A 55668-nucleotide genomic window follows, 5' to 3' on the forward strand; every position below is an offset into this window, starting at 1 on the left:
CGTCGTACCGGCCGATGATCGCCTTCAGCTCGTCGGGCGCCAGGCCCGGCTTGAAGTCGACCTCGATGCCGCGGCCGCGGAAGATCTCGACCGCCTGCTCGCTCAGCTTGTCGGAAATCAGGACTTTGACCATGTCGCATTCGCGCGCCGGCTCCGCTGGTCGCCGGTATGCGGGGGCCGAACGGAGGGCGCGCGCCTTTCGCTGTTGCATTGAAGCTTCGGTGTATCTCGCGGCGGCGGGTGGGTTCCGGAGCCGGGCGCTCGCGCGCCCCCTCCGGAATGACGAGGGGAGAAGCCGCAGCACCGGCGCTCCCCTCCTCTGTCGTCATCCCGGAGAGTCACGGACGCAGTCCGGGACGGCTCCGGGACCCACGGGACAGCCGCTTACGCGGCGGCCGCGAGCTCCGTCTTCACCTGCTCCCAGGCCCAGTCGAGCCAGGGCAGCAGGGCCTCGATGTCGGCGGTCTCGACCGTGGCGCCGCCCCAGATCCGCAGGCCCGGCGGGGCGTCGCGATAGCCGGCGATGTCGTAGCCGGCGCCCTCGGCCTCGACCAGCGACGCCAGCTTCTTGGCGGCCGCGGCCTGGTCGGCCTCGGACAGCGCCTTGAACGCCGGGTCGACGATCGAGAGACAGATCGAGGTCGGCGAGCGGATCGCCTTGTCATCGGCCAGGAAACCGGCCCAGGACGACTTCGCCACCCACGCCTCGATGGCCGCGAGATTGGCCTCGCTGCGGGCGATCAGGCCGTTCAGCCCGCCGATGGACTCGGCCCAGCCGAGCGCGTCCAGGATGTCCTCGACGCACAGCATGGACGGCGTGTTGATGGTCTCGCCCTTGAAGATGCCTTCGTTCAGCTTGCCCTTGGAGGTCATGCGGAACAGCTTGGGCAGCGGCCAGGCCGGGGTGTAGCTCTCCAGCCGCTCGACCGCGCGCGGGCTGAGCGCCAGCATGCCGTGGGCCGCCTCGCCGCCCAGCACCTTCTGCCAGGACCAGGTCACCACGTCGAGCTTGTCCCAGGGCAGCTCCATGGCGAACGCCGCCGAGGTGGCGTCGCAGATCGTCAGGCCCTCGCGGTCGGCCGGGATCCAGTCGCCGTTCGGCACCCGCACCCCGGAGGTCGTGCCGTTCCAGGTGAACACCACGTCGCGGCTGAAATCGACCGAGGCGAGATCGACGATCTGGCCGTAGTCGGCCTCGATCACCCGCACATCCTGCAGCTTGAGCTGTTTGGTCACGTCGGTCACCCAGCCGGCGCCGAAGCTCTCCCAGGCCAGCATGTCGACGCCGCGCGCGCCGAGCAGCGACCACAGCGCCATCTCGACGGCGCCGGTGTCGGAGGCCGGGACGATGCCCAGGCGATAGCCCTCGGGCATGCCCAGGATCGCGCGCGACCGGTCGATCACCTCGGCCAGCCTGGCTTTTCCGGTTTTGGAACGGTGAGACCGTCCGAGGACGGCGTCGGCGAGTTCAGCGGGGCCCCATCCGGGTCGCTTCGCACACGGTCCGGACGAGAACAGCGGAACCCGCGGCTTCAGCTGCGGCTTCATGTCTGCATCCTTCAATGTAACCGCTCGTTGGGGAGCGGCGGCCCGCGGCGGAGACTACGGGGCGCCGGGGCGTTGTCAACGGGGATGAGGGCGGGTGCGCCCGGACGCCGCAGCGTTGGGTGGGTTCCGGCTCCGTCCCGCCTTCGGCGACCCGGTCCGGAATGACGACCAAGGGGGAAGGCGCTCGTGATGCTCTTCCTCCACTGTCGTCATTCCGGACGAACGCGCCGCCCTCGGCGTGGTCGAGCCGGAACCCACCCCGCGACGGGCGCCGTCGGATCATTCTTCCATCCCGGTGCATGCCGCCCCCGCCGCCTCCAGCAGCCAGTCGATGAAGGCCGCCACGTGGCCGCGCTCGCGGCGCTCGGGCGGGCAGACGATGTGGTAGCCGTAGGCGGTCGGCAGCTCGAGCTCGAACGGCTTCACCAGGTAGCCGGCCGCCAGCAGGTCCATCGCCAGCACGGTGGTGCCGAGCGCGACGCCCTGGCCGGCGACGGCCGCCTGATAGGCGAACATGCTCATGGTGTAGTGGGTACCGGAATCCGGATCGACCCGCTCCAGCACCCCGGCGGCGTCAAGCCAGTCGCGCCAGACCGGCCAGCCGACCCGCGGCCGCACCGCGTCGTGCAGCAGGGTGTGGCGCGCCAGGTCGGCCGGCTCGGCCAGCGGCTCCGGGCCGTCCAGCAGGCGCGGCGCGCAGACCGGGAAGTAGCGCTCGCTGAACAGCCGGCACTCGAACAGGCCGGGATAGCCGCCGAGTCCATAGCGCACCGCCAGGTCGACGCCCTCCCGGGCGAAGTCGGTCAACTGCGGGTTGGTGTCGACCTGCACCGTCACCTCGGGGTGCCTGGCGTGGAACGCGTCGAGCCGCGGGATCAGCCAGGCCGAGATGAACGACGGCACCGCCGAGACCCGCAGCACCGGCGCCCGCGCCGGCGAGCGCAGGCTGCGGTTGGCGTCGGCCAGCGCGTCGAATGCCCGGCGCAGGTGGCCGAGCGCGCCGTTGGCCGCCTCGGTCGGGACCAGGGCGTTGCCGCTGCGCCGCAGCAGGGTTCGGCCGAGGTCCTCCTCGAGCGCCCGGATCTGGTGGCGCACCGCGCTCGGCGTGACGTGCAGCTCGGCGGCGGCCCGGGTCAGGCTGCCCAGCCGGGCGACCGCCTCGAAGGCCCTGAGCGCGTTCAGCGACGGCAGTCGCATGGCCCGTCTCCCTGCGAAGAAAACCTCAACTCCGGGCGCAAGAGAACTCGATGGCGCCGCCCTCCCAATAGCACGAGATAAGAGGCCGAAACGGTGATCGAAGGCCGCGCACCGCGGCAATTCCCTCACCCCATGTTTGAGATTTTCTCAAGGGAGAGCGCCATGCTGGCCGATACCTTCCCAATCCGCCTCGCCTTCTGGCTCGGCCGCCCGCCCCGGCTCGATGCGATCCCGGCGATGCCGGAGCCGGAGCCGACGCGCGAGGACGCGCTCAGCGACCGCCCGCCGCGGCGCCCGGCGGTCGACGTCGAGACCCGGCTGCTGCTGCGCGACCGGGGCTGGTGGCCGTGAGGGCGATGCGCCTCCACCTCGCTTACGGCGTCAGAACGACCTTGCCGCCGCGGGCCTCGCGCTTGGCGTGGGCGAGCGCCGCCTGGATCTCGGTCAGCGGATAGGTCGCCTCGACCGGGATGTCGATGACCCCGTCGATCACGTAGCCGGCGAGTTCCCGGTACATCGCGGCGATCCGCTCGTAGCCGAGCGCCGGCATGATCTTGGCGAGCCAGAACCCGACCAGCCGGACGTCCTTGAACACCACCTGGTCGGCCCGGAGCTGGCACGGCTTGCCCGACAGCAGGCCGTAGTTGACGATCGTGCCGCCGTCGGCCAGCGCGTCGCCGAGGGACTCGACGATCGGCCCGGCGACCGCGTCGATGGCGAGCTTGATCTCGGCGCCGCCGGTCGCCGCGCGGATCCGCGCCGGCAGGTCCGGCCCGTCGACCAGCACGACGTCGCCGCCGGCCGCCTTCACGACCTCGACCGCACTGTCCCGGCGCACCACGTTGACGGTCTTCAGCCCGCGCGCCCGGGCGATCGACGCCAGGTTGAGCCCGACCGCCGAGTTGGCGGCGTCCTGCAGCACCCAGTCGCCCGGCTGCAGGGTCACGTACTCGGTCAGCATCAGCAGGGCCGAGGCCGGGTTGGCCTTCAGCATGCCGGCCTGCAGCGGGTCGATCCCGGCCGGCAGCTTGACGACCTCCTGCGGCTTCAGCAGCTGCTCGGTGCACCAGTTGTTGCGGGCCAGCGACAGCACCCGGTCGCCCGGGCTCAGCCCTTCCACGCCGGCGCCGACCGCCTTGACCGTCCCGGCGCCCTCGATGCCGAGCCGGCACGGAGTCTGCGGCACCACCGCGTAGTTGCCCTCGATCATCAGGATGTCGGCGGGGTTGATCCCCGCGGCCTCGATCCGCACGACGATCTCGCCGGGGCCGGGCGGCGGCAGCGCCGGTCCCTCGACGCAGCGCACGACGGTCTCCGCCGGTCCGATCGCGGTCAGCTCGGCATGGGTCATCGGGTATCCTCCCCTGGATTGGCCGCGGACTTTGGTGCCCGACCGGCAACGGTCATTCCCGGCGCCTCACATTGCCGGAGCGTTCGCCCGAATGCTACGAGTCCGCCGGTCTTCTCAGCCGGACGAGGCATTCATGGCGATCACCTTCTACGACCTCTGCGGCCGCGACGCGAAGCGCTTCAGCCCGTACGGCTGGCGCACCCGCATGGCGCTGGCGCACAAGGGGCTCGACTACGACCTCGAGCTGGTGAAGTTCACCGAGAAGGACAAGCTGGCGTTCTCCGGCCAGAAACTGGTGCCGGTGATCGTGGACGGCGACCGCACCGTCAACGACAGCTGGGCGATCGCCGAGTACCTCGAGGACAGCTACCCCGACCGGCCGTCGCTGTTCGGCAGCCCCGAGGGCCGCGGCATGGCCAAGGCGATCAACGGCTTCGTCAACACCACGATCCAGCCGCTGCTGGCACCGCTGATCATCGCCGACATCCTGGAGCACGTCGATCCGGCCGACCTCGGCTACTTCGACGAGTCGCGCCGGCAGCGCTTCGGCCGGCCGCTGGCCGAGGTACAGGCCGACCGCGACGCCAAGGTCGACGGGTTCCGCAAGTCGCTCGAGCCCTATCGCATCGTGGTCAAGGACCGGGCGTTCGTCGGCGGCGACGGCCCGACCTACGCCGACTACGTGCTGTTCGGCACCCTGCAATGGGCGCGCTGCACCAGCGCCTACGGGCTGGTGACCGCCGACGATCCGATCCATTCTTGGTTCGAGCGCCTGCTCGACCTGCACGACGGTCTCGGCCGCAGCGAGCCGGCCGCCTGACCAGCCACCACGGGAGCCTCCACGATGTCCGTAACGTTGCCGCCGCCGCGGCTGCCCGCCCCTGACCCGGCCAAGCTGACGCCCGAGCAGAAGGCGGTCTACGACGCTATCGCCAGCGGCCCGCGCGGCAAGGTGCAGGGCCCGCTGGCGATCTGGCTCAACAGCCCCGGCCTGGCCGACAAGGCGCAGAGCCTGGGGGCGTTCTGCCGCTACGGCACCAGCCTGGAGCCGCGGCTGTCCGAGCTGGCGATCATGGTGACGGGGCGGGCCTGGAGTGCCCAGTTCGAATGGGCGGTGCACAAGCCGATCGCCCTGAAGGCCGGCCTGTCGGAGGCGGTGGTCGAGGCGATCCGCACCCGCCGGACCCCGCCGTTCGACAAGGACGACGAGCGGGTGGTGCACGACTTCGCCAAGGCCCTGCACCTCGACCGCAAGGTGCCGCAGGAGCTGTACGACGAGGCGGTCGCGACCCTCGGCGTCACCGCCGTGGTCGAGCTGGTGGGGATCCTCGGCTACTACACGCTGATCTCGATGACCCTCAACGTGTTCAACGTGCCGCTGGAAGAGGGGCAGACGGCGGAGCTCGAGTGAGGGGGCACGCCGTCACAGAACTGTCACGCGGATGTAATCGTGGCGTCGCATGCTTCGACGAAGATCGAACCATGGACTCCCTCGATGCCGTCGCCGCCTTCGCGGCCCTGTCGCAACCGACCCGACTCGAGGTCTTCCGCCTGCTGGTGCAGGCGGGGGCCGAGGGACTGGCCGCCGGAGTCATCGCCGAGCGGCTCGGCGTGGTCTCGTCGACCCTGTCGCACCATCTCGGCCTGCTGGAGCGGGCCGGGCTGGTCCTCACCCGGCGGGACGGCCGCTTCGTCTACTACTCCGCCAACCCCGGCAACGCCGGCAGGTTGATGGAGTTCGTGGCCGGGTTGTGCAGCCCCGCGACGGAATGCAGCGCGCCGCCGGCCGCCTGCGTGGTCCGGCTGCGCTGACCCGTCCCCGATCCGGCGGCGACGAATTTCGCCGAGCCGTTAACTTTGCCTTCAGGCCTGCCGCGCTATATTTCTGACTCATGACGAAAGTCGTTGTGACCGAGACCCCTGCTCGCCCCGCGCGCCGCCTCTGTGGGCCGGCCCGCGGGGCACTTCTCGTGCTCGGCTTCGTCTGCACCGGCCTCGGCATCGCCGGCATCGTCCTGCCCGGCCTGCCCGGCACCGTGTTCCTGCTGGTCGCGGTCTGGGCGTTCTCGCGGTCGTCGGAGCGGTTCCATCTCTGGCTCTACGAGCACCCTCGGTTCGGCCGTACCGTGCGGGACTGGCACGCGCACCGGGTGATTCCGGTGCGCGCCAAGATCGCCGCGGTCCTCGCGATGAGTGCGACGGTCGCCGCCCTGGTGCTGGTCCACGGCAACGACTGGCGGTGGCCGGCGGTCACCGCCGGGCTGCTGGCGGTGGTCGCGGCCTGGATCGTCACCCGCCCGAGCCGGGCCGCCGATCTCGCCTCCCCCGGCGCCTGAGCTTCCCTCGTCGAGTCGCGTGCGTCCCACTGGCGAGCGCCGGCCGCATCGGCTAGGGTCCGCCGGCTTTTCCGGAGGTGCCGATGTTCGCGAAAACCGCCGCGTTCCCGCTGTTCGCCACACCCGTCTGGGGCTTCGACCTGCCGGAGGACCAGGCCGGACCGATCAACGCGCGCCTGCTCGACCTGCTGGAGCGCTGGTTCACGCCGCGGCCGGCCCTGAAGCCCGGCGAGACCTGGCAGACCACGCACGACCTGCACGAGCGCGAGGAATTCGCGCCGCTGCTGCCGTTCGTGCAGGCCGCCGTCGATTCCGTGCTGGAGGCGCTGGCGGTGCGCGACCGGGCCTGGCTGATCACCGGCTGCTGGGCGAACATCAACCCGGCCGGCGGCTTCCATCCGCCGCACATCCACCCGAACAACCTGATCTCGGCCGCCTACTACCTGCGGATCCCGCGCGAAGCCGACGCCATCGTGTTCCACGACCCGCGGCCGCAGGCCCAGCTGCTCAGGCCGGTCTCGACCCGGGTGGTGCCGGAGACCCAGGCCGAGATCCAGATCGAGGCGAAGCCCGGCCGGATGGTGCTGTTCCCGTCCTGGCTGCGGCACAGCGTGCGGCCGAACTACGGCAACGAGGAGCGGGTCAGCATCAGCTTCAACGTGATGCTGGACGACTACGCCGCCACCAACTCGGCGCCGATGTGGCGCGGCTTCCGCGAGGACGGGAGCCGGGCATGAGCGGCGGAGACCACTGATGGCCCGCCCACACCGGCGGCGCCGGTCCGGCGCCCCGACGCCGATGCGCAAGGGCCACGTCCCGGCCAACGCCGATCCGATCGAACTGACCGTCGACCTGGTCGGCGGCCGCGGCGACGGGGTCGGCCGGGCCGAGGTCAAGCTCGGCTGGGAAACCAAGCAGCGGTCCGTCTTCGTGCCGTTCACCCTGCCGGGCGAGCGGGTCCTCGCCCGCCCCCAGGCCGATCGCGGCGAGGGCGTGTTCGCCAGCCCGATCGAGCTGCTCGAGACGTCGCCCGACCGGGTCGAACCGCCCTGCCCGCACTTCATGACCTGCGGCGGCTGCGCCCTGCAGCACTGGGCCGAGCCCCCCTATGCGGCCTGGAAAGCCGACCAGGTCCGCGGCCACCTGCGACGGGTCGGGCTCGACGGGGTCGAGGTCGCCGACACGGTGCCGGCGCGGCCCGGCACCCGGCGCCGCGCCGATCTCGCCGCACGCCGCCTGAAGGGCGGCACCGTCCTCGGCTTCCACGAGCGCCAGGGCAACCGGATCGTCGACATCACCGAGTGCCCGGTCCTGGAACCGACCCTGCAGGCCGTCCTCCCGGCGTTCCGGGCGACCCTGGACGGGCGCCTGGGCGAGGGCGAGAGCGCCGATCTGGTGCTGACGCTGCTCGACACCGGCGTCGACGCCCTGCTGGTGCTGCCGGACACGCCGGACCTGGCGGCGCGCGAGGCCTGGGCGGCCCTGGCCGACGAACTCGACCTGTGCCGGCTGTCGGTGCGCCGGGCCGGCGAGGGACACGACCGGACCGAGCCGCTGGCGGCACGCCGACCGGCGACGATCCGCTTCGGCGAGGTCGACGTCAGCCCGCCGCCCGGCGGCTTCCTGCAGGCCACCCGGTCCGGCGAGGCGGCGATCCGGGACGCCGTTCTCGCGGCCGCCGCCGGCAGCACGCGCCGCCTCGACCTGTTCGCGGGATCGGGCACGCTGTCCCTGCCGCTAGCCGCCGGCGGCACGGTGACCGCCGTGGACGGCGATCCGCGGGCGATCGCCGCCCTGCGGGCCGCCGCCGACCGGGCCGGGCTCGGCGACCGGCTGGCGACCGAGGTCCGGGACCTGTTCACGCGCCCGTTCGAGGGCGGCGAGCTCGACCGTTTCGACCTCGTGGCGATCGACCCGCCGCGGACCGGCGCCAGGGCGCAGGCCGAAGCGCTCGCCGGGTCGCGGGTTCCGACGATCGCCGCGGTGTCGTGCAATCCCGCCACCTTCGCGCGAGATGCCCGCACACTGATAGACGGCGGCTATCGCCTGGATCGGGTCACGCCGATTGACCAATTCCTGTGGTCGCCCCACATCGAACTGGTAGCCGTGTTCCGGCGCTAACACCCGACAGCCAGGAGACCGCGATGGCCGCGACCCGCACCGAGACCGACACCCTCGGGGCAGTCGAGGTTCCGGCGGACCGCTATTGGGGTGCCCAGACCCAGCGCTCGCTCGCGAACTTCCCGATCGGCGGCGAGCGCATGCCGCGCGCCCTCATCCACGCCTTTGCGTTGCAGAAGCAGGCCGCGGCCCGTGCCAACCGCCGGCTCGGCGCGCTGGAACCGGCGATCGCCGAAGCCATCGACGGCGCCGCCGCCGAGATCGCCGCCGGCCGGCTGGACGACGAGTTCCCGCTGGTGGTCTGGCAGACCGGCTCCGGCACCCAGACCAACATGAACCTGAACGAGGTGATCGCCAACCGGGCCAACGAGGCGCTGGGCGGCGAGCGCGGGGCGAAGTCGCCGGTCCACCCGAACGACCACGTGAACCGCAGCCAGTCGTCGAACGACAGCTTTCCGACCGCCATGCACGTGGCGGCGGTGCGCGAGATCCACGCCCGCCTGCTGCCCGGGCTGACCCGGCTGCACGGGGCCCTCGCCGTCAAGGCCGAAGCCTTCGCCGGGATCGTCAAGATCGGCCGGACCCATCTGCAGGACGCCACGCCGCTGACGCTCGGCGACGCCGTCGGGGCCTGGGCGCACCAGGCGAAGACCGGCATCGAGCGGATCGAGACCTGCCTGCCGCGGCTGTACCAGGTGGCGCAGGGCGGCACCGCCGTCGGCACCGGCGTGAACGCCCCGGCCGGGTTCGCCGAGGCGTTCGCCGAGGAACTGGCCGCCCTGACCGGCCTGCCGTTCGTCAGCGCCCCCGACAAGTTCGAGGCCCTGGCCGCGCACGATGCGGTGGTCGAGGCGTCCGGCGCGCTGAACACCGTCGCCGTCTCGCTGACGAAGATCGCCAACGACGTCCGGCTGCTCGGCTCGGGCCCGCGCTGCGGCATCGGCGAGCTGGTGCTGCCGGCCAACGAGCCGGGCTCGTCGATCATGCCCGGCAAGGTCAACCCGACCCAGGCCGAGGCCGTGACCCAGGTGTGCGCGCGGGTGTTCGGCAACCACACCACGATCACGGTGGCCGGCGCCAGCGGGCACATGGAGCTCAACGTCTTCAAGCCGGTGATGATCGACGCCCTGCTGCAGTCGATCCGCCTGCTCGGAGACGCCGCGGCCAGCTTCGCCGAACGCTGCGTCGACGGCCTGGAGGCCGACCGGGACCGCATCGCCGAGTTGCTCGGCCGCAGCCTGATGCTGGTGACCGCGCTGGCCCCCCACATCGGCTACGACGCCGCCGCGAAGATCGCCAAGACCGCCCACGCCGACGGTTCGACCCTGCGCGAGACCGCCCTGCGGCTCGGTCTGGTCAGTGCCGAGGATTTCGACCGCTGGGTCCGTCCGGAGGCGATGCTGGGGGCCGGCCGATGAGCGACCCGGCAGCCCCCCGCAAGCGGTCGGTGACGCTCTCCGGCCACGCCACCAGCATCTCGATGGAGGACGCGTTCTGGCAGCGGCTCAGCCTGTTCGCAGGCGAGCGCGGCCAGTCGGTGAACTCGCTGGTAGCCGAGATCGACCGCACCCGCACCACCAACCTGTCGAGCGCGGTCCGGGTCTGGGTGCTCGAGGAATGCGCCCGACGGGCGAAACTCGACCCGGTCAGTTCTTGAGCAGCCCCTTCAGCAGGTCCTTCACAGCGTCCTCCGGCTTGACCGGAGCAGGGGCCGGAGCGGGCGCGGGGGCCGGGGCGGCGCCCTGGTCCGGCGTCGGCGACGCGGGAGCCGCCGCCGGCGCCTGGCCGCCGCCCTGTATCCCGTTCAGCAGGTTCTGGACCTTGCCGTCCTTGTCGAAATTGCGCAGGACACCGCGCTCGACCATCCGCTGCAGGATGTAGGCCTGCATCTCCTCGATCTGGAAGATCCGGCGCGGGTTGTCCAGCGGACCGACCAGCCGCACGCCGACCGGCGGCGAGTTCGGATGCTCCGACAGCCGGAACATCGTCCTCACGTCCATCTGCTGCGGCGGCAGGTCGACCACCGCCGTGGCGGTCCCCGCGGCGGCGTCGGCCTGGAGCTTGATGTCGTTGGAGCGCAGCACGCCCTTCGAGACGGTGTAGGTGCCGGTCAGCGACGTGAACCTGGTCTCGCCGCCCGACAGCGACTTCTGCGCCAGCTGCACGAAGTCCGGGGCCCGGTCGAGGGCCTTGAGCTGGTCCGAGAAGGCCTTCAGGTCAAACCCCTTCACGACGCCGTCCCGGACGCTGAACGAGCCGTTGCCGGAAAGTGCCGACACCAGCTCGAACTCCGACCCGCCCTGGGTCTTCAGGTCGGTGTCGTAGGTCAGGATGCCGCTCACCATGTCGGTGTTCGCCGCCGACTCCGCCGCCTTGCGGACGTCGGCGTCGCGCACCTTGACCACCAGCGCCGCCGTCGGCGTGGGCCGGTCGGCGAGCTGGCCGGTCATGTCGAAGGTGCCGCCGAACATCCCGCCCGCGAGCCTGGAGAGATCGAGCACCCCGTCCTTGACCGTCGCCGCGAGCTGCGCGTTGTCGACCACGTAGGAGCCGTAGACGATCGACTCGATCGAGGCCTTGAGGTCGGCATCGAAGGCCGACAGGGCGGACACGTCGATCCGCTCGCGCGACCACTCGCGGGCCGGGGCCGCCTGACCGGCCGGGACCGGGGCGGCGGGGACCGCGCCGGCCGGCTTCGGCGCCGACGGCGGCAGCCACGGGTCGAGCGCCACCGTGTTGGCCGCGAGGTCCAGCGTCACCTTGGGCTTGGCGCCTCGGGAGTCGATCGACCCGCCACCGGTCGCCTTGATCCCGCCGAGACCGAGCTCGGTGTCGAACAGCTGCATCTCGTCGACCGGCCCCTTGAACCGGGTCCGCAGCTTCATGCCCCCGAGGTTCCTGCCGGCCGGCCGGTAGTCCGGCGCGAAGGTCCGGATCAGCTTGACCGCGTCGGCATGCGCCACCTCGATCGCCATGTCGACGTCGGGCCGCTCGGCGAACGGTGCGGCATTGCCGACCAGGGCGATGGCGCCGCCGGCGATGCTGATGTTGAAGCTGTTGGCGTAGCGTCCGTCGTCGCGGGTGCGGACCGTGCCCTTGCCGTCGAGCGGACCGAGCGGACCGACGCCGTCCAGCGAGCCGGGCGCCAGCACCGCCGCCAGCTTGTTGGCGTCCGGATGCGATACCGCCAGGGCGAGATCCAGGCCCGGCGGCGAGGCGAGCGGCTTGGCCGTCCCCTTGACCCCGAAACTGCCGCCGGCCGCGGCCAGCTTCACGTCGACGTTCACGTCCTGCATGTCGCCGGCGGCCGTGCCCTTGAGCGACACCTGGCCGAGCTGCTTGGCCGGGATCGGCGACTCGGTCGACAGCAGCTTGGCGAAGCGATCGACGTTCACCACCGTGACGTCGAACTTCATGTCGACCGACGGCTTGCCGGCGGCATCGCGCAGCACCCCGGACACGGAGGCCTTGGCGCCGCCCAGGTCGGCCACCCCGACGTCGCGCAGGGTCAGGGTCCCGTTCTGCAGCAGCGCGTCGATCCGGGCATCGCGGACCGGCACGCCGAGCGCGGTCGCCTCGCCGACCTTGATGTTGACGTTGGCGTCGACCGCGTTGAGCACCGACAGCGGGTTGCCGGCGGCCGGCGCAGTACCCTGCGCGGGCCGGGCCGTTCCGCCGCCGCCGGCCGGCTGCGCCGCCGCGCCGGCGGGCAGATAGGCGTCGACGTTGATCCGGTCGACCTCCAGGCTCAGCCCGAAGGCCGGCCGGTCCCGCAGGACCAGGGTCAGGCCGCCCTTCGCCTTGGTGGCGTCGAGCTCCATGGTCCAGTCGGTGACCTCGACCTTGCGCGGTGTCGCGTCGACCGCCGCCCGGATCGAGGCCTTGCGCAGCCGGTCGGCCTCGACCCCGGCGGTGTCGATCCCGGCCCAGTCCAGGGTGGCCCGCAGGTTGTCCGACACCGCCTCGACCCGGCCGACGAACTGCGGTTCGTTGCCGTCCGACAGTGCGGTCCCGGTCACCGTCACCTCGGTACCGCCCGGCAGCTGCGCGGTCGCCAGCCGCAGGTTCGCCGCGCCGTCGACCAGATCGCCGGCCAGCCGGACCCGGCGGATGGTGGCACCCTTGTACTGCACGGCGTCGACCGCGACGTCGACCGATCCGCCGATCCCCTTCGGGATCGCGACGGCGACGGTCTCCGACTTGCCCGGGGCCGCTCCACCAGCGGCCGGTGCGGCGGGGGCCGGCGCGGCCGTCTTCGGCAGCAGGGCGTCGAGGTCCAGGCGGTTCCCGGTCAGCTTGGCGTCGATGGTCGGCACGTCCGAAAGCGCCACCGAGACCTCGCCCTGCAGGCGCGACTCGCCCAGGTCCACCGCCAGCTCCGACAGCTCGACTCCGGTCGGCGATCCCTTGACCGCGGCGGCCAGCGCGAACTTCTGGCCGGCACCGGCGACCCCGTCCGGAGCGCCGCCGAACGCACTGCCCAGCCGCTCCACAGCCTTGCCGAGATCCGGCGCCTCGATCCGGGCATCCCCGCTGAACGCCGGCCCTGCGGTATCCACCGACCCGCTGACGGTCGCCGTCAGCGCCTTCTCGGCTGCCGACACCACCAGCTTGACCGCGCTCGGGCGCGATCCGCCGAGCTGGCCGACCGAGGCCTGCAGCGCCAGCGGCAGCCCGTGGTAGGAGAGCGAGCCGTCGACCTCGAACGGGCCCTGCAACCCGCTCGCCGAGACCGTTGCGTTGAGCGCCTCGATACGCTGCTCGGCGCCGCCGGCCGCGTCGCGATAGACCAGCGTCCCGTCCTGGATGATCGCGGAGTCGAGGGCCACCGCCGGCGCGCCGCCGCCGGCATCGCCACCACCGCTGCCGCCGGCTCCGGAAGCACCCTGCCCGACCCCTGCCAGCTCCCAGTTCGCGCGGCCGTCGGCCAGTCGCTCGAGGACGATGGTCGGCTTGACCAGCGTCACCGAGGTCACGTGCACCTTGCCGGTCAGCAACGGCACCAGCGCCACATGGACCCGCAGCGCCTGCAGCGTCACCATGTCGGCCGCCGATCCGCCGTCGATGTTCGCGAAGGCGACGTTCTCGACCGAAAGCGACGGCGACGGCAGCACGCTGAGGCCGATGTCGCCGTCCAGCCTGAGTTCGCGCCCGGTGGCCTCCCGCGCGGCCGCCTGGATCTCGGGCTTGTAGCCGTTCCAGTCGACGAAGCCGGGCACCACGAGCACGGCCGCAACCAGCACGACAACCAGAACGGCAAGACCGATCAGCAGCTTACGCAAGGCGAACCTCCGACAAACGGACCCGGGGAACAGACATCGGGACCAGCCATACGATTTCGGCCGTTATACGGCGAACCGGTGCGGCCGGCATGCAATTCGAACAATCCGGCGGTCGTTCCGCCGGGCCCCCGCGGCAGGCGGGCCGAGCGCCCTCGCTCGCCCGGGTCGGACCGGACTCTACCGGAACCTCGGAGGATCGGGCAGGCCACAACGCGCGCCGGCCGCGGCAGGCGCCGGGAGATCGGGGCCGGCTCGCCATGCCGGGCATGCACGGGAGGCCCGTCCTGGTCGGCGGGCCGGCGCGGAACTCGGCGTCGCTCATGATCGGTCTCGTCCCTGTCGGGCCCGGTGTCCCGGTTGTGATCCAGCGAACAAGTATGCTTCATGATCACAGCTAGCGCTCGCCGAGAGGGAGACCACCGATGTCGCGACTGCCCGCCCTGGCCCTGACCGCCGCGCTCGTCGCGGGCGGCGCGCAGGCCGCCGAGCCCGAGCGCGAGAAGCAGCTGCTGGAGATCGCGGCGTCCTGTGCGGCCTTCTATCAGGCGGGCTTCGACCGCCTGGACCTGGCGGTCGAGCCCAACGAGGCCCGGCGCCAGGCCTTCATCCGGGTGGTGGACGCGCTGAGCGCGAAGCGGATGCCGCCGGGCGACCGGGAGCCGTGGTTCATCGAATACGTGGTCGGTCGCACCGGCATCGTCGTCAACCTCATCGACCTGAAGCCCGACGAGGTCATTCCGAAGGTGCGGTCCAACCTGACGGCCTGCGACAAGCTGCTTCCCGAAATGAACGCCGCCGCCGGCCTGGAGTGAGGCGGCCTTGGAAGCGCTGCTGGTCGCCGCCCTGCCGGCGGGCCTGGACCCCTGGGCCGCCCTCGGCCTGATGGCCGTCAGCTTCCTGGCCTCGCTGCTGACCGCGGCGATGGGCCTCGGCGGCGGTCTGCTGATGGTGGCGGCGATGGCCGGGGTCCTGCCGCCGGCCGCCCTGATCCCGGTGCACGGGGTCGTCCAGCTCGGCTCGAACCTCGGGCGCGCCGTGCTGTTCCGGCACCATGCCCGGCGCGGCATCTTCGTCTGGTTCGCTCTCGGCGCGGTGATCGGCATCAGCATCGGCGCGGCGGTCGCCGTCAACATGCCGCGCTCGACACTGCTGACCATCGTGGCTGTCTTCGTCCTGGTGACCACCTGGGCGCCGCAGCTCGGCAGCCGGCCGGTCCCGGAAAAAGGCTTCGTGGCGGTCGGGGCGGTGACGGCGTTCGTGACCATGTTCGTCGGCGCCACCGGGCCGTTCCTGGCGCCGTTCCTGGCACCGGAGCGGCTCGGCGACCGGCGGGCCACGATCGGCACCCTGGCCGGCTGCATGAGTCTCAAGCACGGCCTCAAGATCGCCGCCTTCACGGTCGCCGGCTTCGCCTACCTGCCCTGGCTGCCGTTCGCCGCGGCGATGATCGTCACCGGATTCCTCGGTACCCTGGCCGGGCGGGCGGTCGTCGTGCGCCTGCCGGAGCGCGGCTTCCGGATCGGCTTCCGGCTGCTGCTGACCGCCCTCGCCCTGCGGATCCTGTGGCAGGCGCTCGCCCAGCCCTGAGCTTGCCGGCCCGCATCAGCCGGGCGACCATGGCGCCCCCTGTCTCGCAGTCGAGGATTCCCGCATGAGCGTCAACACCGCCTTCCGGATCGCGGTCTTCCCGGGCGACGGCATCGGCCGGGAAGTCATGACCCCGACGATCGAGATCCTGCGGCTGCTGCAACAGCGGATCGGCGGGTTCGAGCTGCGGTTCCAGGAAGAACAGGCGGGGGCGGCCCACTACGTGCGGACCGGCACCGCGCTGCCCGACGAGGCGATGGCCCGCGCCGGCCAGGCCGACGCCATCCTGCTCGGCGCCATGGGCATGCCGGACATCCGCTACCCCGACGGCCGCGAGATCGCCCCGCAGCTCGACATGCGCGAGCAGTTCGAGCTGTTCGCCGGGGTCCGCCCGGTGAGGACCCAGCCGGGTGCGCCCAACCCGCTGGCCGACCCGCGTGCCCAGGCGCTCGACTTCGTGCTGATCCGCGAGAGTACCGAGGGCCTGTTCGCCGGCCGAGGCCATACCCGCTACGACGGTCCCGCCGACCGGCCGACCGCCGCCCACGACACCATGACCATGACCCGCAAGGGATCGGAACGGCTGTTCGAGTTCGCGTTCCGGCTGGCGGCGCGGCGCCGGGAACGCGGTCACCCCGGCGAGGTCACCTGCGTCGACAAGGCCAACGTGATCGGCGGCTTCTACTTCTTCCGGCAAGTGTTCGACGAGGTCGCGGCGCGGCACCCGGGGCTCGGGGCCGGCCACATGTACGTCGACGCCTGCGCGCTCAACATGGTCCGCCGGCCCTGGGAATTCGACGTGCTGGTGACCGAAAACATGTTCGGCGACATCCTGTCCGACCTGGGTGCCGGCCTGATGGGCGGCATGGGCATGGCGCCGTCGGCCGACATCGGCGAGCGCCATGCGGTGTTCCAGCCCTGCCACGGCAGCGCGCCGGACATCGTCGGCCGCGGCCTCGCAAACCCGACGGCCACCTTCCTGTCGGCCGCGATGATGCTGGACTGGCTGGGCGACCAGCACGGCGTCCCCGACTGCGGTCGAGCCGGCCTCGTGCTCGACCGGGCCGTCGCCTGCGCCTATGCCGACGGCAGCCTCAAGCCGGCCGAGCTCGGCGGAACGGCCGGCACGGCGGAGGTCACCAAGGCCGTCATGGACGCCATTTCCTCGGGCCGCGCCGAGGTCGCGGCATAGCTGGTATTGTCCGCACCCACGAAAGTCCGGGAATCGGATATACTCGGTTGAGTCGGCCGAACAGCCGACCCGCGTAACCCCTACGGTCGACCACACGCATCGATGGCCTTGGCGTATCAGGCAGACTCACCGACCGATCACGTTGCACCGCCGGCCCCGCTCGCGGACGGTGGCCGTGAGAGGCGCGTCCATCATCGTCGCGAGGCCGTGAAGGTCTGGGCGCAGGTCGATGGCGGCTGGTACAAGGTGCACGACCTGTCGCTCGGCGGCCTCAGGCTCGATCGCCCGGTCGACAGCCCGGGCGAAGGCGGGGTCATCGAGGGCGACATCCACAGCCGCGCCGGCAACCGGGCCCGGCAGGCGGGCTTCAGCGCGACAGTGGTGCGCGTCGAGGATGACGGCCAGCGGATCGGCGTCGCCTTCGCCCCGATGGCGGACGAACAGATCGACGGCCTGCTGGCGATCCTCTCGGCGGTGGAGCGCGAGTTCGTCTCGGCCCGCGAGGCCGAGCTGCGGCGGGAGGAATTGCGGCGCGCCTTGCGACGGCTCGGCGTCGGCTCCCTGATCGCGGCCGGCGTCGTGACGGCCGGATTCGCGGCGTGGTTCATGAGGTAGGCGATGCTTCCCGCCGTCCAGAGCTTCCTCGCGGGGTTCCCGAACCTGGTGCTGCACCTCGCCGTCACCCTCGGTCTGCTCGGCGGCGCGGCGGCGCTGTACACGCGCATCACCCCGCACGACGAGATCAAGCTGATCCGGCACGGCAACGTGGCGGCGGCGATCTCGTTCTCCGGCGCCGTGCTCGGCCTGGCCATTCCGCTCGCCTTCTGCCTGGCCGCCAGCGTCGGCGTCTGGGACATCCTGATCTGGGGCGTCGTGACCCTGGTCCTGCAGCTGCTGGCCCTGCGGGTGATCGAGGTGGTCATGCAGGGGATGTCGCACCGCATCGAGGCCGGCGAGGTCGGCCCCGCCGTCCTGCTGTTCGCGGTCAAGCTGTCGGTCGCCGCCATCAACGCCGCCGCCGTCACCGGCTGACCGCCCGTGCGGTTCGGCAACGACACCCTCGGGCTGCTGATCGTCGTCGTCGCCCTGCTGGTCGGGGCCCTGACGTCCGGCGGTTTCGGGGACGGCGCGGGTGAGCCCGACGCCCGGATATCGGTGCGCCGGCCGGCCCCCGTCGGATCGGCCCCCGTGGCACCGTCGCCCGGCCCGCTCCTGCCGCCGCCCTCCCCCGGGGATCCGGTGATCCGGATCGAGCTCGGCCCGAAGACCGACAGTTCGGGCACCGCCTTCGCGATCGGCCCCGACATCTGGATGACCGCGCGGCACGTCGCCGACGGCTGCGCCAAGATCGGCATCGTCACCGGCCCGCGCAGAGCGGTTCGCGGCGGCGAGGTCGTGGTGCACCAGAACGCCGACCTGGCCCTGTTCCGGGCGCCGGTCCGCACCGCTCCGGTCGCGGTCTCCGGCGACGACCTGCGCGTCGGCCAGGCCGGCTATCACTTCGGGTATCCCCGGGGACAGCCCGGGGCCGTCCGTTCGACCCTGCTCGGCCGCGGCACGATGCGGGAGTCGGGGCGCTACAGCACACGCGAGCCGGTGCTGGCCTGGGTCGAGGTCGAACGCATCCCGGACACCGACGAGCCGCTGTCCGGGATCAGCGGCGGGCCGGTGTTCGACTCGGCCGGCCGGCTGGTCGGCGTGCACGTGGCCGGATCGGTCCGCCGCGGCCGGTCGTTCACCACCGCCCCGCGGTCGATGCGCGAACTGTGGGCCCGGGCCGGCGTCGAACCGCCGACCCGCGGCGGCCCGGTGCCGGCCCTGCACCCCGACGACTTCGCCGCGGTCGGCGAGCAGCTGCGCAAGGATCTGGTGGTCGCCAAGGCGATCTGCGTCACCGAGTGACCGGCGACGCGATGCCCCTTGCACCCGAGCGAACTTGCGCATAGCGTGCGCGTCCATGAACACGTCGATCCGCCGCACCAGCCTGCGACGCCGTCCCTCCTAGGGGCGGGCATCGACGCGTTTTCATTCCTGAAATCCCGCGTTCCACCCGCCGCCGAGTGCTCGGCTGCCGCGGGTGTTTGCGTGTCCGAGTCCTCGCCGTCACCCCCGAGAGGACCCGACATGAGCATCCCGCAGTCACCGTTCGCCGCCCTGATGGACATAGCCCCCCGGCCGCCCGTCGTGTTCGCCGACGGCCAGGGCTCCTGGCTGTACGACACCCAGGGCAAGCGCTACCTGGACCTGGTGCAGGGCTGGGCCGTCACCTGCCTCGGCCACAGCCCGGCGCCGGTCGTCAAGGCGCTGACCGAGCAGGCCGCCCGCCTGATCAACTGCAGCCCGGCCTACCACAACGAGCAGGCGGTCAAGCTGGCGCAGGCGCTGACCCGTGCCAGCGGGCTGGACCAGGCGTTCTTCGCCAACTCCGGTGCCGAGGCCAACGAGGGCGCCATCAAGCTGGCCCGGAAATGGGGCGAGAAGCACCGCGGCGGCGCCTACGAGATCGTCACCACCGTCAACGGCTTCCACGGCCGGACGCTGGCGACCATGTCGGCCTCCGGCAAGCCGGCCTGGAAAACCCTGTTCGAGCCCAAGGTTCCGGGCTTCCCGAAGGTCCCGCTCGGCGACATCGCGGCGGTCGAGGGGGCGATCACCGACCGCACCGTCGCCGTCATGCTGGAGCCGATCCAGGGCGAGGCCGGGGTGATACCGGCCGGCATCGAGTACCTGAAGGCGCTGCGGGAGCTGACTGAAAAGCGCGGCATCCTGCTGATCCTCGACGAGATCCAGACCGGCATGGGCCGCACCGGCAGCCTGTTCGCGTTCGAGCAGGCCGGCATCCGCCCCGATGTCATGACCCTGGGCAAGGGTCTCGGCGGCGGCGTGCCGCTGGCCGCCCTGCTGGCCCGGCGGGAAGTGTGCTGCTTCGAGTACGGCGACCAGGGCGGCACCTTCAACGGCAACCCGCTGATGTGCGCGGTCGGATCGGCGGTGCTGGCCGAGATCACGGCACCCGGCTTCCTGGACCGGGTCCAGGCGGCCGGCGCCCGGCTGTGGAAGGGGCTGGAGACCCTGGCGGTGCGGCACGGCTACGGCGCGGTTCGGGGCCAGGGCCTGCTGCTCGCTCTCGACCTCAAGAAGCCGGTTGGGCCGGCGATCGTCGAGCAGGCGCTGGCCGACGGCCTGCTGCTGAACGCGCCGCGGCCGGACACGCTGCGGTTCATGCCGGCCCTGACGATCTCCGACACCGAGATCGCGCAGGCGATGACCATGCTCGACGGGGTGTGCGGCAAGGTCGGGGGGTGACCCGACGGAACGGCAGGCGGAGCCCGGCCGCCAAGAACGGCGAGCCGGGTTCCGGACTGCGTCCGGTGGGTATCAGAACGACAGGGTGACGCCGGTGACGGCGGCCCAGCCGTCGTTGTCGGTACCGCTGTCGGCCTGGAATCGGCTGCGGAACACCGAGGCCAGCAGGCTCACGCCGGGGCCGACCTCGTAGCTGCCGGACAGCATCACCGTCTCGTGCTTGCTGTCGCCGGCGGCGGCGGAGTCCGCGACCTTGCCGTTGTAGTAGGACAGCGAGACCTGGAAGGCGTCGAAAGCATAGGCCACGCCGACGTCGTAGCCGCGGCCGTCGAACGACACCGCCGGGTCGGTGCCGGCCGAGCCGTTGCCCCTGGTGTCGGCGTAGGAGGCGCCGAAGGTGAAGCCGGCATAGCCGATGTTGCCGCCGACGCTGTAGCCCTCGGCGTCGTCGATGCCGGTCGAGCCCTTCGGCTTGTCGGCCCGCAGGTAGCCGGCGGCCAGCGCCACCTCGACCTCGCCGAGGGTCTGCACGTAGTTCACGCCGACCGCGACGCCGTTCCGGTACAGGTCGCCGGCGGGCTGGTCGTTCACGTCCCGCTCGAACTCGGGGATGTACGAGACGCCGAGCTGGAAGCCCTCGAAACGCGGCGTGAAGTACGAGATCTTCGTCGCCTGGTCCTCGCCGAGGTACAGGTAGGTCGACTGGAACGCCGAGTCGCCGTCGGCTGTGCTCGGGTTGACGATCCAATCGGAGATGTCGCTGTCGTTGACCCCGAAGCCGACATCGGGCGCGCTGTACTGCATCAGCGCGGCAGCACTGTCGCGCGAGCCGATCTCGAGCCGGCCGAAGCCGTGCTCCAGCCACAGATGGCTGCCGTCGATCTGCTCGCCCTGGGCGGTCTCCGACTTCAGGCCGACCTCGACGCCGACCTGCAGGCCGGTGTCGAGGGTGAAGTCGCCCCCGAACACCACGGTGCCGTCGCTCTTGACGTCGAGACCGGTGAAGTCGCCGCCACCGACGTTGTCGTTGTCAGCATAGCCGAAATACTGGGTGAACTCACCGCCGACATTGACCTGCAACCGATCGGCGGCGATTGCCGGCGACGCGACCGCACCGGCGAGCAGAGCGCCGATAGCGGCGCGACCATAGGAACGCATTTCGGGTACCCCCGTTTACGAAGCCACACACGCCAACCGGCCGGACCGAAATCAGGCCGGCCGGCTCTCAATGCACTGAAAGGGACGCCGGAACGACGGCCCGGATGTCGTGATGCTTCCCCCCGAAGCGCCCCGCGTCGTACTCGCGACGCAGCGGAACCCTTAGTTGATGAGCCTGCATGATCGCCGCGATCTCGGCAATCAACTCCTTGGCGAGCCGGGCCGAGGCCGGCGGCAACCATTCCCGGAGCTTCGAAATCGTGTCGACGGGCCGCCTCGCCTGCTCGAACGCCACCGCCGCCAGCAGGTCGCGTTCTCCGTCGCCGACCGTCGCGCAGTGCGTGCAGCGCACGTCGCGCGGCGAGGTGGCGGCATCGAGGGTGACGACCAGGATCGCTTCGAGCGGCCGGACGATGTCGGCGACACCGCCGGATCCGAAGCCGGCGCGCATCAGCGGGATCGGGTCGGTCCGGGCCTTCAGGCAGGACACCCAGTGTCGGATGCCCCAGACCAGCAGGGCCTCGGCGGTGGACAGGGCATGCACCGCGAGCTCGTCCGGTTCGTCCCGCCCGAGTTCGCCTGTCCGCTTCGCCTGCATGCCTCGCCTCCAACCAACAGCGGCTCCGAGGCATGTTCACTATTGTTATTGCGAAGCGTTTGCAACAAAGAAATTGCGAAACGTTCTCACTCGCAGGGTTTCCGCTATGCGCGCATCCGGGCCCCCGTCGGGTCGTACAACGGGTGCAGAGAGGCCTCGGCGGACACAATCGTGCCGGCCACGTCGACCGAGAACGCCGACGACAGCAGCCCCTCCACCGGTTCGCCGGCACGGCACGGCACGTAGCCGAGGCCGACCGCGCCGCCGAGCCAATGCCCGTAGGCGCCCGAACTGATCCGCCCGACCGGCCGGCCGTCCCGAAGGATCGGCTCGTTGTGGTAGAGCAGCGGCCCTGGATCGGTCAGCCGGAACTGCAGCAGCCGGTTCTCCAGCCCGGCCTCGCGCCGGCGCAGCACCGCCTCGCGGCCGACGAAGTCGCCGAACGCCGAGCGCGGCTTGCCGGTCTTCACCGCGAAGCCGAGGCCGGCCTCCAGCACGTGGTCCTCGCCGGAGATGTCGTGGCCGTAGTGCCGGTAGGCCTTCTCGATCCGACAGGAATCCAGGGCGTGCATCCCGCACAGCCGCAGACCGTGCGCGGCCCCGCTCTCCAGCACCGCGTCGAACACGTGACGCGCCATGTCGGCCGACACGTACAGCTCCCAGCCGAGCTCGCCGACGTAGCTGAGGCGATGCGCCCGGGCGAGTCCCATGCCGATCTCGATCTCGCGGGCGGTGCCGAACGGAAACGCCTCGTTGCCAAGGTCCTGGGGGGTGAGCGGTTGCAGCACCGCGCGGGCGTTCGGCCCCATGACCGCGATCACCGCCTCGGCCGCGGTGACGTCGATGATCGCGCAGCGCGCGCCCTCGGGAAGGTGCCGGCGCAGCCACGCCAGGTCCCGGGTCTGGTGGGCCGCCGCGGTCACCACCAGGAACGCGGTCTCCGACAGCCGGGTGACGGTCAGGTCGGCCTCGATGCCGCCGCGCCGGTTGAGCCACTGGGTGTAGACGCAGCGCCCGACCGGCACCGCCACGTCGTTCGCCGAGACCAGCTGCAGAAGCGCCTCGGCATCCGGTCCCTCGACCCGGAACTTGGCGAACGACGACAGGTCGAACAGCCCGCAGGCCTCGCGCACCGCCCGGTGCTCGGCCGCCGAGTGTGCGAACCAGTTCTGCCGGCCCCAGGAATACCGGTACTCGGCCGCCTCGCCGCGCGCCGCCGCCTCCGGCGGCAGGAACCAGTTGGCCCGTTCCCAGCCGGCGGTCTCGCCGAAGCAGGCGCCCCGCGCCGCCAGCCGCTCGTGCAGCGGCGAGCTTCGCACGCCGCGCGCTGTCGCCACCTGCCGGTACGGGAAGTGGTCGGCATACAGCAGGCCCAGCGCCTCGCGGGCGCGGGCGACGAGATAGGTCTTGTTGGCCTGGAACGGCTGCATGCGCCGGATGTCGACGTCGCCCAAATCCATCGGCGGCTCGCCGGCGTCCATCCACTCGGCCAGCGCCTTGCCGGCGCCGCCAGCCGACTGGATCCCGATCGAGTTGAAGCCGGCCGCGACGTAGAAGTTCCGCAGGTTCGGCGCCTCGCCCAGCAGGTAGCGGTCGTCCGGCGTGAAGCTCTCCGGCCCGTTGAAGAAGGTGTGGATGCCGGCGCTCTCCAGGGCCGGGAACCGCCTGATCGCCTGCTCCAGGATCGGCTCGAAATGCGCGAAGTCCTCGGGCAGCTGGTCGAAGCAGAACTCGTCGGGAATGCCGTCCATGCCCCACGGCTTGGCCACCGGCTCGAAGCAGCCGAGCAGGATCTTGCCGGCGTCCTCCTTGTAGTAGGCGCACTCGTCCGGCACCCGCAGCACCGGCAGGCGCGGCAGCCCGGCGATCGGCTCGGTCACCACATAGAAGTGCTCGCAGGCCTGCAGCGGCACGTCGACGCCGGCCATCCGGCCGACCTCGCGGCCCCACATGCCGGCGCAGTTCACCACGTACTCGGCCGCCACCGGCCCCTGCTCGGTCTCGACCCCGGTCACCCGGCCGTCGCGCGCCGTGACGCCGGTGACCTTGACGTGCTCCAGGATGGTGGCGCCGCGCTGGCGGGCGCCCTTGGCGAGGCCGAGCGCGATGTTGGCTGGATCGGCCTGGCCGTCGGTCGGCAGGAACACGCCGCCGACCACGCCGTCGGCGTTCAGCAGCGGATAGCGCTCCAGGCACTCGGCCGTCGACAGGACATGCGCCTCAAGGCCGAACGTGCCGGCCATCGCCGCGCCGCGCCGCAGTTCCTCGAACCGGTCGACGGTCAGCGCCACCGCCAGCGAGCCGCACTTGCGGTAGCCGGTGGCGACGCCGGTCTCCGCCTCCAGCCGGTCGTACAGCTCGGCCGAGTACTTGGCGAGCCGGGTCATGTTGTAGGTCGCGCGGAGCTGGCCGATCAGCCCGGCCGCGTGCCAGGTGGTCCCGGAGGTGAGCTGCTTGCGCTCAAGCAACAGAACGTCGCGCCAGCCCAGCCCCGCGAGGTGATAGGCGACGGAGCAGCCGATCACCCCGCCGCCGATGACGACGACCCGCGCCTGCCGTGGCGGTTCGACCAAGGCTGCCCTCCCTCGCCTGCGCCTCCGCGCTGACGATTTCACATGACCGGGGAACCGACAACCGGCTCCCGACGGCGGGTCCCCGCAATCGGAGGGCGACCTACGCGGTCAGCTGCCCTGCGGCGCGGTTCCCGGAGCCGGCTGGGTGTAGATCCAGTAGCCGACGATGCCGCCGAGCACGGCACCGGTCAGGTTGGCCATGCCGCCGCCGCCCAGGATATCGAGGAGCACGGCGCCGGCGAACGCCCCGACCGCGATCGCCGCGATCTGGTCGGCGGTCACGGCGAACGTCGCCGCCTGCTCGGTCGGGGCAGGCGCCGGCGCAGGCGCGGCCTGCTGGGCGACGGCCGGCACGGCGCCGGCGATCACCAGGCTGATCGCGACGAGCGATACGCGCAGCAGATTGAGCATTGATCCCTCCTTCGGGCCCGCGCCCCGGTTGTGAACTGACTCGGCCGCCCCCCGACGACCGGATACGGCAACCGTCGTCAGCCGCCCTGCTGGCCGCGCATGGCCGGCAACGACGGAATCTCCGGCATCTTCAGCTGCTCCGGATTCTCGTACAGCCAGTGCCCGGCGACGCCGCCGGCGGCCGCTCCGGCCAGCGTCGCCAAGCCGCCGCCGCCCAGCAGATCGACCGCGATGGCGCCGACGACCGCGCCGCCGGCGATCGCCGCCAACTGGTCGGTGGTGATGACGTAGGGCTGCTGACGGGTGAGGAAGTCCTGGGCACCCTGACGGGCGGATTCCGTGAGGCTCTCCAGATCGCGGCGAAGGCGCTGCACCATCGCCTGCAGGTCCGGCGCCTTGATCCCGGCGGCGGGCGCGGCATCCGCGGTCGCGGTCACCGCCGGAGCGGTCTCTGTCTTCGGCGCCTCCGCGGCCGGAGCCGCCGGCTGTTCCGCAGCCGGCGGGGTCGCGGCCGGCTGGCTTTCGGTCGAGCCGGAAGCCGCCTGCTGGGCCGCGGCCGGCAGGATCATGGCGAAGGACACGGCGGCGGCGAGCAGGGTCGCGCGAACGGCTGTCATCGTGAACTCCTTGTTCCGGTCGACGCCGTCGAGCGTCGTCCACAGTCTTCGGTAGTATCGCCGGGCGCACCCGAAACGCCCTTGACCTGCATCAACCTCGCAGATCGACGCGGCGGATGCATCATTTACCGCAGATCCGTTGCAGTTTTTTGCAGCCGGATCCAATCGGCCGGCCCCGAGCGACCGCCGGCCACGGCGAACACGGTCGCGTTCGTCCGACGGACGTGCTGAGCTTCCGGCTGCTTCCGCACCGACCCATACGGATCCCGGACATGCACGCCACACCGTCGCCCGCGGCCCGCCGCCAGGCCCTCGAAGCCCTCCTCGCCACCGGCCGGACCATCGTCGTTCCCGGCTGCCACGACGCCCTCAGCGCGATGCTGGCGGTCGAGGCCGGGTTCGAGGTCGGCTATGTCGGCAGCTACGCGACGGCGGCCGCCGACCTCGGGCTGCCGGACGTCGGTGCGCTCGGGCTCGAAGACCTCGTGGACCGGGCCCGACGGGTCGCCGACGCCGTGCCGGTGCCGGTGATCGCCGACGCCGAGGGCGGGTTCCACGAGCCCGGCAACATCTGGCGGACGGTGCGGGCGTTCGAGGACGCCGGGGTGGCGGCGATCCACATCGAGGACCACGCCGGCGGCAAGCACACCGACCTGCCGCAGAGGCTGATCCCGCTCGACGCCATGCTCGCTCGGCTGTGCGCCGCCCGCGACGCCCGGCGCGACCCGGCGTTCCGGATCGTCGCCCGCACCGACGCCGTGTGGGCGACCGGCGACCCGGCCGAGGCGCTGCGCCGGGTCCGCGCCTTCGCCGAGGCCGGCATCGACACGGTGTTCCCGACCGGCGCCACCCCGGACATGGTCGCCGCCTTCAAGGCGGAGGTGCCGGCGCACTACGTGGCGATCGACGGCCCGAACCACCCGCGCTTCGCCGGCCGCCGGACCGCCGCCAGCCTGGTCCTGTACTACGGCTTCTCGCTGTTCGCCGCGGCCCGCGCCATGACCGCGGCGCTCGCCCGGTTCCGGGCCGATCCGGCGGCCGATCTCGACGACCTGTTCGAGCCGGTCGGCCGGTTCGAGGCCCGCCTCGGCTACGCGGCTTTCACCGAGCGGACGCGACGCTACGGGCCACTCTGAGCCCATCACGCAGCTTCCGAGGCGCTCATCGGTTGCACTTCGCCGGCCGGCATCCGAGACTTTCGGGGCCAGCCGAATCCAGCAGAGGGAACCCGCCATGTCGCTCAGCTTCGCCGTCGGGGATTTCCGGGTCGACCGCATCCTCGAGCAGAACCTGCCGTTCATGGATCCGCTGGAGTTCCTGCCGACCCTGACCAGGGAACTGCTGGAGGAGAACCGGCACTGGCTGGAACCCCACGCGCTCGACCCGGCGACCGGCAAGCTGATCTTCCCGATGCAGTCCTACCTGGTGCGCACCGGGCGCCACACGATCCTGATCGACAGCTGCGTCGGCAACCACAAGCACCGGCCGACCCGCCCGAACTGGCACCTGAAGGACGACACCGCCTACATGGACGCCCTCGCCAAGGCCGGGGTCGGCGTCGGGGACGTCGACTTCGTGATGTGCACCCACCTGCACCCCGACCATGTCGGCTGGAACACGCGGCTGGAAAACGGCCGCTGGGTCCCGACCTTCCCGAACGCCCGCTACGTGTTCTCCGAGAAGGAGCTGGCGCACTGGGAGGCGCGGCACGCCGACACGCCGATCCCCTACATGACCGACAGCGTGCTGCCCGTGGTCGAGGCCGGCCGGGTGGTGCAGGTGAAGAGCGACCACGAGTTCGAGTTCGGAATCCACCTGGAGCCGACCCCCGGCCACACCGTCGACCACTTCGCGGTTCACCTGTCGTCGAACGGCCGCGACGCGGTGATGACCGGCGACATGATGCACACCCCGCTGCAGTGCCGGTATCCGCACCTGGTCGCCCTGCCGGACGTCGACCGGGAGCAGGCGGTGGCGACCCGGCGCGCCGTCATGGAGCGCTACTGCGACACCGACACGCTGATCTGCACGGCGCACTTCCCGGTGCCGTCGATCGGCCACTTCGTGCGGCACGGCGACGCCTTCGACTTCCGGTACGCCGACCTCTCCTGAGCCGGGAGGGCGTTGCGAACCGGATCGGTCCCATCCGGTCCGTCAGCGCAACAGAGCCCCCAGATACTCGCGGACCGGCTCGTGCCCGACCAGTTCGTCGAAACTGTCGGCATGGGTCAGCCGGCCGTTGCGCACGAACACGAAGCGCTCGCAGATCTCCTGCAGGATCTCCAGGTGGAAGCGCTCGTTGGGGTGCAGGCACAGGAACACCAGCCGGCCTTCGCCGCGCAGCTTGCGGAAGAAGTCGAGCATGAAGCCGATATAGCCGTCCTGGGTATTGAACTGCGGCTCGTCGAACAGGTGCACGATCGGGTAGTCGCTGCCGGCCCGCTGCATGAGAAACGCCGGCCTGGTCCGCCGGAAATGCCGGACCTGGTAGGACTGGTGATAGTGGATCGCCAGCCGGTCCCGCTCGTCGTAGCGGACCTCGTGGACGTTCCGGCCCTGACAGAGCACCTGGCCGGCACTCGGGGTGTTCGAGCCGGTGATCAGCTCGAACAGCGTGGTCTTGCCGGAGCCGTTCGGCCCCATGACGCCGACCACCGCCGGCTCCTCCACCGTGAAATCGGCCTCCAGCCGGAAGGTCTCCACCGGGCGCAGCAGGCCGCGGCGGTATGACTTGCGCAGGCCGTCGACCCGCAGGATCGGCTGTCCCATGTTCAGATCCCCAACAGGCGCCGGCGGAGCCCGTCGTCCGCCAGCAGGTCGGCGGCCGGCCCCTCGTGCACCATCCGGCCGTGGCTCATCACGTACACCCGGTCGGCGACCTCGAGCGCGCTGACCGCGTTCTGCTCGACCACCAGGCACGCAATTCCCTCGTCCCGCAGGCGTCGGATCGTCTTCATGACGTCCTGGACGATCTTCGGCGCCAGTCCCTGCGACGGCTCGTCGAACAGGACCAGCCCGGGCGAGCCCAGGAGAGCCCTGGAGATCGCCACCATCTGCATTTCGCCGCCCGACAGGTTCTCGCTGTCGCGCCGCATCAGGTGCTCGAGCGCCGAGAAGATCTCGAACATCTCCTCCAGCCGCCACGAGCGGAACCGGGTCGAGCGGCGCGCGATGGCGAGGTTCTGGGCCACGGTCAGGGTCGGAAAGATGCGCCGGTCGTCCGGCACCCAGCCGATGCCGAGCCGGGCGATCTCGTGGGTCGGGCGCCGGGTCACGTCGGCCCCGTCGAACCGCACGCTGCCGGCCGTGGCCGGCGTCAGGCCGAGGATCGAGCGGATGGTGGTGGTCTTGCCGACGCCGTTGGCGCCGAGCAGGGCCACCACCTCCCCCGCCCCGACCTCGAGCGTCGTGCCGAACAGCACCTGCGTCTCGCCGTAGAAGGTCTCGATGTCGCGGACCTGCAGCATCACGCCAGCCCCCCGAGATTGGAGCGCCGCACCCACGGGTTCTCGCGCAGCTCGTCGGGCGTGCCCTCGGCGATCACCTGCCCCCAGTGGATCACCGAGATGCGGTCGGCGAGACCGAACAGGAACCGCATGTCGTGCTCGATCATCACGATCGTCGTGTGGCGCTTGAGCTCCTGGATCAGTTCGGCGAGCCGGGCGGTGGCACCGGTGCCGAGCCCGGCGGTCGGCTCGTCGACGAACAGCAGGCGGGGGTCGGTGGCTAGTGCCACGCCGATCTCCAGCGCCCGACGCTCGCCGTAGGACAGGCTGCGGACGTTCACCCGCTCGCGCCCGCGCAGGCCGACCCGGTCGAGGATCGTCTCGGCCCGGTCCTGCGCCTCGGAATCGGCGTCGATCGCGTGCAGCACGTCGAAGCTGCGGCTCCGCACCGACGGCAGCGCGACCACCACGTTGTCGAGGGCCGAGTACTCGTCGAACAGGTTCATGATCTGGAACGACCGGGAGATGCCGCGCCGCACGATCCGGTGCGGCGCCCAGCCGGTGATGTCGTCGCCGTCGAATCGGACACTGCCGCGGTCGGGCCTGTAGCGCCCGGTCAGCACGTTGAAGCAGGTCGTCTTGCCGGCGCCGTTCGGGCCCATGATCCCCGAGAGGCTGCCGGCCTCGAAGGCGAGGTTTATCTCCTCGAGCACGACCTGGTCGCCGAACCGCTTGTGCAGGCCCCGAGCCTCGAACAGTGCCATGGCTCAGCCCTCCATGCCGGCGGACGCGGTCCGGCCCGGGCGTTCGGCGGCGCGGCGCCTGGACAGGTCCTGCCAGATCCCGGCCAGGCCCTGCGGCTTGAACATCACCAGCACCACGAACATCAGCCCGAACCAGAGCAGCCAGGTGTCGGTGTAGGCGCCCAGAACGTCGCGGGCGACGAAGTACAGCGCCACCCCCAGCACCGGCCCCCAGAAGCTCACGAACCCGCCGCCGATCAGCACCATCAGGACGACGATGCCGGACCACTGCAGGCTCATGACGTTGATGTACGCGCCCTCCTGGGCCATGGCGAACAGCCCGCCGGCCAGACCGGCGATCGCGCAGGACAGGGTGAACACCGCCCACTTGTAGAGGGTGACCGGATAGCCGACGAAGGCGACGCGGGTCTCGTTCTGCTTGATCGCCCGCAGCAGCCGGCCGAAGGGCGAGTTGGTCAACCGCCAGAGCACGATCACCAGAACCGCGTAGATCGCGAAGCAGAGGTAGTAGAGCTCGGCGTTGTCCCGGATCGACAGCTGGGCGAATCCGAGTTCCACCGGCAGCCGCTGGATGTTCAGCAGCCCGTCCTCACCGTGGGTGACGTCGGTCCACTTGCTGGCGATGAAATAGAAGATCTGCCCGAAGGCGATCGACATCAGCGCGAAATAGATGCCGCGGCGGTGCGAGAGGAACAGGGCGGTGACGGCCCCGAACAGCGCGGTCACGACCACCGAGGCCGCGAGGCAGAACCACAGGTTCGGCCACACCTCGAACTGCGCCAGGCCGAACGCATAGGCGCCGATCCCGAGGAACGCGCCGTGCCCGAACGACGGCAGCCCGGTGTAGCCGAGCAGCAGGTTGAAGCCGAGCGCGAAAATCACCCAGATCAGCACCTCGACCCCGAGATACTGGTAGAGGCCGACCGCCTCGATCCAGAACGGCATTGTGCCGAACAGAACCAGCGACAGCAGGATCGGCCCGGTCACCCAGGCGGTCGTCTGCTTGATGTCGTAGTCCATCCGCTCAGGCCTCCAGCACGCTGGACTTGCCGGCGAGTCCGCGGGAGCGGAACGTCACGACCGCCAGCAGCAGCAGGTACATCGACAGCAGCGACCAGTCGGTGAGGAAGGCGGCGGTCAGCGCGACCACCAGCCCGACCATGATACCGGCGGAGACCGCCCCCCAGAAGCTGCCGACTCCGCCCAGCACGATGATGACGAAGGCCGGGATGACCGCATCGACTCCGACGACCGGGCGAATTCCCCAGATCGGCGCCATGACGATCCCGGCGATGCCGGCGAGCGCCGCACCGAAGCCGAACACCAGCAGGCGCAGGCGGGTCAGGTTGTAGCCGAGCGCCCGCACCATCTCGCTGTCGTGGGCGCCTGCCTTGATGACCGCGCCGTACGGCGTCTTGTTCAGGAACAGCCAGAGCACCCCGATCAGCCCGGCGGCGAACACCGCCGCGTAGATCCGGTAGGTCGACCAGATCAGGTCGCCGGCGATGAACCCGCCGGAGATGCCCCGCGGGATCGGCAGGGCGTACTCGCTGCTGCCCCAGATCTCGCGGATCGTTTCCTCCAGCACCAGGGCGGCGCCGAAGGTCAGCAGCAGACCGTACAGCGGGTCGCTGCCGTAGGTGCGGCGCAGGCACAGTTCCAGCCCCATCCCGACCAGCCCGACGACCAGCGGGCCGACCACCAGCGCGATCAGGTATCGCGGCACCGCCGGCAGGGCGTAGTACGGCTCCATGAAGGCGAACGGCAGGCCGCCGTCCGGCGCCATCATCGCCAGCGCCACATAGGCGCCGAGGGCGAACAGCGAGCCGTGCGCCAGGTTGATCACCTCCATGACGCCGATGATCAGCATGAAGCCGAGCGCCAGCAGGGCGAACAGCAGCCCGAGCGCCAGACCGTTGATGATATGCGGTATCAGGTCCAGGAGCATGACGCCGGTGGTCTCCGGTCGAGGGTGGATGCGAGGCCCGTCGCGCCGTGGGTCCCGGCTCGGCGCTGTGCGCCGGCCGGGATGAGGGATGGAGTGAGTTTCCCCAACGCCTCATCCCGGCCGAAGCAGCGAGGCTGCGGCGAGCCGGGACCCACCCGCCGCTCCGTCCTCCGAAGCGGCGGGCCTGCCCTCACCCCTGGTCGTAGTTCGGGGTGTCGGCGTAGGATTCGAGCTTGCACTCCTTCCCGGCCGCCGAGCGGATCGATTCCGGATCGGAGCTGCTCAGGATCTCGAAATAGTCGGAGTCGTCGCGCGGCTTCGGATTGCCCTGGGCCAGGTAGATGGTCTGCTGCACCTGGTGGGAGTCGGCGTCGATCACCGCGTCGTGGTGCTGCATGCGGTCGGCCGCTTTCATCACGCGCCCCTCGAGCGCCTTGATGACCTTGATGTTGTCGGTCGACCCGACCTCCTGGACCACGCGCAGCAACTCGCGCATGGCGACGTAGCCGTTGTAGGTGACGTTGCCCGGCACGTCGATCCGAGTGGTCGGATAGCGCTCCTTGTAGCGCTTCACGAAGTCGGCCACTCCCGGCAGATCGAGGTAGTGGTACCAGGTGGTCCCGAACACGCCGAACGCGGCGTCGGTTCCGAGGCCGTAGACGTCCGGCCAGTCCTGCTGGTTGTTGATCCAGGCCGGCTTGCGGTCGAGCTTCATGTCCCGCACCTGCTGGCGCATCACCTTGAAGTCGTCGCCGCCGACCGCGGCGGCCACCACGTCCGGGTTCGCCTGCTGGATCCGCAGCAGAACGCTCGACCAGTCGCGGGTCCCGACCGGGATCGGCACCTCCTCCATGACGGTGGCACCGTATTCGGTGGCCACGGCCTTGGTGGCCGCGTTGGTGTTCTGGCCCCAGACGTAGTCGTTGTAGATCAGGAACCAGTTCTTGCCGAAGCTGTTGATCGCGTTGCGCGCCGCCGCCTTCGAGAAGTTCTCGCCGTTGCCGTCCCACACGAACTTGACCCGGTGGCAGTTCTTGCCGGATTCGGTCGGCGAGCTGGAATTGGTGTTGAAGTAGATGCAGCCGTACTTCTGCGCGACCTGGCTGATGGCGTTGGCGGTACCCGACTGGATGGCGCCGACCAGGAAGTGCACGTTCTCGCGGGTGATCATCCGCTCGGCGACGCGGGTGCCGGTCTGCGGGTTGGTCTCGGTGTCCATCCACACCGTCTCGATCTTGCGCCCGAGCAGGCCACCGGCCTCGTTGAACTCGGCGACCGCCATCTCCGTACCGCGCTTCTCGGCCTGGCCGGAGTTGGCGAACTGGCCGCTGGCGTCATGGGTCAGGCCGATCCGGATCGGCTTGTCGGATGCGGCGGCGTAGACCCGGTTGTGCTGCCACGGGCCGAACAGGGCGGCGCCGCCGGCCGAGCCGGCGAGCAGCGAGGTCTGCAGGAAACTGCGGCGTGAGACTCTGTTTCTCGACATGGCATCCTCCCCTGCGGCGGACACTGTTGCCGCCGTGTCGTTGGCCGGGAGGCATTCTCGGGCCCCCCGGAGGTTGCGCCCCGGAGGGCGTCGTCGCCGTCGGCCGCCCGGCTAGGGCTCGACCGAAACCGTCTCCGACTCGGCCGGCACCAGAAGCTCCAGGGCCGTGTAGTCGTCGGAGTATTCGATGACGCGGTGCCGGATCTCCGGCTCCTGGTACATGCAGGAACCCTCCTCCATCAGGACCTCGCCGACGCCGTCGAAGTGGACGCGGGCCCAGCCCTTGAGGACGTAGACCATCTGGAAGTCGACCAGGTGGTAGTGCAGGTCGCCCTGGCCCTGGCACGGGCCGTTCGGGCGGTGGACGTGAGCCCGCAGCTTGCCGCCGGTCTTCTCGACCATCCCCAGGTCGCGGTAGTCGAAGAAGCCGCGAAAGCCAGGCTTCCAGTCCGCATCGCGCGCGTGCTGGACGTGGAACACGCCGCGGCCGAAGGCCCTCGGCTCGTAGCGGTCGGACTCGGGCGGCTTGGTCATCGCGACTTCCTCTCTTCGGCCTGGTCAGGAACCGGTCCCGGCGGGTGACAGACGCCCGTTCACCCGGGCTTGCGCGGCGATGAGGTGACCGACCAGAGCGTCCGCGAACCCGAGGTTGCGGGCCTCGACCAGGGCATGCCGGACCGCGTTCCCGAGGTTGCCGGTCAGCGGCACGTCGGCGGTCATGCGGGTGTAGTAGCCGAGGTCCTTGGCGGCGTTGGCGATACCGAAGCGCATGCCGTCCAGGTCGCCGTCCTTCGCGGTGCCGGCGATCATGCGGAAGATGCCGCTGTTGGCGCCGCCGGCGGCGACGACCTCGTAGAGCTTCTCCAGCGGCACGCCGACCGCATCGCAGGCGACGAACGCCTCGGCGATCAGGGCGGCCTGGCCCATCGCCAGGAAGTTGTTGACCAGCTTCAGCTTGTGCCCGGCGCCGACCGGTCCGACGTGGAAGATGTTCTCGCAGAACGCCGCGAGGACCGGCTCGACCGCTGCGAACGTCGCATCGTCGGCGCCGACCATGGTGTTCAGCCGGCCGGCCTCGGCCTCGACCGGCGTGCGGGCCAGCGGCGCGTCGGCGAACCGCCCGCCGGCGGCGGCGACGGCCGCGGCGACCCGCTCGGTCGAGCCGGGCTCGCTGGTCGAGCAGTCGATCAGGACGAAGCCGGGCCGGCAGCCTTCGAGGAGGCCGCCCGCCCCGAGCACCAGCGCCTCGACCTGGGGAGAGCCCGGCACGCACAGGATGACGATGTCCGCGGACCCGGCCAGCGACTGCGGGCTGTCGACGACCGTCGCGCCCTCGCCTTCGAGACGGTCCGAGCCGACCCGGCTGCGGTTCGGCATCACCACCAGCGGAAAGCCGTGCCGGAGCAGGTTGCTCCCGATGCCCTGCCCCATCATGCCGAGGCCGATCAGGCCGATCGTCGGCTTCCCCTGCATGGTCATCCCGGCCCCCCTGGGTTTGATCTGGTTCGAATAAATTTTCTATAGACAAATTTTGAAAGAAAATTCACTTCTTATGTCAACATAAAAAATTCTGTTGCATCGCACAAAATGGAAAGTTCGTTCGAATCAGGCTACCTAGGCCGAACCCCGGCCGCCTGGCGCAGCCGCAAACACGAGGTGGCCCATGGCCTCTGACATCGAGGCACCCGCGTCCTTCGACAGCCTCCGGCACAATGTGCAGGCCCGTTACGACGGGCTGAGCCCACACCTGCAGCGGCTCGCCCGCCTGGCCCTGGAGGATCCGAACAGCTTCGCGTTGGAGACCGTGACCAGCCTGGCGCAGACCGCCGAGGTCCAGCCCTCGACCCTGATCCGGTTCGCCAAGGAGTTCGGCTACTCCGGCTTCTCGGACATGCAGAAGATCTTCAAGCTGCGCCTGATCGAGGGGGCTCCGGCCTACCGCGAGCAAATCCACCAGCACCGCACCCGCCTGGAGGCGGCGGCCGAGCGGGATCCGATGGCGATCCTGCAGGAGTTCACCGATGCCTCGATCCTCTGCCTCGAGCGACTGAAGGACACGGTCGACCCCGCGGCCCTGGCCCGCGCGATCGAGATGATCGCGGCGGCCGACACGATCTACGTGATCGGCCAGCGCCGGGCCTTCCCGATCGCCGCGTACATCGCCTACGGGCTGGCGCGGCTCGAGCACCGCACCCAGTTGCTGGATTTCGTCGGCGGCATGGTCCCGCAGCAGGCCGCGACCCTGCGGCCGACCGACCTGCTGATCGCGGTCGCCTTCGCCGAGTACACACCGGCCGTGGTCGAGACCGTGCGCGACGTGCACATCCGCAACATCCCGACCCTGACGATCACCGACGTGCCGACCAGCCCGCTGGCGCAACACGGCACGGTGTACTTCTGCGTCGACGATGCCGACATCCACCGGTTCCGGCCGATCGCCGGCTCGATTAGCCTGGCGCAGTCGCTGATCATCGGGCTCGGCTACTACAAGGACGCCCGCAAGGAAGACCGGGGGCATGGCCTCAAGGCCTGACCCCATCGAGCGGGGACTGTCGTCGGCCCCGAAGGTTCGCGGGACGGGACGGACGCCCGACGTCGGGAAGCAATGGTGGGCCCGGCAGGATTCGAACCTGCGACAACACCGTTATGAGCGGCGCGTTCTGACCGCTGAACTACGGGCCCGGCGCCGGCGGACGGCGTCGCAACGAGTTATCGGCCAAGCCGGGCGGCTGTCAACGCAAGAGGGAGGAGGACGGCTCGGGCGCCCGTCGCGGTGCGGGTCCCGGATCCGTCCCGCCTGCGGCGATCCGGTCCGGGATGAGGCGGGACAAGGAGGCATGTGAAGCCCGCCAACCGGCCCTCATCCCGGACGCCGCGCGGCGGCGATCCGGGCCCCACAATGGGCGACCGGCGCGAGGCTCAGTAGTCCAGGAAGCTGCGCAGCTTGCGAGACCGGCTCGGGTGCTTGAGCTTGCGCAGCGCCTTCGCCTCGATCTGCCGGATGCGCTCGCGGGTGACGCTGAACTGCTGGCCGACCTCCTCAAGGGTGTGGTCGGTGTTCATGCCGATGCCGAAGCGCATGCGCAGCACCCGCTCCTCGCGCGGGGTCAGGCTGGCCAGCACCCGCGTGGTGGTCTCGCGCAGGTTGGCGTGGATCGCCGCGTCGAGCGGCTGCACCGCGTTCTTGTCCTCGATGAAGTCGCCGAGGTGGCTGTCCTCCTCGTCGCCGATCGGGGTCTCCAGGCTGATCGGCTCCTTGGCGATCTTCAGGACCTTGCGGACCTTCTCCAGCGGCATCACCAGCTTCTCGGCCAGCTCCTCCGGGGTCGGCTCGCGGCCGATCTCGTGCAGCATCTGGCGCGAGGTGCGGACCAGCTTGTTGATGGTCTCGATCATGTGCACCGGAATGCGGATGGTCCGCGCCTGGTCGGCGATCGAGCGGGTGATCGCCTGCCGGATCCACCAGGTGGCGTAGGTCGAGAACTTGTAGCCGCGGCGGTACTCGAACTTGTCCACCGCCTTCATTAGGCCGATGTTGCCTTCCTGGATCAGGTCCAGGAACTGCAGGCCGCGGTTGGTGTACTTCTTGGCGATCGAGATCACCAGGCGCAGGTTGGCCTCGACCATCTCCTTCTTGGCCCGGCTGGCCTCGCGCTCGCCCTTCTGCACGGTCTGCACGATGCGGCGGAACTCGCCGATGGTCAGGCCGGCGTCAGCCGAGATCAGCGCCAGATGCTCGCGCGCGTCGGCGACCTCGTCGGCCGCCCTCTCGGCGAACCGCTTCCAGCGGTGGTCGATGCCGGCGACGCGGTCGAGCCAGTCCGGCTCCAGCTCGTTGCCGAAATGCTGCTCCATGAAGCTCTTGCGCGGCACGCCGGCGCTGTCCGCCAGCTTCCACAGCCGGATGTCGACCTGGCTGAGGCGGCGGTTCAGCGTATAGAGCTGCTCGACCAGGGCTTCGATGCGGCCGTTGTTCAGCCGCACGCTCTCCATCGCCTCGATCAGCTCGCCCTTGAGCTTCTCGTACTTGCGCTCGGTGGTGCGCGCCAGCTCCTCGCCGCCCTTCAGCTTGTCGATGCGGCGCTTCTGCATGCGCGACAGCTTGCCGTAGGTGTCGGCGATCTTGTCGAAGGTCTCCAGCACCTGGGGCAGCAGCTGCTGCTCCATGGCCGACAGCGACAGGTTGTTCTCCTCGCCGTCGCCCTCCTCCTCGTCCTCGCCCTCGGTCTCGGCACCGTCCTCGGAACCGGACTCCGAGCTGTTGTCGCCGGTGTCCATCTCGGCGCCGTAGGTCGCCTCGAGGTCGATGACGTCGCGCAGCAGCACGCCGCCTTCCTTGAGCTGGTCGCGCCAGTTCACCAGCGCGCGCATGGTCAGCGGGCTCTCGCAGATGCCGCCGATCATCATCTCGCGGCCGGCTTCGATGCGCTTGGCGATGGCGATCTCGCCCTCGCGCGACAGCAGCTCGACCGAGCCCATCTCGCGCAGGTACATGCGCACCGGGTCGTCGGTGCGGCCGACGTCCTCGTCCGACACGTTGCCGGCGACCGAGCCGTCGCTCTCTTCCTTCTCGGTGTTCTGGTCGCCGTCGTCCTCGTTCTCGACGACGTTCACGCCCATCTCGTTGAGGGCGCTCATGATGTCCTCGATCTGCTCGGAGGACATCTCTTCCTGGGGCAGCGCCGCGTTGACCTCGTCATAGGTCAGGAAGCCGCGCTCCTTGCCCTTCTTGATGAGGTTCTTGACCGCCGTGTTGATGTTGTCCATCAACGGGCCGTCCTGGGTCGACTCCTCCCGCTCGCGGGTGTCCTCGTCCTCGGTGGTCGCAGCAGCCGCCACTTTCGTCGCCATCGTCCCTCGACTTTCTTTCCTCGCCGGCGCCGGGTCCGGCGTCGCTGTCATCCTGCATCCTCGAGCGAGGCACCGACCGTGATGGCCGCCAGCGCCCGCTGCAGCCCCAGGAGCCGGTTCCAGCTCGTTTCGTCCATCGTCTCCTCGACGTCGCGACGGGCGTCGGCCAGCTGGCGCTCGAGCCGTCCCCGCCCGACCCGCGACACCAACTCGATCAGCCCGGCGCGGGCCTCCGAATGCGTAGCGCTCGGACGCGCAAACGCTGCATGCGAGAGCGCTTCCGCCCCCAGCAAGCCGTTCACCGTGTCCGAGTAGCCCAGCGCTTTCAGGTGGCTCGCGAGGCCAGCGGCGTCAAGGTCCGGATCCGCCTCGGTGATCTCTAGGATTTCGCGCCGCAACTTGTCAAGAAACTGGTCATCCAGTTCGAGATGCGCAAGGGTCTCGCCCAGTTCGTCGAGCAGGCCGGGATGGTGGATCACGGTGGCCAGGATCAGCTGCTGCTGCCGGCGCCCCAGGACCATGTCGACCCGGGCCCGGGCCGCCCGGCTGCCGCTCGGCTCGACCGGCGGGGGCGACCATTTGCCGCCGCGGAACGAGCCGCGCGCCGCCCCTCGCTCGAACCGCCGCTCCGGCGGCCGGCGCATGGCGGCGATCCGGGCCTCGACCTCGTCGGCGTAGGATTGCTGAACGGTGCGGTCGGCGATCGCCTTCACCCGGTCCCGCAGGCGGCGCCAGAAATCGGCGCGGCGTTCCGGCGTGTCGGTCGCGCCGGCCGCCGCCTCGATCGCCCACAGCCGGTCGACCAGCGGCTCCGCCGCCTCCAGCAGCTTGTTGAAGCCGGCCGGGCCGTCGCGCCGGGTCAGGCTGTCCGGGTCCTCGCCCTCGGGCAGGGCCACGAAGCGCAGCGAGTGTCCCGGCTGCAGCATCGGCAGCGCCCGCTCGCAGGCCCGCGCCGCGGCGCGCTGCCCGGCCGTGTCGCCGTCGAAGCAGACGATCGGCTCCGGCACGATCTTCCACAGCTCGGCAATCTGGTCCTCGGTCAGCGCGGTGCCGAGCGGGGCGACGGCGGGGATCCCCGCCTGGGCCAGGGCGATGACGTCCATGTAGCCCTCGGCGACCACCAGGGTGCCGGATTTGTGGGCCGCCTCGCGCGCCTGGGCCAGGCCGTACAGCACCCGGCCCTTGTGGAACAGCGGGGTGTCCGGCGAGTTCAGGTATTTCGGCTGGCCGTCCCCGAGCACCCTTCCGCCGAACGCGATCACCCGGCCACGCCGGTCGGTGATCGGGAACAGCACCCGGCCGCGCATGTAATCGCCGGTCTCGCCGGCCCGCGGACCGTCGTCGTAGCGCTTGACCAGCCCGGCCTCGACCAGGACGTCGACCTCGACGCCCTCGGCCTTCATGGCGCGCTGCAGGGCTTTGCGGTCTTCCGGCGCCCAGCCGAGGCGGAACCGGGCGATGGTGTCGTCCTTCAGGCCGCGATCCTTGAGGTAGTGCCGACCGGTGTCGCCGGCGGCGGTGTGGAGCTGGCGCTCGTACCAGCGGCAGGCCAGGTCGACCACGTCCTGCAGGGTGCGCTTGCGCTCGGCCTTCTGGCGCTCCTCCGGGGTCTCCTTCGGCACGTCCAGGCCGGCCTGGGCGGCGAGCTGCTCGACTGCCTCCATGAAGCCGAGCCCCTCGGACTCCATCACGAACTTGATGACGTCGCCGTGCGCCCCGCAGGCGAAGCAGTGGTAGAAGCCCTTGTCGTCGACGATGTTCAGCGACGGCTTGCTGTCGCTGTGGAACGGGCACAGCGACACGAACTCGCGGCCCTTGCGGATCAGCTGGTGGCGCCGCCCGACCACGCTCGAGACCGACACGCGGTCGCGAAGCTCGTCCAGGAAGCCTTGGGGCAGAGCCATGCGGAAATCGTTTCCGGTGATCCGGTGAGCGGGCGCGGAGTGTACTCCGGATCGACCGTCAGGGGGAGTCGGGAGGTCCCCCTCTCCCCCTCATCCCGGGCGTGCGAAGCGCGACCCGGGACCCGACGGTCCGGACATGGGTCCCGGATCGTCGCTGCGCGCCGTCCGGGATGAGGGGAGAGAAGGTGTGGGCGCTACCCCACCAGCGCGTCGGCGCTCTTCAGGCCGTTGCCGGTGAGCACGATGACGGTCTCCTGGTCGGCCGCGATCGTGCCGTCGGCGACCAGCGCCCGGTAGCCGGCGCCGGCGACCGCGCTCGACGGCTCGACGAAGAAGCCGCGGCGCGCCAAGGCATGCATCGCCGGCAGGATCGCCTCCTCGGCCACCGCCACGGTGCCGCCGCCGGTCTCCCGCAGGGCCGCCAGGTTCTCGGGCACCCTCACCAGCTTGCTGTTGGCGATGCCCTCGGCGACGGTCGGCTTGGCCTCGATCGCGACCGCCCCGCCGGCCGCGAAGGCGGCGTGCAGGGCGGCGCAGTTGGCCGGCTGGGCGGCGAACAGCCGCGGCACCCGGGCGATCGCCCCGCGCTTCAGCAGCTCGGCGAAACCGAGGTGGCAGCCCATCAGGTTGCTGCCGTAGCCGACCGGGATGACGACGTTGTCCGGGACCGCGAAGCCGTACTGCTCCCAGATCTCGAAGGCCAGGGTCTTGGTACCCTCGACGAAAAACGGCTGCCAGTTGTGGCTGGCGTAGAACAGCCCGTCCTCGGCCAGCTTCAGGGCGGCGGCGGCGCAGTCCTGCCGGGTGCCGGGCACCAGCTCGACCTCGGCGCCGTACACCCGGATCTGCGCGACCTTGGCCGGCGAGGTGTAGCCGGGCACCATCAGCCGGGCCTGCAGCCCGCCGGCGGCGGCGTAGCAGGCCAGCGAGGCGGCGGCGTTGCCGGAGGAGTCCAGCATCACCTCGGTGACGCCGTGCGCCTTCAGGTAGCTGACCAGCACCGCCATACCGCGGTCCTTGAACGAACCGGACGGCGCCAGGTACTCGCACTTGATGCGCGGCCGGCCGCCGCCGAGCGCCGTCTCCACCAGCGGCGTCAGCCCCTCGCCGAGCGAGACGCGGCCCTCGGCCGGCACCCGGATCGCCTTGCCGTAGCGCCACAGCGAGAAGTCGGACGCGACGATGTCGCCGGGATCGAGCCCGTCGCCGGGTGTCAGGTCGACCGGCTGGCCGGTCGCCGGGCAGCGCCAGATCGGGGTGTCGACCGGGTAGCGGTGCAGGCCATCCTGGGAGACGTACTCGACCATCGGGGTCCTCTTTGGCGGGTCGTCGGTATTGATGCGCCGAAGCGGCGGGTGGGTCCCGGGTCTCGCGCCGCTCGCCCGGGATGACGTCAAGAAGTAGGGAGTCGCGCCACCCCCCCTGACGTCATCCCGGCCGTAGCGAAGCGAAGAGCCGGGATCCACGAAGCGGCGGGCGCCGGTCACCCCGGCCGCTTCGCCACCAGATGCAGCAGCTCGGCGGTCAGCACCGTCTCGTCGTGCTGGTTGCGGGTCGTGTACTTCAGGCGGACGTGGCCGAACGGCCTGGACGAGGACGGGCGCAGTTCCAGCACCTCGACGGTCACCCGCAGGGTGTCGCCGGGCCGCACCGGCTTCGGCCAGCGCAGGTTGTCGAGCCCGAGCCCGCCGAGGTTGGTGTGCTGGATCGGCCCGCCCTGCCAGAACAGCCGGAAGGTGAGCGCCAGGGTGTGGAAGCCGCTGGCGATCAGGCCCCCGAACATGGAGGCCTCGGCCGCCGGTTTGGAGACGTGGAACGGCTGCGGGTCCCAGGCCAGGGCGAAGTCCATGATCTGGCTCTCGGTCAGCGTGGCCGACTGGCTCTCGATCACGTCGCCGACCGCGAAGTCCTCGAAGTAGCGGGCGCCGGGAATGGCGGCACCGGTCACTTGAGGGCCTCCACGATAGCGTCGCCGAGATCCTTGGTGGTCGCCTGACCGCCGATGTCCGGGGTCTTCGGCCCGGCGCCCTCGAGCACCGTCTCGATCGCCTTGACGATGTCGTCGGCCGCGGCCTGGTGGCCGAGGTGCTCCAGCATCATCGCGCCGGACCAGATCTGGCCGATCGGGTTGGCGATGCCCTTGCCGGCGATGTCCGGGGCCGAGCCGTGCACCGGCTCGAACATCGACGGGTAGTCGCCCTCCGGGTTGATGTTGGCCGACGGCGCGATGCCGATCGAGCCGGCGACCGCCGGGCCGAGGTCCGACAGGATGTCGCCGAACAGGTTGGAGCCGACCACCACGTCGAACCAGTCCGGGTGCAGCACGAAGTGCGCCGTCAGGATGTCGATGTGGTACTTGTCGGTCTTCAGGTCCGGGTACTCGGCGGCGATCGCCTCGAAGCGCTCGTCCCAGAACGGCATGGTGTGGATGATGCCGTTCGACTTGGTGGCCGAGGTCACCTTCTGCTTGCCGACCCGCCGGCACAGGTCGAAGGCGTAGCGCATGATGCGGTCGGTGCCGTGCCGCGTCATGACGGTCTCCTGGATCGCCATCTCGCGGTCGGTGCCGCGGTTCAGCCGGCCGCCGATCTCCGAGTACTCGCCCTCGTTGTTCTCGCGGATCACCCAGAAGTCGATGTCCTCCGGGCCGCGGTTGGCGAGCGGGCACTTCATGCCCTTCATCATCCGCACCGGCCGCAGGTTGACGTACTGGTGCATCTCGCGCCGGATCGGGATCAGCAGGCCCCACAGCGAGACGTGGTCGGGCACGCCCGGGAAGCCGACGGCGCCGAGGAAGATGGCGTCCGACTCCTTGAGCCGCTCCAGCCCGTCCTCCGGCATCAGCCGGCCGGTCTTGTGGAACCGCTCGCAGCCCCAGTCGTACTCGGTGAAGGCGTAGTCGAGGCCGTGCTTGCGGCCGACCGCCTCCAGCACCTTCAGCCCTTCGGGTACCACCTCCCAGCCGATCCCGTCGCCCGGAATCACCGCCACCTTCAGCGTGGTCATCGCGTCCTCGTCCTGTCGATCCATGCCAAGCGGCCGGGATCATAGGAGGGAGTGCGCCGGAACTGAAGATCCGGTCGCGACCGACAGTCAGAGCGTGAGAAAATATTCCAGCATGGTCTGCGTCGCGTCAGGAAGCCCGCCGGCCAGGAGCGGCGGCGAGGGCGAGGCGGCGCATCGGCGAGCCGTCGCGACGCCGTCGGCGGGCTTCCTGACGCGACCCGAAGGGCCGGTTTCCCGTGCCCGTCCGCGGCGTCGGCTGGCTTGCCCGATGCCCCGCATCGCGCTGCGCCAGCCTCCTGGCGGGCGGACACGGGAAACCGGCGCAGGCCGTGCTGGAATACTTTCTCACGCTCTCACGCCGCCTGGGCAGCGCGGGCCCGCCAGCGCAGGGTGGCGATGGCGACCGCCCCGGCGATGCCGAGCGCGCCGGCCGCCAGGGTCGCCCCCGACAGCGCCGGCGCCGGCAGCAGCCCGAACGACGCTGCCAGGAACTCGCCCGACAGGTTGAGGGCCGGCATCAGCGCCACCCCCATCAGGTAGTTCTCCGACCCGACCAGCCGGATCGCCCGGAAGGTGAAGTAGGTCGACGGGCCGCGCACCAGCACCCCGACCAGCACGCCGGCGATCCAGACCCGCGGGTCGGCCGCCGCCTCCAGCGGGACATGGGCCGCCACCAGGCCGTCCGGATCGAGATGCGATGCCGCCATCGCCGCCGCCAGCATCAGCACCGCGGTCGCCAGCATGGCCGCCCCGGTCAGGCGCAACCGGGTCTTGCGATCGTCGCCGCGGTTCTCCGGGTGCATCTCGGCGATCGCGGTGCCGAGCGCGGTGGCGCCGGCCGAGATCACCATGAGGGTGGCCGCGGTGCCGAGCAGTCCGCCCGGCAGCCCGGCCGCGACGCCGGCGATGCCGGCCAGGACGACCAGCGAGCCGAGGGCATCCGCCGGGCCCGGCCGCCGGCCGAACAGCCCCCAGGCCAGCAGGATGCCGATCGGGATGAACAGGGCGCTGAGCACCGAGATCTCGGCGGAGGTGGCGTAGGCCAGCGCCGCGGTGAGCGTCGCCGCCGTCAGCACCCGCAGGCTGCCGTACACCCAGGTGTGCGGGTGACGCATCGCCTTGAGCGGGAACCGCCCGGGGCCGGCGGCGACGATCATCGCCGCCCCGCCGACCGCCATCTGGATGAACGACAGCACCCAGGGATTCAGCCCGTAGCCGGCGACCAGGACGCGGCTGATGACGATCAGCACGCCCCACGACACCACCGCTGTGACCACCGCGGACAGGCCCCGTGAATTGAATCCGTGTTCGCTCATGAACGCGATCTTGTCGTGCAATTAAAACGGCGTCTACACGCCATGGTCAATCGCATGACAGCAGCGGATTCGGCCGAGTCGGCAGGCTCGACGAACGTCTACGAGAGGCGCGCCGTCACCTCGCCGCGGCGAATCGCGACGCAGCGCCCGCCGATGCGGATCGCCGTGGTGGCGCCGGCGGTGCGGTCGACCTCGGCCAGCAGCTCGGACGGCCGCCCCATCTCCACGCCCTGGGCGATCCGCAGCTTCAGGGTGCCGTCGGCCGGGCCGTCGAGCTCCGCCAGCAGGCCGGCGAGCGCACCGTTGGCGCTGCCGGTGGCCGGGTCCTCCGGCACCCCGTCGAGCGGCGCGAACATCCGGGTCCGCAAATCGAAGTCGTCGCCGTGTCCCGGGCCGGTTCGGACGTAGCAGTGGATGTCCTTGACCGGCGCCACCGTCGTCGACGACCGGATGGCGGCGGTCACCGGTCGGGCCGCCTCCAGCGCCGCCCGGTCGGCCAGCTCGACCAGCAGAAACGGCAGGCCGACGGTCCCGACCACCGGTACGTGGCGGTCCTCGCGGATCTGGCTGGGCCGCAGGCCGAGGCAGGCGGCGACCTCGGTGACGTCGGCCCCGCCCAGGCGCCGGAACGGCTGCGGGGCGGTCAGGGTGGCACCGACCGCCCGACCGCCGTCGCGGAGGATCGCGATCGGCACCAGGCCGGCGGCTTCCTCGAACACCACCCGGTCGCCGACCGGCGCCCCGAAGATCGCGCCGCGCCGGGCCAGGACGGTGGCGGTGCCGACGTTCGGGTGGCCGGCGAACGGCACCTCGATACGCGGCGTGAAGATCCGCACCTGCGCGGTGTGCGCCGGGTTCTGCGGCGGCAACACGAAGGTGGTCTCCGAGTAGTTGAACTCGGTGGCGATCGCCTGCATCCGTGCGGTCGACAACCGTTCGGCACCGAACACCACCGCCAGCGGGTTGCCGCCGAACGCGGTGTCGGTGAACACGTCGACGGTCTCGTAGGTCAGAGCCATCCCGGCCTCCCTCAAACCGCCAGCAGCTCGCCGCGCATCATCGGCACGCAGCGCCCGGCGACGGTGATGCGCTCGGCCCCGCCGTCGCGGATCAGCCGGACGTCGAGCCGGCTCGGCCGCCCCATCTCGATACCCTGGTCGATCACCAGGTCGAGGCTGCCGTCCCTCAGGGTCGCGAACAGCCCGGCGATGGCGACCGCGGCACCGCCGGTTGCCGGGTCCTCGGGGATGCCGGCGCGCGGCGCAAACATGCGGGAGCGGATGTGCAGGAAGTCCGCCCCGGCGTCCTCGCGGGTATAGAGATAGACCAGCGGCGGTGCCGCCTCGCCCAGGTGCTTGACCTGCAGGCCTGCATCGCCGCGCGCCGCCGCCAGCATGTCGAGGTCCTCGACTTCGGCGATCAGCAGGACGGCGCCGATCGCCACGTGCACCGGCGCGTGCCGGGCGACCACGATCGCGGTGTCCGGCAGGCCGACCGCGGCCGCTACCGCCGACGGGTCGAACCGCTCCTTCACCTCGGGCATCGCCGGCGAGGCCAGGACCGCGCCGACCGCCTCTCCCTTGCTGCGGACGATGTCGAGGCCGACCAGGCCGATCGCCTCCTCGAACCGCACCGTGTCGCCGACCGGCCGCCCGAACAGCTCGCCGCGGCGGGCCAGCATGGTCGCGGTGCCGACGTTCGGATGGCCGGCGAACGGCAGCTCCATCGCCGGCGTGAAGATCCGCACCTGGGCGGTGTTGGCCGGGTCGGCCGGCGGCATCACGAAGGTGGTCTCCGGGGTGTTGAATTCGCGGGCGATCGCCTGCATCGCCTCGGTCGTCAGGTCCTCGCCGCCGGTCACCACCGCCAGCGGGTTGCCGCCGAACGCGGTCTCGGTGAACACGTCCACCGTCTCGTAGCTCAGTACCATCGTCGTCTCCCTCAGAACGCCAGCAGCTGGCCGCGCATCACCGGCGCACAGCGCCCGCCGATGCGGATCGCCGTCACCTTGCCGTCGGCCCAGTCGGCCTCGCCCTCCAGCAGACTCGGCCGGCCCATCTCCACGCCTTGGGCGATCCGCCGGACCAGGGTGCCCGGCGCGGCCCGCAGCGACGCCAGCAGCCCCATCAGCGCGACATTGGCGCTGCCGGTGGCGGGATCCTCGGCGACGTTGCGGATCGGCGCGAACATGCGGGCGCGGATGTCGACCTCGTCGACACCGCCCGTGTTCGGGCCGCCGGTGCGCACATAGCAGAGGATGGCGCCGTGCGGCACCACGGTCGGCGCCGAGCCGAACGCCCCGGTGTCCGGGGACGACCGCTCCAGCGCCGCCCGGTCGGCCAGCTCGGCGACCAGGAACGGCAGCCCGCCGGACGCGACGATCGGGCGATGCGCATCGGTTCGGATCTCGGCCGGGCTCACGCCGATGCAGGCCGCCACCTCCTCGACGCTGGCCTCGACACCGGTCGAGAACGCCGCCGGCGCGGTCAGCATCGCCCCGACCGGCCGCCCGCCCTCCGAGCGGACCGCCATCGGCACCGGGCCGGCGATCTCCTCGAACACCAGCCGGTCGCCGAGCTTCCGGCCGAACGCCTCGCCGCGCCAGGCCAGGACAGTGGCGGTTCCGACGTTCGGGTGGCCGGCGAACGGCATCTCGCGCTTGCCCGAGAAGATCCGCACGCGTGCCGTGTTGGCCGGGTCGGCCGGCGGCAGCACGAAGGTGGTCTCCGAGTAATTGAACTCGCGGGCGATGCGCTGCATCGCCTCGGTCGACAGGCCCTCGGCCCCGAACACCACCGCCAGCGGGTTGCCGCCGAACGCGGTATCGGTGAACACGTCCACGGTCTCGTAAGTCAGCGTCATGGCACGGCTTCTCCGTTCGGCACGGCGATGCTGCCGCCCGTCGCTTGGTGGGTCCCGGCTCTCCGCGGCTGCGCCGCTACGGCCGGGATGACGTCAGTTTAGGTCCCTACCCCGTCGTCATCCCGGACGGCCGTGCAGCGGACGATCCGGGACCCACGGGGCGGCGGGTGCTAGTCGACCAGCGCCAGGTTGATGCGCCGGTTCTGCTTTCCCTTGTTCTCGATCTTGGTGATCTCGATCCGGCCGATCTCGCCGAGCGACTTCAGGTGGGTGCCGCCGCAGGGCTGGTAGTCGACGGCGTCGCCGATCCGGATCATCCGGACCCGGCCGGCGCCCATCGGCGGCTTCACCGACATGGTGCGCACCAGTTCCGGGTTGGCCTCCAGCTCGGCGTCGGTGATCCACGAGATCGACACCGGGTGGTCGGCGGCGATGATCCCGTTCAGGTGCTCGGTCAGGGCGTCCTTGTCCGGGATGTTCTCGGGTTCCAGGTTGAAGTCGAGCCGGCCCTTGCCGTCGCCGATCTGACCGCCGGTCACGCCGCCGTTGACCTGGCTGCACATCACGTGCAGGGCGGTGTGCACCCGCATGTGCCGGTAGCGCCGGTCCCAGTCGAGGGTGGCGGCGACCTTGTCGCCGACCGCCAGGGTCGGGGCGCCCTCGGCCGGCACGTGGGCGATGCCGCCGTCGGCCTTGCGGGTGTCGACGATCGGCACCGCGGTACCGTCGGCCCGGGTCAGCGTCCCGCTGTCGCCGGGCTGGCCGCCGCCGGTCGGATAGAACACGGTCCGGTCGAGGACGATGCCGGACTCGCCGACGGCGGTCACCGTCGCGTCGCAGCTCTTCAGATAGGCGTCCTCGCGGAACAGTTCCTCGGTCATCACATCCCCATTTCGCTCAGTTCGTCGCGCCGCTGTCGGCTTCCTGCAGGACCGCCTGATAGACGGTGCGGTCGACATTACCACCGGACAGGACCAGGCCAACCTTGCGACCCCGCCAACGGTCCCGTTCCTTGAGCAGGGCGGCCAGCGGCGCGGCCCCGGCCCCCTCGGCGACGTTGTGGGTATCGGTGAAGTAGTGGCGCATGGCGGCCTTGATCTCGTCCTCCGTCACCCGCACCACGCCGGACGCGCCCTTCAGGATGGCGTCGAGCGCGCCCTGGACCGGCACCCGGCAGGCGACGCCGTCCGCCATGGTGTCGGCGGTGTTGGTCGACACCGGCTTGCCGGCCTCGAAGCTGAGCGCGTAGGCCGGGGCATTGGCCGCCACCACGCCGATCACCTCGGCCTTCGAGCCGACCGCGTCGCGCGCCGCCATCACCCCGCAGATCCCGGAACCGAGGCCGACGGGCACGTACACCGCGTCGAGGTCGGGCACGCCGCGGAACAGCTCCAGCCCGTAGCTGCCGACCCCGGCGACCAGCTTCGCATCGAAGCTCTGCACCATGTGCAGGCGGCGCTCCTCGGCCAGCGCGATCGCGTGCTCGAGCGATTCCTGGAAGTCGTGGCCGTGCACGATCAGCTCGGCGCCGAACGCCCGCATCGCGGCGTTCTTCTCGACCGAGTTGCCCTCCGGCACCACCACCGTGGCAGTCAGCCCGGCACGGGTCGCCGCGAACGCCACCGACTGCCCGTGGTTGCCGCGGGTCGCCGCGATCACGCCGGTCACAGCCGGCTGCGCCCGGCGCAATTCGTCCATGTAGACGATGCCGCCGCGGATCTTGAAGGCGCCGGCCGGCGTCTGGTTCTCATGCTTGACCCAGACCTCGCAGCCGGCCCGTTCGCACAGCAGCGGCCAGCGGTACTGCGGGGTCGCGGGCATCACCGCGTGCACGACCTCGGCCGCCCGCTCCAATTCGGTCAGTCCGATGGCTTCGGTCATCACTCGCCCCTTCGGTCATTGCTTCTATGACAATGTTTGAATTGTCATAATCAATGTCATCGATATTGTATGGGCAAAGTTCGATCAAGCGGAACATTGTCACCATGACGGAATGGCTCCCCGATCTCGACCGCCGCACCGGCCCGCGCTACCGCGCGATCGCCGAAGCGATGGCCGACGCCATCGAGAGCGGGGCGCTCAAGCCGGGCACGCGCCTGCCGACCCACCGCGACCTCGCCTGGCGGCTGGGCGTTACCGTCGGCACCGTCACCCGCGCCTACAAGGAGGCGACGGCCCGCGGCCTGATCGACGGCGAGATCGGCCGCGGCACCTTCGTGCGCGATCCGCGCATCCGCGCCTGGGAACAGGTCGCCGACAACGACGCCCCGATCGATTTCGGCCTGAACTTCCCGCCCCGGCAGGACGATGCCGAGACCGCCCTTCGCCGCACCCTGGCCGAGATCGCCGGCGACAACCGCGCCCCACCGCTGGCCGGCTACGATCCGAGCGGCGGGCGCCCGGCACACCGCGCGGCGCTCGCCGCCTGGCTGCAAGGCATGCGCCTGCCCGCCGAACCGGAGCGCACTCTGGTCACCGCCGGCGCCCAGCACGGCATCGCGGTAGCGCTGTCCGCCGCCTTCGCGCCCGGCGACATCGTGCTGTGCGAGCGCCTGACCCACCCGGGCTTCAAGAGCGTCGCCGCCGCCCGGCACCTCCGGGTCGTCGGCGTCGACATGGACGACGACGGCATCGTCCCGGAGGCGCTGGAAGCCGCGATCCGCCAGCACCGCCCGAAGGGCGTGTTCCTGATCCCGACCCTGCAGAACCCGACCGCCTCGGTGCTGCCGGAGGCTCGCCGCGACGCGGTCGCCACCATCGTCGAACGTCACGGGCTGACGCTGGTCGAGGACGACATCTACCGCGCCTTCGCCGACGATGCCGCCAGCGGGCACGGGCCGGTGCCGATTGCCGCCCGGATCCCCGAGCACGCGATCTACGTGACTGGGGCCTCCAAGCACCTGGCGCCGGGCCTGCGGGTCGGCGCCCTGCATGCCCCGGCCGCCATGCTGACCCGTTTGCTCGGCGGGCTGCGCGACACCGTGTGGATGGTCCCCCCGCTGACGGTCGAGATCCTGGTGCGCTGGCTGAACGACGGCACCGCCGAGCGGCTGACCGAGGCCAAGCGCGGCGAGCAGGCGGCGCGCGGCACCCTCGCCCGGGCTCGGCTCGGTGACTGGCTGGCGCCGGCCCCGGCCGCCAGCCCGCACCTCTGGCTGGCGGTCCCGGAGCCCTGGCGCGGCACCGCCGCCGCCGCCCTGGTGGAACGTGGCGTCACCGTCGCCGACGGGCCGGTGTTCGCGGCCGCCCCCGGCGCCGGCCGCGACCATGTCCGCCTGGCCCTCGGGAAACCGGCCGATACCGCGGCGGTGCAACGCGGCCTCGACCTGATCGCCGGCACCCTGTCCCGCGACCCGTCGCTCGACCGCGCGGTGCTATAGCCGCGGCTCGCGTTTTGAGGTGCATCAAAGCCGCCGGCGCGACGTTCCGGTTAGCGTCGCCGCATGCGTTGCATGGTCAGACACCCCCTGGTCCTCACCCCAACCCTACTCGGCCGTGACGGCGTGCTGCGGGCCTACACCCTGGTGGCCGCGGACCGCCCGTCCCTGACGCTCGACGCCTGGCTGGCCGAGACCGCCCCCGATGCCCCCGGGCGTGACCGGCTGATCGACGGCACCACGGGGCCGCTGCCGGCCCGCGGCCTGGTCGGTCTGATCGCGCCGACCGGATGCCTGTTCGCCGTATTCGCCTACGCGGTGGTCGAGGAGGCGGCGGACGGTCCGGTTCTGGACGTGCGCGGCCCGAGCCTGAGCGCGCCGATGGGCGGCCGGATGGTCCCGGAGGGCATCGACTCCGCGATCGACCGCGTCGCCACCGAACTCGGCTGCGGACAGACACGGAAACGCTGCTGGTAGGGCTGCCGGTTCAGGCCTCGGGGCGGACCGTGTGGACATGGTTCAGCGGGCCGTGCCCACGACCCCAGCCGGGGGCCGTCGCGATCGCGGTCAGCACGTAGTTGCGCGCCCGGCGGATCGCCTTGGTCAGGCTCAGTCCCTGCGCCAGGCCGCAGGCGATCGACGAGGCCAGCGAGCAGCCGGTGCCGTGGGTGTGCCGGGTTTCGATGCGCGGCCCGCGGATGGCCTCGACGCCGTCCTCGCTGGCCAGCAGGTCGACGACGTCGCGACCGCTCATGTGGCCGCCCTTCAGCAGCACCGCGCGCGGGCCGAAGGTCAGCAGCAGCTCGGCCGCCTGGCGCATGGCATCCTCGTCCCGGATCGTCATGCCGGTCAGCAGCTCGGCCTCCGGGACGTTGGGCGTCAGCACGGCCGCCCGGCTTATCAGGCGGGTCTTCAGCGCGCCCATCGCGCTCGGCTCGAGCAGCGGGTGTCCGCCCTTGGCGACCATCACCGGGTCGACCACGACCGGAACGTTCGGCAGCCGCGCCTCGAGGACGTCGCACACGGTCTCGATGACCGCCGTCGAGTGCAGCATCCCGGTCTTCACGCAGTCGACGCCGATGTCGCCGATCACCAGCTCCATCTGCTGCCGGATGAACTCGGTCGGCACCTCGTGAACCCCGAACACGCCCTCGGTGTTCTGCGCCGTCAGGGCGGTGACCGCGGTCATCGCGAAGCCGCCGAGCGCGGTCACCGACTTGATGTCCGCCTGGATGCCGGCGCCGCCGCCGGAGTCCGAGCCGGCGACGATCAACACCCGCCCGGCGATCCGCCTCGCCGTTCCGCCGCTCATGCCGACGCTCCGTCCGCCGACCGCCTGCCAACCATCTCTAACCACCCCGGTCCGGTTCCTCGACGCTTATATCCGATCCGACCGTGGCCGGCGACCCGTCGAGCCTCCATTGGTGCACGATGGAGCCAGCCCAAAAGGCCGATTGGCACCAAGCAGTTTGCCGCGCGCTGGTTAGGCTGCGACCAAGCTTTCGTCGAGGGCCTGGAGCCACGGGAGACCGCCGTCTTGCCTCGCCGTCCCCTGTTCCACGGCTGGAAAGTCGTCGCGACCGCCTTCCTGGTGGCGATGTTCGGCTGGGGCCTGGGGTTCTACGGCAGCGGCGTCTACCTGGCGACCCTGGCACAGACCCGTGGCTGGTCGACCGGGACCGTCGGCGCCGCGGTCACCGGCTACTACCTGCTGGGTGCCGTCATGCTCACGACGGTGCCGCGGCTGATCGCCCGCTTCGGCGAGCGCCAGGTTCTCCTGGCCGGCAGCGCCGCCATGGGCGCGGCGGTCGTCGCTTTGACCCGGACGACCGAGATCTGGCAGCTCTGGCCGGCGTTCCTGGCCATGAGCCTGGGCTGGGCGACCATGAGCGGCGTCATGGTGAATGCCCTGGTGGCGCCGTGGTTCGACCGGCGGCTCGGCATCGCCATCAGCCTGGCCCTGAACGGCGCCAGTTGCGGCGGCGTGATCGTCGCCCCGTTGATGATCCTGGCGGTCGATCGGCTCGGCTTCACCCTGGGTGTGGGCCTGGTCGTGCTGGCGATGGTCGCGACACTATGGCCCGCCGCGATGCTGTACCTCGGCACCACGCCGGCCCGGCTCGGCCTGGCCCCCGACGGCGGGGCGGCCGCACCGGGGCGGCACGGCTGCGGTACGACGCGACCGGCGACGTCGACAGGCGAACTCCTGCGAATCCGCTCTCTGTGGACCGTCCTGCTGTCCTCGGCGATCGGCCTGTTCGCCCAGGTCGGCGTCCTGACCCATCAGGTCGCCTTTCTGTCACCCCGGCTCACGCCGGAGGTGCTGTCGCTGGCGGTCGGCCTGACGACCGGCGCCGCCATCGTCGGACGGGTCGGCACCGGCCTGGTGGTCGACCGGATCGACCCGCGCCTCGCCATGGCGGCCACGCTGGGGGTACAGGCCGCCGCCCTCGCCGCCCTGGCGACCCTGCCGGGACCGTTGACCACGCTGGCCGCCTGCACCGCCTTCGGACTCGGCGTCGGCAACCTGATAACCCTGCCCAGCCTGATCCTGCGGCGCGAGGTCGGGGCCGGCGCGTTCACCCAGGCGGTCGGCCTCGTGATGGCCGGGTCGCAGTTCACCTATGCTTTCGCGCCGCTCGGCATCGGACATTTGCGCGACGTCGCCGGCGACTATTCGATGGCGTGGTTCGTTTGCGCAGCCCTGGACCTGACCGCCGCGGCCGCCGCGCTGTTCGCCCGGGCGCCGGCGCCGCCAAGGCCCTAACGGTCGACGGCGTCCAATGCGCGCTGCACCGCCAGCGCCTGCGCGGTCTCGGCGACGTCGTGGACCCGAAGCACCTGGGCGCCGCGCGCAGCGGCGGCCAGCCCCAGCGCCAGCGAGCCGGGCAGCCGCTCGCCCGCCGGCTCCCCACGCGACAACGCCGCGATCGAGCTCTTGCGCGACGCCCCGAACAGGATCGGGCAGCCGAGGCCGTGCAGCAGGGCCAGCCACGCCGTGACCTCCAGGTTGTGCCGCACGCTCTTGGCGAAGCCGTATCCCGGGTCGAGCAGGATCCGGTCGCGGGCGATCCCGGCCCCGACCGCCGCCATCAACCGCGCCTCCAGCTCGTCGTAGACATCCAGCGGCGCGCAGTCGTAGCGCGGCTCGACCTGCATGGTCTTGGGGTCGCGCCGCATATGCATCAGCACCACCGGACAGCCGCGCCCGGCCACCAGGGCGGCGGCGCCCGGGTCGTGGGCCAGCCCGGACACGTCGTTCACCCAGGCGGCACCGGCATCCAGCGCCGCCGCCATGACCGGGGCGTTGCGGCTGTCGATCGAGACCCGGTGCCCGGCCGCGGCGAGCGCCCGGACCACCGGCTCGGTCCGCCGGATCTCCTCGTCCATCGGGACCGGGTCGGCCCCGGGGCGCGTCGACTCGCCGCCGACGTCCAGGATCGCCGCGCCCTCCTCCGCCAGCCGCATGCCGTGCTCGACCGCAGCGCCCGGGCCCGGATGCCGGCCGCCGTCATAGAAGCTGTCCGGGGTCGTGTTCACGATCCCCATGAGCAGCGGACCCGCGGCCGCGTCGGCCAGCGGCCGCCGGGCGGTCAACCGCTCCAGGCGCGCCGGCAGGTCGGGAATGTCGAGATCGGCGAGATCCGGCAGGCTTACCCGGGTCAATGTCGCCGACGCCGCCGAGCGCACCACGAGGTCGACCGCCCGGAACGCCGCCGGCCCGCCGGCCAGGGGCCGCGCCGAGCCGTCGGCCACCGCCGCCGCCGCGTCGCCACCGGTCAGCAGGTCGCGCGGCAGCAGGTACAGGCGGCCGCCGGAATGCAGAAGCCCGCGCGAAGGCGCGGGCTTCCGTTCGATCCCGATCACAAGAGCAACCCGATCACCGGCTCAGTCGCCCGGCTGCGGATCCGGCTCCATGCCGCCGGTGCCCGGGGTCTCGGCGCCGCCGGTCGGCACCGAGGCACGCCTGCCGGCGGCCGGCTTCTGGGTGTCCTCGCGGCCGCCGTTGCGGTCGACCGGGCGACCGGCCAGCAGATCCTTGATCTCGTCGCCGGACAGGGTCTCGTACTCGAGCAGCCCCTTGGCGAGGGTGTGCAGGTCTTCCAGGTGCTCGCCGAGGATGCGCCGGGCGTCCTCGTAGGCGCCGTCGGTGATCCGCCGGATCTCCTCGTCGATCACCTTGGCGGTGGCGTCGGAGACATTCTTCTGCTGGGTCACCGAGTGGCCCAGGAACACCTCCTGCTGGTCCGCCGAATAGGCCAGGAAGCCGAGCTTGTCGCTCATCCCCCACTCGGTGATCATCCGCCGGCTCATGTCCGACACCATGCGGATGTCCGAGGACGCGCCGGTGGTGATGCGGTCCTCGCCGAAGATCAACTCCTCGGCGATACGGCCGCCGCAGGCGACCCGCAGGTCGTCCATCAGCTTGGCCCGCGACAGCGAGATCCGGTCGCCCTCGGGCAGGCGCATGACCATGCCGAGCGCCCGGCCGCGCGGGATGATGGTGGCCTTGTGGATCGGGTCGCTGTCGGCACAGTGCAGCGCCACGATGGCATGCCCGGCCTCGTGATAGGCGGTCAGCTTCTTCTCGTTCTCGGTCATGACCATGGAGCGACGCTCGGCGCCCATCATGACCTTGTCCTTGGCCTCCTCGAACTCGGTCATGCCGACCACGCGCTTGCCCTTGCGGGCGGCCAGCAGGGCGGCCTCGTTGACCAGGTTGGCGAGGTCGGCGCCGGAGAAGCCCGGGGTGCCGCGGGCGATCGTGCGGGCGTCGACGTCCGGACCGAGCGGCACCTTGCGCATGTGGACCTTGAGGATCTTCTCGCGGCCCAGGATGTCCGGGTTCGGCACCACGATCTGGCGGTCGAAGCGGCCCGGGCGCAGCAGCGCCGGGTCCAGCACGTCCGGCCGGTTGGTGGCGGCGATCAGGATCACGCCCTCGTTCGCCTCGAAGCCGTCCATCTCGACGAGCAGCTGGTTCAGGGTCTGCTCGCGCTCGTCGTTGCCGCCGCCGAGGCCGGCGCCGCGATGGCGGCCGACCGCGTCGATCTCGTCGATGAAGATGATGCAGGGGGCGTTCTTCTTGCCCTGCTCGAACATGTCGCGGACACGGCTGGCGCCGACGCCGACGAACATCTCCACGAAATCGGAGCCGGAGATCGTGAAGAACGGCACGTTGGCCTCGCCGGCGATGGCGCGGGCCAACAGCGTCTTACCGGTGCCCGGCGGGCCCACCAGCAGGCAGCCCTTGGGGATCTTGCCGCCCAGGCGCTGGAAGCGCTGCGGGTCCTTCAGGAACTCGACGATCTCCTCGAGCTCGGTCTTGGCCTCGTCGATGCCGGCGACGTCGTCGAAGGTCACCCGGCCGGTCTTCTCGGTCAGCAACCGCGCCCGGCTCTTGCCGAAGCCCATGGCCTTGCCGCCGCCG

Annotated in this window: 54 protein-coding genes and 1 tRNA gene (2 of these 55 cut by a window edge); 22 read left to right on the forward strand and 33 right to left on the reverse strand. The window is 71.0% G+C overall.

Features of this window, described 5'->3' with window-relative positions:
* From serA to gcvA, 3 genes are all read right to left on the reverse strand, one after another.
* A protein-coding gene (serA, locus tag IE246_RS26580) for a phosphoglycerate dehydrogenase (RefSeq protein WP_189995505.1) crosses the window boundary here: on the reverse strand, nt 1-133 show its 5' end (the start). Its footprint begins 1445 nt before the window's first position; 133 of the gene's 1578 nt are visible here — the first part of the coding sequence; the start codon lies at nt 131-133; its stop codon lies beyond the left edge, outside the window.
* A 251-nt stretch (nt 134-384) separates the two neighbouring features.
* Complete coding sequence (locus tag IE246_RS26585) at nt 385-1548, reverse strand: phosphoserine transaminase (RefSeq protein WP_189995506.1); 1164 nt, start codon at nt 1546-1548, stop codon at nt 385-387.
* A 279-nt stretch (nt 1549-1827) separates the two neighbouring features.
* On the reverse strand, nt 1828-2745 hold the full coding sequence (gcvA, locus tag IE246_RS26590; RefSeq protein ID WP_189995507.1) for a transcriptional regulator GcvA: 918 nt from the start codon (nt 2743-2745) through the stop codon (nt 1828-1830).
* Nucleotides 2746-2907: 162 nt separating this feature from the next.
* Here gcvA and IE246_RS26595 point away from each other — a divergent pair, with 162 nt between their 5' ends.
* Nucleotides 2908-3096 carry a hypothetical protein gene (locus IE246_RS26595; RefSeq protein ID WP_189995508.1) on the forward strand — a complete coding sequence of 63 codons (189 nt, stop codon included), beginning with the start codon at nt 2908-2910 and terminating at the stop codon, nt 3094-3096.
* A 22-nt stretch (nt 3097-3118) separates the two neighbouring features.
* On the opposite strand, the gene IE246_RS26600 is transcribed toward IE246_RS26595, so the two are convergent.
* Entirely contained in the window at nt 3119-4096 is a 978-nt protein-coding gene (locus IE246_RS26600; protein WP_189995509.1) for a zinc-dependent alcohol dehydrogenase family protein, read from the reverse strand.
* A 133-nt stretch (nt 4097-4229) separates the two neighbouring features.
* On the opposite strand from IE246_RS26600, the gene IE246_RS26605 reads away from it, so the two are divergent.
* From IE246_RS26605 to IE246_RS26640, 8 genes are all read left to right on the forward strand, one after another.
* Nucleotides 4230-4916, forward strand: coding sequence for a glutathione S-transferase family protein (locus tag IE246_RS26605; protein ID WP_189995510.1), 687 nt, complete (start codon nt 4230-4232; stop codon nt 4914-4916).
* Between the two features lie 24 nt (nt 4917-4940).
* The gene (locus IE246_RS26610) at nt 4941-5507 is read left to right on the forward strand and encodes a carboxymuconolactone decarboxylase family protein (protein ID WP_189995511.1); all 567 of its coding nucleotides are present in this window, start codon (nt 4941-4943) and stop codon (nt 5505-5507) included.
* 71 nt (nt 5508-5578) lie between these two features.
* Nucleotides 5579-5908 (forward strand): ArsR/SmtB family transcription factor, encoded by a 330-nt coding sequence (locus IE246_RS26615; RefSeq protein WP_189995512.1) that lies wholly within the window; start codon nt 5579-5581, stop codon nt 5906-5908.
* A 158-nt stretch (nt 5909-6066) separates the two neighbouring features.
* Nucleotides 6067-6432, forward strand: a complete 366-nt coding sequence (locus tag IE246_RS26620) for a YbaN family protein (protein ID WP_229837530.1) — start codon at nt 6067-6069, stop codon at nt 6430-6432.
* A gap of 83 nt (nt 6433-6515) precedes the next feature.
* Entirely contained in the window at nt 6516-7169 is a 654-nt protein-coding gene (locus IE246_RS26625; protein ID WP_189995516.1) for a 2OG-Fe(II) oxygenase family protein, read from the forward strand.
* 16 nt (nt 7170-7185) lie between these two features.
* Complete coding sequence (locus IE246_RS26630; RefSeq protein WP_229837531.1) at nt 7186-8553, forward strand: class I SAM-dependent RNA methyltransferase; 1368 nt, start codon at nt 7186-7188, stop codon at nt 8551-8553.
* A gap of 23 nt (nt 8554-8576) precedes the next feature.
* Entirely contained in the window at nt 8577-9971 is a 1395-nt protein-coding gene (gene fumC, locus IE246_RS26635; RefSeq protein ID WP_189995518.1) for a class II fumarate hydratase, read from the forward strand.
* A complete protein-coding gene (locus IE246_RS26640) occupies nt 9968-10210 on the forward strand; it encodes a ribbon-helix-helix domain-containing protein (RefSeq protein ID WP_189995520.1) in 243 nt (80 codons plus the stop codon). Before fumC ends, IE246_RS26640 begins: the two co-directional genes overlap by 4 nt.
* On the opposite strand, the gene IE246_RS26645 is transcribed toward IE246_RS26640, so the two are convergent.
* Nucleotides 10200-13835, reverse strand: a complete 3636-nt coding sequence (locus tag IE246_RS26645) for an AsmA family protein (RefSeq protein WP_189995521.1) — start codon at nt 13833-13835, stop codon at nt 10200-10202. The genes IE246_RS26640 and IE246_RS26645 overlap by 11 nt on opposite strands.
* Nucleotides 13836-14257: 422 nt before the next feature.
* Here IE246_RS26645 and IE246_RS26650 point away from each other — a divergent pair, with 422 nt between their 5' ends.
* The 7 genes from IE246_RS26650 (at nt 14258) to IE246_RS26680 (ending at nt 19920) form a co-directional block, all read left to right on the forward strand.
* Complete coding sequence (locus IE246_RS26650; RefSeq protein WP_189995523.1) at nt 14258-14647, forward strand: hypothetical protein; 390 nt, start codon at nt 14258-14260, stop codon at nt 14645-14647.
* A 7-nt stretch (nt 14648-14654) separates the two neighbouring features.
* The gene (locus tag IE246_RS26655; RefSeq protein ID WP_189995526.1) at nt 14655-15422 is read left to right on the forward strand and encodes a sulfite exporter TauE/SafE family protein; all 768 of its coding nucleotides are present in this window, start codon (nt 14655-14657) and stop codon (nt 15420-15422) included.
* Nucleotides 15423-15486: 64 nt separating this feature from the next.
* Nucleotides 15487-16614 carry an isocitrate/isopropylmalate dehydrogenase family protein gene (locus IE246_RS26660; protein WP_189995528.1) on the forward strand — a complete coding sequence of 376 codons (1128 nt, stop codon included), beginning with the start codon at nt 15487-15489 and terminating at the stop codon, nt 16612-16614.
* Nucleotides 16615-16716: 102 nt separating this feature from the next.
* Nucleotides 16717-17229, forward strand: coding sequence for a PilZ domain-containing protein (locus IE246_RS26665; RefSeq protein WP_268245292.1), 513 nt, complete (start codon nt 16717-16719; stop codon nt 17227-17229).
* A gap of 3 nt (nt 17230-17232) precedes the next feature.
* Entirely contained in the window at nt 17233-17646 is a 414-nt protein-coding gene (locus IE246_RS26670) for a DUF350 domain-containing protein (RefSeq protein ID WP_189995531.1), read from the forward strand.
* A 6-nt stretch (nt 17647-17652) separates the two neighbouring features.
* Entirely contained in the window at nt 17653-18516 is an 864-nt protein-coding gene (locus IE246_RS26675; protein WP_189995533.1) for a S1 family peptidase, read from the forward strand.
* 222 nt (nt 18517-18738) lie between these two features.
* Complete coding sequence (locus IE246_RS26680) at nt 18739-19920, forward strand: acetylornithine transaminase (protein ID WP_189995535.1); 1182 nt, start codon at nt 18739-18741, stop codon at nt 19918-19920.
* Nucleotides 19921-19992: 72 nt separating this feature from the next.
* Here the strand turns inward: IE246_RS26680 and IE246_RS26685 are convergent, their stop codons facing one another.
* From IE246_RS26685 to IE246_RS26705, 5 genes are all read right to left on the reverse strand, one after another.
* Nucleotides 19993-21078 (reverse strand): porin, encoded by a 1086-nt coding sequence (locus IE246_RS26685; protein WP_189995537.1) that lies wholly within the window; start codon nt 21076-21078, stop codon nt 19993-19995.
* 67 nt (nt 21079-21145) lie between these two features.
* The gene (locus tag IE246_RS26690; protein WP_189995539.1) at nt 21146-21676 is read right to left on the reverse strand and encodes a hypothetical protein; all 531 of its coding nucleotides are present in this window, start codon (nt 21674-21676) and stop codon (nt 21146-21148) included.
* Nucleotides 21677-21780: 104 nt separating this feature from the next.
* Nucleotides 21781-24249, reverse strand: a complete 2469-nt coding sequence (locus tag IE246_RS26695; protein WP_189995541.1) for a GcvT family protein — start codon at nt 24247-24249, stop codon at nt 21781-21783.
* Nucleotides 24250-24357: 108 nt separating this feature from the next.
* A complete protein-coding gene (locus IE246_RS26700; protein WP_189995543.1) occupies nt 24358-24660 on the reverse strand; it encodes a hypothetical protein in 303 nt (100 codons plus the stop codon).
* Between the two features lie 77 nt (nt 24661-24737).
* Nucleotides 24738-25277, reverse strand: coding sequence for a hypothetical protein (locus IE246_RS26705; protein ID WP_189995544.1), 540 nt, complete (start codon nt 25275-25277; stop codon nt 24738-24740).
* A gap of 272 nt (nt 25278-25549) precedes the next feature.
* Between IE246_RS26705 and IE246_RS26710 the strand changes: the two genes are divergently transcribed.
* Together IE246_RS26710 and IE246_RS26715 are read left to right on the forward strand one after the other, a co-directional pair.
* Nucleotides 25550-26413 (forward strand): isocitrate lyase/PEP mutase family protein, encoded by an 864-nt coding sequence (locus IE246_RS26710; protein ID WP_189995546.1) that lies wholly within the window; start codon nt 25550-25552, stop codon nt 26411-26413.
* A gap of 97 nt (nt 26414-26510) precedes the next feature.
* Nucleotides 26511-27389, forward strand: coding sequence for an MBL fold metallo-hydrolase (locus IE246_RS26715; protein WP_189995548.1), 879 nt, complete (start codon nt 26511-26513; stop codon nt 27387-27389).
* A 42-nt stretch (nt 27390-27431) separates the two neighbouring features.
* On the opposite strand, the gene IE246_RS26720 is transcribed toward IE246_RS26715, so the two are convergent.
* The 8 genes from IE246_RS26720 to IE246_RS26755 form a co-directional block, all read right to left on the reverse strand.
* Nucleotides 27432-28046: an ATP-binding cassette domain-containing protein gene (locus IE246_RS26720; protein WP_189995550.1), complete on the reverse strand. Its 615-nt coding sequence runs from the start codon at nt 28044-28046 to the stop codon at nt 27432-27434.
* Between the two features lie 2 nt (nt 28047-28048).
* On the reverse strand, nt 28049-28744 hold the full coding sequence (locus IE246_RS26725; RefSeq protein WP_189995641.1) for an ABC transporter ATP-binding protein: 696 nt from the start codon (nt 28742-28744) through the stop codon (nt 28049-28051).
* Complete coding sequence (locus IE246_RS26730) at nt 28744-29487, reverse strand: ABC transporter ATP-binding protein (protein ID WP_189995552.1); 744 nt, start codon at nt 29485-29487, stop codon at nt 28744-28746. The genes IE246_RS26725 and IE246_RS26730 overlap by 1 nt, the downstream gene beginning before the upstream one ends.
* Nucleotides 29488-29490: 3 nt before the next feature.
* Nucleotides 29491-30507 carry a branched-chain amino acid ABC transporter permease gene (locus tag IE246_RS26735; RefSeq protein WP_189995554.1) on the reverse strand — a complete coding sequence of 339 codons (1017 nt, stop codon included), beginning with the start codon at nt 30505-30507 and terminating at the stop codon, nt 29491-29493.
* Nucleotides 30508-30511: 4 nt separating this feature from the next.
* Complete coding sequence (locus IE246_RS26740; RefSeq protein WP_189995557.1) at nt 30512-31435, reverse strand: branched-chain amino acid ABC transporter permease; 924 nt, start codon at nt 31433-31435, stop codon at nt 30512-30514.
* A gap of 190 nt (nt 31436-31625) precedes the next feature.
* The gene (locus IE246_RS26745; RefSeq protein WP_189995559.1) at nt 31626-32921 is read right to left on the reverse strand and encodes an ABC transporter substrate-binding protein; all 1296 of its coding nucleotides are present in this window, start codon (nt 32919-32921) and stop codon (nt 31626-31628) included.
* Between the two features lie 111 nt (nt 32922-33032).
* On the reverse strand, nt 33033-33455 hold the full coding sequence (locus tag IE246_RS26750) for a cupin domain-containing protein (protein ID WP_189995561.1): 423 nt from the start codon (nt 33453-33455) through the stop codon (nt 33033-33035).
* Between the two features lie 24 nt (nt 33456-33479).
* A complete protein-coding gene (locus IE246_RS26755; protein WP_189995563.1) occupies nt 33480-34400 on the reverse strand; it encodes an NAD(P)-dependent oxidoreductase in 921 nt (306 codons plus the stop codon).
* A gap of 184 nt (nt 34401-34584) precedes the next feature.
* Here IE246_RS26755 and IE246_RS26760 point away from each other — a divergent pair, with 184 nt between their 5' ends.
* Nucleotides 34585-35454 carry a MurR/RpiR family transcriptional regulator gene (locus IE246_RS26760; RefSeq protein ID WP_189995565.1) on the forward strand — a complete coding sequence of 290 codons (870 nt, stop codon included), beginning with the start codon at nt 34585-34587 and terminating at the stop codon, nt 35452-35454.
* A 73-nt stretch (nt 35455-35527) separates the two neighbouring features.
* Here the strand turns inward: IE246_RS26760 and IE246_RS26765 are convergent.
* The 12 genes from IE246_RS26765 to IE246_RS26820 all read right to left on the reverse strand — a co-directional run bounded on the left by IE246_RS26765 (nt 35528) and on the right by IE246_RS26820 (nt 48741).
* Nucleotides 35528-35603: transfer RNA gene (locus tag IE246_RS26765), tRNA-Ile, on the reverse strand.
* A gap of 237 nt (nt 35604-35840) precedes the next feature.
* Nucleotides 35841-37772, reverse strand: a complete 1932-nt coding sequence (gene rpoD, locus IE246_RS26770) for an RNA polymerase sigma factor RpoD (RefSeq protein ID WP_189995567.1) — start codon at nt 37770-37772, stop codon at nt 35841-35843.
* Nucleotides 37773-37819: 47 nt separating this feature from the next.
* Nucleotides 37820-39676: a DNA primase gene (dnaG, locus tag IE246_RS26775; RefSeq protein WP_189995568.1), complete on the reverse strand. Its 1857-nt coding sequence runs from the start codon at nt 39674-39676 to the stop codon at nt 37820-37822.
* Between the two features lie 194 nt (nt 39677-39870).
* Nucleotides 39871-40983, reverse strand: a complete 1113-nt coding sequence (locus tag IE246_RS26780; RefSeq protein ID WP_189995569.1) for a threonine synthase — start codon at nt 40981-40983, stop codon at nt 39871-39873.
* 176 nt (nt 40984-41159) lie between these two features.
* The gene (locus IE246_RS26785; protein ID WP_229837532.1) at nt 41160-41624 is read right to left on the reverse strand and encodes a MaoC family dehydratase; all 465 of its coding nucleotides are present in this window, start codon (nt 41622-41624) and stop codon (nt 41160-41162) included.
* On the reverse strand, nt 41621-42682 hold the full coding sequence (locus IE246_RS26790; protein WP_189995570.1) for a tartrate dehydrogenase: 1062 nt from the start codon (nt 42680-42682) through the stop codon (nt 41621-41623). The genes IE246_RS26785 and IE246_RS26790 overlap by 4 nt, the downstream gene beginning before the upstream one ends.
* Before the next feature lie 353 nt (nt 42683-43035).
* Nucleotides 43036-43998: an EamA family transporter gene (locus IE246_RS26795; protein ID WP_189995571.1), complete on the reverse strand. Its 963-nt coding sequence runs from the start codon at nt 43996-43998 to the stop codon at nt 43036-43038.
* Nucleotides 43999-44096: 98 nt separating this feature from the next.
* Complete coding sequence (locus IE246_RS26800; protein WP_189995572.1) at nt 44097-45017, reverse strand: PhzF family phenazine biosynthesis protein; 921 nt, start codon at nt 45015-45017, stop codon at nt 44097-44099.
* An 11-nt stretch (nt 45018-45028) separates the two neighbouring features.
* On the reverse strand, nt 45029-45928 hold the full coding sequence (locus IE246_RS26805; protein WP_189995573.1) for a PhzF family phenazine biosynthesis protein: 900 nt from the start codon (nt 45926-45928) through the stop codon (nt 45029-45031).
* Between the two features lie 11 nt (nt 45929-45939).
* Nucleotides 45940-46860, reverse strand: a complete 921-nt coding sequence (locus IE246_RS26810) for a PhzF family phenazine biosynthesis protein (RefSeq protein ID WP_189995575.1) — start codon at nt 46858-46860, stop codon at nt 45940-45942.
* 170 nt (nt 46861-47030) lie between these two features.
* Nucleotides 47031-47741 (reverse strand): alanyl-tRNA editing protein, encoded by a 711-nt coding sequence (locus tag IE246_RS26815; RefSeq protein WP_189995576.1) that lies wholly within the window; start codon nt 47739-47741, stop codon nt 47031-47033.
* Nucleotides 47742-47757: 16 nt separating this feature from the next.
* A complete protein-coding gene (locus IE246_RS26820) occupies nt 47758-48741 on the reverse strand; it encodes a threonine dehydratase (protein ID WP_189995578.1) in 984 nt (327 codons plus the stop codon).
* Between the two features lie 104 nt (nt 48742-48845).
* Here IE246_RS26820 and IE246_RS26825 point away from each other — a divergent pair, with 104 nt between their 5' ends.
* Nucleotides 48846-50240, forward strand: coding sequence for an aminotransferase-like domain-containing protein (locus IE246_RS26825; protein WP_189995580.1), 1395 nt, complete (start codon nt 48846-48848; stop codon nt 50238-50240).
* 72 nt (nt 50241-50312) lie between these two features.
* The gene (locus IE246_RS26830; RefSeq protein ID WP_189995582.1) at nt 50313-50714 is read left to right on the forward strand and encodes a hypothetical protein; all 402 of its coding nucleotides are present in this window, start codon (nt 50313-50315) and stop codon (nt 50712-50714) included.
* 10 nt (nt 50715-50724) lie between these two features.
* On the opposite strand, the gene thiD is transcribed toward IE246_RS26830, so the two are convergent.
* Nucleotides 50725-51549 (reverse strand): bifunctional hydroxymethylpyrimidine kinase/phosphomethylpyrimidine kinase, encoded by an 825-nt coding sequence (gene thiD / locus IE246_RS26835; protein WP_189995584.1) that lies wholly within the window; start codon nt 51547-51549, stop codon nt 50725-50727.
* Nucleotides 51550-51774: 225 nt separating this feature from the next.
* Between thiD and IE246_RS26840 the strand changes: the two genes are divergently transcribed.
* Entirely contained in the window at nt 51775-53004 is a 1230-nt protein-coding gene (locus IE246_RS26840) for an MFS transporter (RefSeq protein ID WP_189995586.1), read from the forward strand.
* Here IE246_RS26840 and folP read toward each other — a convergent pair.
* Both folP and ftsH read right to left on the reverse strand, forming a co-directional pair.
* Nucleotides 53001-54104 carry a dihydropteroate synthase gene (gene folP, locus IE246_RS26845; protein ID WP_189995588.1) on the reverse strand — a complete coding sequence of 368 codons (1104 nt, stop codon included), beginning with the start codon at nt 54102-54104 and terminating at the stop codon, nt 53001-53003. The genes IE246_RS26840 and folP overlap by 4 nt on opposite strands.
* 21 nt (nt 54105-54125) lie before the next feature.
* On the reverse strand, nt 54126-55668 hold the 3' portion of the coding sequence (gene ftsH, locus IE246_RS26850; protein ID WP_189995589.1) for an ATP-dependent zinc metalloprotease FtsH. Its footprint extends 389 nt past the window's final position; 1543 of the gene's 1932 nt are visible here — the last part of the coding sequence; its start codon lies off the right edge, out of view; the stop codon is at nt 54126-54128.

Source organism: Thalassobaculum fulvum, assembly GCF_014652915.1.
GTDB classification, from domain to species: Bacteria; Pseudomonadota; Alphaproteobacteria; order Thalassobaculales; family Thalassobaculaceae; genus Thalassobaculum_A; species Thalassobaculum_A fulvum.

What these genes read in the sequence shown, in the direction of transcription:
- IE246_RS26750 (WP_189995561.1), bottom strand. Translation starts at nt 33,455, where the DNA reads ATGACCAAGCCGCCCGAGTCCGACCGCTACGAGCCGAGGGCCTTCGGC.
- IE246_RS26810 (WP_189995575.1), bottom strand. Translation starts at nt 46,860, where the DNA reads ATGACGCTGACTTACGAGACCGTGGACGTGTTCACCGATACCGCGTTC.
- IE246_RS26700 (WP_189995543.1), bottom strand. Translation starts at nt 24,660, where the DNA reads ATGCTCAATCTGCTGCGCGTATCGCTCGTCGCGATCAGCCTGGTGATC.
- IE246_RS26660 (WP_189995528.1), top strand. Translation starts at nt 15,487, where the DNA reads ATGAGCGTCAACACCGCCTTCCGGATCGCGGTCTTCCCGGGCGACGGC.
- IE246_RS26705 (WP_189995544.1), bottom strand. Translation starts at nt 25,277, where the DNA reads ATGACAGCCGTTCGCGCGACCCTGCTCGCCGCCGCCGTGTCCTTCGCC.
- IE246_RS26735 (WP_189995554.1), bottom strand. Translation starts at nt 30,507, where the DNA reads ATGGACTACGACATCAAGCAGACGACCGCCTGGGTGACCGGGCCGATC.
- IE246_RS26745 (WP_189995559.1), bottom strand. Translation starts at nt 32,921, where the DNA reads ATGTCGAGAAACAGAGTCTCACGCCGCAGTTTCCTGCAGACCTCGCTG.
- rpoD (WP_189995567.1), bottom strand. Translation starts at nt 37,772, where the DNA reads ATGGCGACGAAAGTGGCGGCTGCTGCGACCACCGAGGACGAGGACACC.
- IE246_RS26690 (WP_189995539.1), bottom strand. Translation starts at nt 21,676, where the DNA reads ATGCAGGCGAAGCGGACAGGCGAACTCGGGCGGGACGAACCGGACGAG.
- IE246_RS26720 (WP_189995550.1), bottom strand. Translation starts at nt 28,046, where the DNA reads ATGGGACAGCCGATCCTGCGGGTCGACGGCCTGCGCAAGTCATACCGC.
- IE246_RS26670 (WP_189995531.1), top strand. Translation starts at nt 17,233, where the DNA reads ATGCTTCCCGCCGTCCAGAGCTTCCTCGCGGGGTTCCCGAACCTGGTG.
- IE246_RS26650 (WP_189995523.1), top strand. Translation starts at nt 14,258, where the DNA reads ATGTCGCGACTGCCCGCCCTGGCCCTGACCGCCGCGCTCGTCGCGGGC.
- IE246_RS26640 (WP_189995520.1), top strand. Translation starts at nt 9,968, where the DNA reads ATGAGCGACCCGGCAGCCCCCCGCAAGCGGTCGGTGACGCTCTCCGGC.
- IE246_RS26600 (WP_189995509.1), bottom strand. Translation starts at nt 4,096, where the DNA reads ATGACCCATGCCGAGCTGACCGCGATCGGACCGGCGGAGACCGTCGTG.
- IE246_RS26715 (WP_189995548.1), top strand. Translation starts at nt 26,511, where the DNA reads ATGTCGCTCAGCTTCGCCGTCGGGGATTTCCGGGTCGACCGCATCCTC.
- IE246_RS26710 (WP_189995546.1), top strand. Translation starts at nt 25,550, where the DNA reads ATGCACGCCACACCGTCGCCCGCGGCCCGCCGCCAGGCCCTCGAAGCC.
- IE246_RS26630 (WP_229837531.1), top strand. Translation starts at nt 7,186, where the DNA reads ATGGCCCGCCCACACCGGCGGCGCCGGTCCGGCGCCCCGACGCCGATG.
- IE246_RS26800 (WP_189995572.1), bottom strand. Translation starts at nt 45,017, where the DNA reads ATGGCTCTGACCTACGAGACCGTCGACGTGTTCACCGACACCGCGTTC.
- dnaG (WP_189995568.1), bottom strand. Translation starts at nt 39,676, where the DNA reads ATGGCTCTGCCCCAAGGCTTCCTGGACGAGCTTCGCGACCGCGTGTCG.
- IE246_RS26595 (WP_189995508.1), top strand. Translation starts at nt 2,908, where the DNA reads ATGCTGGCCGATACCTTCCCAATCCGCCTCGCCTTCTGGCTCGGCCGC.
- IE246_RS26820 (WP_189995578.1), bottom strand. Translation starts at nt 48,741, where the DNA reads ATGACCGAAGCCATCGGACTGACCGAATTGGAGCGGGCGGCCGAGGTC.
- IE246_RS26610 (WP_189995511.1), top strand. Translation starts at nt 4,941, where the DNA reads ATGTCCGTAACGTTGCCGCCGCCGCGGCTGCCCGCCCCTGACCCGGCC.
- IE246_RS26730 (WP_189995552.1), bottom strand. Translation starts at nt 29,487, where the DNA reads ATGGCACTGTTCGAGGCTCGGGGCCTGCACAAGCGGTTCGGCGACCAG.
- IE246_RS26665 (WP_268245292.1), top strand. Translation starts at nt 16,717, where the DNA reads ATGGCCTTGGCGTATCAGGCAGACTCACCGACCGATCACGTTGCACCG.
- IE246_RS26830 (WP_189995582.1), top strand. Translation starts at nt 50,313, where the DNA reads ATGGTCAGACACCCCCTGGTCCTCACCCCAACCCTACTCGGCCGTGAC.
- IE246_RS26780 (WP_189995569.1), bottom strand. Translation starts at nt 40,983, where the DNA reads ATGGTCGAGTACGTCTCCCAGGATGGCCTGCACCGCTACCCGGTCGAC.
- IE246_RS26815 (WP_189995576.1), bottom strand. Translation starts at nt 47,741, where the DNA reads ATGACCGAGGAACTGTTCCGCGAGGACGCCTATCTGAAGAGCTGCGAC.
- gcvA (WP_189995507.1), bottom strand. Translation starts at nt 2,745, where the DNA reads ATGCGACTGCCGTCGCTGAACGCGCTCAGGGCCTTCGAGGCGGTCGCC.
- fumC (WP_189995518.1), top strand. Translation starts at nt 8,577, where the DNA reads ATGGCCGCGACCCGCACCGAGACCGACACCCTCGGGGCAGTCGAGGTT.
- thiD (WP_189995584.1), bottom strand. Translation starts at nt 51,549, where the DNA reads ATGAGCGGCGGAACGGCGAGGCGGATCGCCGGGCGGGTGTTGATCGTC.
- IE246_RS26680 (WP_189995535.1), top strand. Translation starts at nt 18,739, where the DNA reads ATGAGCATCCCGCAGTCACCGTTCGCCGCCCTGATGGACATAGCCCCC.
- IE246_RS26615 (WP_189995512.1), top strand. Translation starts at nt 5,579, where the DNA reads ATGGACTCCCTCGATGCCGTCGCCGCCTTCGCGGCCCTGTCGCAACCG.
- IE246_RS26605 (WP_189995510.1), top strand. Translation starts at nt 4,230, where the DNA reads ATGGCGATCACCTTCTACGACCTCTGCGGCCGCGACGCGAAGCGCTTC.
- IE246_RS26740 (WP_189995557.1), bottom strand. Translation starts at nt 31,435, where the DNA reads ATGCTCCTGGACCTGATACCGCATATCATCAACGGTCTGGCGCTCGGG.
- IE246_RS26755 (WP_189995563.1), bottom strand. Translation starts at nt 34,400, where the DNA reads ATGACCATGCAGGGGAAGCCGACGATCGGCCTGATCGGCCTCGGCATG.
- IE246_RS26805 (WP_189995573.1), bottom strand. Translation starts at nt 45,928, where the DNA reads ATGGTACTGAGCTACGAGACGGTGGACGTGTTCACCGAGACCGCGTTC.
- IE246_RS26795 (WP_189995571.1), bottom strand. Translation starts at nt 43,998, where the DNA reads ATGAGCGAACACGGATTCAATTCACGGGGCCTGTCCGCGGTGGTCACA.
- IE246_RS26760 (WP_189995565.1), top strand. Translation starts at nt 34,585, where the DNA reads ATGGCCTCTGACATCGAGGCACCCGCGTCCTTCGACAGCCTCCGGCAC.
- IE246_RS26790 (WP_189995570.1), bottom strand. Translation starts at nt 42,682, where the DNA reads ATGACCACGCTGAAGGTGGCGGTGATTCCGGGCGACGGGATCGGCTGG.
- IE246_RS26625 (WP_189995516.1), top strand. Translation starts at nt 6,516, where the DNA reads ATGTTCGCGAAAACCGCCGCGTTCCCGCTGTTCGCCACACCCGTCTGG.
- IE246_RS26585 (WP_189995506.1), bottom strand. Translation starts at nt 1,548, where the DNA reads ATGAAGCCGCAGCTGAAGCCGCGGGTTCCGCTGTTCTCGTCCGGACCG.
- IE246_RS26825 (WP_189995580.1), top strand. Translation starts at nt 48,846, where the DNA reads ATGACGGAATGGCTCCCCGATCTCGACCGCCGCACCGGCCCGCGCTAC.
- IE246_RS26725 (WP_189995641.1), bottom strand. Translation starts at nt 28,744, where the DNA reads ATGCTGCAGGTCCGCGACATCGAGACCTTCTACGGCGAGACGCAGGTG.
- IE246_RS26685 (WP_189995537.1), bottom strand. Translation starts at nt 21,078, where the DNA reads ATGCGTTCCTATGGTCGCGCCGCTATCGGCGCTCTGCTCGCCGGTGCG.